Source organism: Streptomyces sp. CS113 (assembly GCF_002188365.1).
GTDB lineage: Bacteria > Actinomycetota > Actinomycetes > Streptomycetales > Streptomycetaceae > Streptomyces > Streptomyces tendae.
Genome location: NZ_KZ195574.1, coordinates 4401146 through 4458816, shown reverse-complemented (window position 1 = coordinate 4458816; position 57671 = coordinate 4401146). Strand labels below are relative to the sequence as shown.

The window sequence follows — 57671 nt, the reverse complement described above, 5'->3', positions numbered from 1 at the left end:
CGCTCGCCAAGGAGCTGATCTCCCTCGACGACATCTCGGGCGGGCGGATCACCCTCGGCATAGGAGCGGGCGGCACCGGCTTCGACGCCACGGCGCTGGGCCAGGAGCCCTGGACGCCGCGGGAGCGGGCCGACCGGTTCGGCGAGTTCCTCCCCCTGCTCGACCGGCTGCTGACCGAGGACGCCGTGTCGTACGAGGGCGACTTCTACTCGGCGCACGAGGCACGCAACATCCCGGGCTGTGTACAGCGGCCCCGGCTGCCCTTCGCGGTGGCCGCGACCGGCCCACGAGGTCTGGCGCTCGCCGCCCGCCACGGCCAGGCGTGGGTGACGACCGGTGACCCGAAGCTGTTCGAGAACGGCACCCCCGAGCAGTCGGCCCGGGCGCTGCGGCAGCAGGGCGACCGGCTGGCCGACGCCTGCGCCGCCATCGGCCGCGATGCCGGTGAGCTGGACAGGGTCCTGCTCACCGGCTTCACCCCGGAGCGCGGTCGCCCGCTGGAGTCCGTGGACGCGTTCGTGGACTTCGCCGGACGCCACCGGGACCTGGGCTTCACCGAACTCGTCGTCCACTGGCCGATCCCCGATTCGGACTTCGCCGCGGACGAGAAGATCTTCGAGCGGATCGCGATGGAGGCACTGGCGCAGCTCAAGGAGTGAGGTGCCTGGATCGAGCGAGGGTGAGTGAGGGCGTGGAAGCGAGCGGGGGCCGGGAGCGGGCATGAGCGCCGTAGCTCACATATGTGCGGACCCGTGCACGGCCGTGCACGCATATGCGTGACAATGACCGGGTGACCTCAGCGACCCGACAGCCCGAGCCCCCGGCCGCCGCCACTCGCCCGCGGCTCATCGCCACCGACCTCGACGGCACCCTGCTGCGCGACGACAAGTCCGTCTCTCCGCGCACGGTCGCCGCGCTGGCCGCGGCGGAGAAGGCGGGCATCGAGGTCTTCTTCGTCACCGGCCGCCCCGCCCGCTGGATGGACGTCGTCAGCGCCCATGTCCACGGGCACGGCCTCGCCATCTGCGGCAACGGCGCCGCCGTGGTCGACCTGCACGGCGGCCCCGGCAAGCACCGGTTCGTGAAGGTCCGCGAGTTGCCGCGGGAGAACGCGCTGGACGCCGTACGGCTGCTGCGGGAGGCGGCGCCCGGCACGGTCTACGCGGTCGAGCAGACGTACGGCTTCCACCAGGAACCGGCCTACCCGAAGCTGCACATGGAGGTCCCCGACGACCTCCTGCCCGCCGAGGAGATCCTGGCGCCGGGCGGTCGCGCCGCCGCCGAGCCCGTCCTCAAGATCCTCGCCTACCATCCGGAGCTGGACCCCGACGGCTTCCTCACGCTGGCCCGCCTCGCCATCGGCGACCGCGCCAACGTCACCCGGTCCAGTCCCAGCGCCCTGCTGGAGATCAGCGGTCCCGACGTCTCCAAGGCCAGCACGCTCGCCCTGTGCTGCGCCGAGCGGGGCATCTCGCACGAGGAGGTCGTGGCCTTCGGCGACATGCCGAACGACGTCGAGATGCTCACCTGGGCGGGACGGTCGTACGCGATGGGCAACGCGCACCCGGACGTGATCGCCGCCGCCTCCGGGCGGACGGTCGCCAACAACGACGACGGCGTGGCGGTCGTCATCGAGCGGATGCTGGCGGACCTGCCCTGACGTCCGCCGCCGCGGGGCGCCCGGTCCCGCGGCACATCCGGTGCCGTCACAGCGCCACCCCGCGCTGCGACAGCCACGGCACCGGATCCAGCGCCGAGCCCATCTCCGGGGTGACCCGCACCTCGAAGTGCAGGTGGGGGCCGGTGGAGTTGCCGGTGCTGCCGGACTGGCCGATCCACTGCCCGGGCTCGACCCGGTCCCCCTGGTCGACGGCGACGGCGGCGAGGTGGGCGTACTGGGTGTAGTAGCCGCCCGCGTGTTCGATGACGACCTGGATGCCGAAGGCCCCGCCGCAGGACACCTGCACGACGCGGCCCGTACCGACCGAGCGCACCGGTGTCCCGACCGGCACCGCGAAGTCCTGGCCGGTGTGCCGGTGCGCCCACCGCGATCCGCCGCTGCCGAAGGACGCCGACAGTTCGTAGGTCTCGACCGGGGCCATCCAGCTCGGGCCGGCGGGTACGTCCGGCTGGTCGAGGCGGACGGCGCCGGGGCACGATCCGGCCGCGACGGAGGAGTCCGCCTGTCCCTCCAACTGCGACCGGGCCGCCTCCAGCTTGTTCTCGATCTTCTTCTTCAGCTTCACCAGGCCGGCGTTGCGCTTCTCCAGCGCCCGCCAGGCCGCCTGCGCCTTGGCTTCCTCCGCGGCGAGCCGGGCCTCGGCCCGCAGGTTCGCGCCGATGGCCCTGTCCACGGCGCCGTTCGCGCGGGAGACCGCCCGCTGCCCCCGCATCAGCTCTTCGGGGTCGTCGGCGAGGAGCATCCGCGCGGTGAGCGGGAGCCCACCGCCGTCGCGGTACTGGGCACGGGCGATGCGCCCCAGGTCCTCGCGCATGGCGTCGATCTTCCGCCGCTGCCCGTCGAGCCGCCGCTCGTACTCCAGGGCCTTCGACCGCTGCGCCTCCGCCTCGCGCCGCCCGTCCTCGTACGTGCGGGTCGCCTTCGCCGCCTCCTCGTACAGGCGCACCACCTGCGGGGCGAGACCGCTGCCGGATCCGCCGTCCCCGTCCATGCCGTCGGTGGGGCGGGCCGCGAGCACGGCCAGCGCGCACAGCAACACCGGAACGAGCAGCGGACGGCGGCGGGATGAGCGCATGTCAGCGATCGTGGACCCGCGCGGCCCCCGCGGTCGCGTTCGCGTCGTACGAGTGGGGGACCCGTTGCTGCACACGGCTCAGTGCGGCTAGTGCACACGGGGCAACACGGCGTCGGCTGCGCTCAGTACGGCGCTTCCCACCGCACCGTCGTGCCACGGCCGTCCGCCCCGATGCCCGGCCCGAGCCGGCTGGCGCCGCCCACGCTCTCGGCGCGGCGCTCCAGGTTGTGCAGGCCGCTGCGCCGGCCGCCCTCGGGGACACCGACCCCGTCGTCCGCGACGGTCAGCCGGACGCCCGGCCGGCCGTCCGGCAGGGTCGCGGTCGCGTCCACGACCACCTCGATGCGGTCGGCGTGGGCGTGCCGGAAGGCGTTGGACAGCGTCTCGCGCAGCGCGGCGATGAGGTTCTTGCCGGTCAGTTCGCCGACGGCGGTGTCGACCGGGCCGACGAAGCGGTGCCCGGGCGTGAAGCCCAGGGGGACGGCGGCCATGGTGATCTCGCGCAGGACCCGGGTGCGCAGCCCCGTGGGCGCCTCGGCCGGCTGTCGCAAGGCGAAGATCGCCGAGCGGATCTCCTGGATGGTGACGTCGAGTTCGTCGACGGCCCCGCCCACTCCGTCGCGCACCTCGGGCACCGCCGACCTGCGCTGCGCGCTCTCCAGCATCATCCCGGTCGCGAACAGCCGCTGGATGACGAGGTCGTGCAGGTCCCGGGCGATCCGGTCCCGGTCCTCGTACACGGCGAGCCGTTCCCGGTCGCGCTGGGCCTCGGCCATGGTGAGCGCCAGTGCCGCCTGCGCGGCGAACCGGTCGCCGAGCGCGCGCTCGGTCCGGGTGAACGGGCCCGCGCCCCGGGCACGGGGCATGACGAGGCACCCGAGGACCTTCCCGTCCCTGCACAGCGGCAACAGCATGACCGGCCCGTAGCAGCGCACCGGCCCGTCGGACAGGCGGGGGTCGGTGCCGGCGTCGTCCACGAACACGGTTCGTCCGGCGAGCAGTTCCGCCACGACGGCGTTGTCCGGCGGAACGACCGCGCCCAGGGCGTTCGTGGGGCCCGGCGCGTCCACGGCCACGATCTCCAGGCCGCCGCCGGCGGCCGGCAGCAGCACGATTCCGGCGGCCGCCCCGGAGACGCGGCGGGCCTGCTCGGCGACGATCTGCAAAGCGTCGTCGGTGTCGCCGCCGGCCAGCAGGGCGGTGGTGACGGCGACCGATCCGTCGATCCACCGCTCCCGCTGCTGGGCCGCCTCGTACAGTCGCGCGTTGCCGATGGCGATACCGGCCTCCGTGGCCAGGACCCGGACCATGGCGAGGTCGTAGTCGTTGAAGGGCTCACCCGCGTGCTTGTCGGTCACGTAGAGGTTGCCGAAGATCTCGCCCTGCACACGGATGGGAACTCCCAGGAAGCTGCGCATCGGCGGGTGGTGCTCGGGAAAGCCGCACGAGCGGGGGTCCGCGGTCAGGTCGGTCAGCCGGACCGGCTCGGGATCGCGGATGAGCGCGCCGAGCAGGCCCTTGTGACCGTCGGGCAGGTGGCCGACGCGCCGGACGGTCGCTTCGTCGAGGCCGTGGTGGACGAAGTCGGCGAGACCCTCGCCGTCCTCGTCGACGACGCCGATGGCCGCGTACCGGGCGTGTGCCAGGCCGGCGGCCGTCTCGCAGATCCGGTTCAGCGTGGAGTGCAGGCCCAGTCCACCGCCGACGGAGCGCATCGCGTCCAGCAGTTTCGGCACCCGTGCCAGGAGTTCGGCCGAGGCCCCCTCACGGGGCGGCGGGGAGCCGGGAGGCGGGGCTGGGGACATGACCCGAGCCTAATGAGACCTTTTTGTTCAGGAAAGTCGGATTACCGGAAACTTTTCGTGAGCTCATGACCGAGCGGCCGCCGGGCGGCCGGTCACGGCGCTCCCACGAGCAGTTCCGCCGCCGCCTCCCGTCCGGCCATCTCCCGCAGCGGCCCCGGTACGGCCACCAGCTCCGCGTACGTACCGCGCTGCACGACCCGGCCCCGGTCCAGCACGATCACCTCGTCCACGGCCCCCAGTCCCGCCAGCCGGTGAGTGATCAGCAGGCTCGTGCGGCCCTCGGTGGCGGCCAGCAGATCGGCGGTGAGCGCGTCTGCGGTCGGCAGGTCGAGGTGCTCGGCGGGCTCGTCGAGCACCAGGACGGGGAAGTCGGCGAGCAGCGCCCGGGCCAGGGCGAGCCGCTGGCGCTGGCCACCGGACAACCGGGCCCCGTGTTCCCCGACCAACGTGTCCAAGCCGTCGGGCAGGCCGTCGGCCCACTCCAGCAGCCGGGCCCGCGCCAGCGCGTCGCGCAGTTCGCCCTCGGTGGCGTCCTTCCTGGCCAGGAGCAGGTTCTCCCGGACCGAGCTGTCGAAGAGGTGCGCGTCCTGGGCGCACAGTCCGACGAGCCGCCGTACGTCGTCGCCGGCCAGGGCGTAGGCGTCGACACCGGCCAGCGTGTAGGAGCCCGCGTCCGGGTCGAGGAAGCGCAGCAGCACCTGGGCCAGGGTCGTCTTGCCGGACCCGGACGGTCCGACCACGGCGATGCGGCGCCCCTGCGCCAGCGTCAGGTCCACCCCGGCCAGCGCGTCCCTGTCCTGCCCGGCGTGGCGCGCGGCCAGCCCCTTGAGGACCATCGGGAACGGAGACGCGGGCGCCTGCCGGGGCACCTCCGGCTCCCGCACCGGCTCCGGGGCGTCGAGCACCTCGTACACGCGCTCGGCGCTCCTGCGCACGCGCTGCCGGTACTGCACGGCGAGCGGCAGTCCGAGTACGGCCTCGAAGGCGGCCAGCGGGGTCAGGACGACGACGGCCACGGCCACCCCGGCGAGCCGGCCGTCGGCGACCGCCTGGGCCCCGACGAGGGCGGCGCCCGCGACGGTCAGGCCGGAGACGAGCGCGGTGAGCCCGTCGCCCAGCGCGGTGGCGGTCGCGGCCCGCGAGGCGATCCGGGTGAGGGTGCCGTCGGCCCGCCGCGCCTCGGCGGCACGACCGGGCAGGGCACCGGCGACGGTCAGCTCGGCGGTGCCGGTGAGCAGGTCCGACACCCGGGTGGCGAGCACGCCCCGGGCGGGGGCGAGCCGCCGCTCGGCCCGCCGGGCCACGGCCGCGGTGACCAGTGGAACGCCGACACCGGCCGCGAGCAGGCCGACCGCGAGCACGGCGCCCGCCTCCGGCAGCAGCCAGGCGGTGAAGCCGACCGACGCGGCGGAGACGAACAACGCGCTGCCGGCGGGCAGCAGCCAGCGCAGCCAGTAGTCCTGCAAGGCGCCGACGTCGGCGACGAGCCGGGACAGCAGGTCGCCCCGGCGGCTGCGGTGCAGCCCCGCGGGGGCCAGCCGCTCCAGCCGCCGGTACACGGCGACCCGCGTGTCGGCCAGCATCCGCAGCACGGCGTCGTGCGAGGTGAGCCGCTCCGCGTAGCGGAACACGGCCCGCCCGATGCCGAAGGCGCGCGTCGCCGTCACGGCCACCATCAGGTACAGCACCGGCGGCTGCTCGGAGGCCCGCGAGATGAGGTAACCGGAGGTCGCCATCAGACCGACGGCGCTGCCGAGCGCCAGAGAGCTGAGCAGCAGCGCGAGAGTGAGCCGCCCGCGCCGCGCGGCGGACATGGCACGGACCCGGGACAGCACGCCCCCGCGCGCCTGCGCAGCGGACTCGACGGGCTGAGCGGCCCCGGCGGCCGGCTCGTCGAAGGAACCCGGAGCGGGAGAGCGGGGGCTCGCCTCCGCGGTGGCCGGCAGCACGCTGCTGTCGCCGGGTGCGGCGACGGTTGCCGGGGTGTCCAGCCGCACCACGCGGTCGGCCACCTCCAGCAGCGCCGGGCGGTGCACCACCAGCAGGACCGTCCGCCCCTTGGCCAGCCTGCGCACGGCGTCCACGACCTCGGCCTCGGTGGCCCCGTCCAGGGCCGCCGTCGGCTCGTCGAGCAGCAGCACCGGCCGGTCCGCGAGAAACGCGCGGGCCAGCGCCAGCCGCTGCCGCTGTCCGGCGGACAGGCCGGTTCCGTCCTCCCCGAGGACGGTCGCCGTGCCCGCGGGCAGCGCATCCACGAACTCCAGGGCGCCCGCGTCCCGCAGGGCCCGGCGGACGGCGGTGTCATCGGCGTCGGGCCGGGCCAGCCGTACGTTCTCCGCGATGGTGCCGGCGTACAGGTGCGGGTGCTGCGGCACCCACGCGACGCGGGCGTGCCACTGCGCCCGGTCGAGGGAGGCGAGGTCGGCTCCTCCGACCAGGACCCGTCCGCCGGCCGGGGAGACGAAGCCGAGAAGGGCATGCAGGAGGGTCGACTTGCCCGCCCCGCTGGGGCCGACGAGCGCGACCGTCTCCCCGGGCTCGACGGTGAGGTTCACGTCCGTGACGGCCGCCGCGACGCGAGCCGGGTAGCGGACCGTCACGTCCTCGAAGGCCAGCGCGCCCTCCGCCGGAACCGGCCCGGTCCCCGACGCCGGTACGGGATGCTCCAGCACCGAGAAGATGTCCTCGGCCGCGGCGAGGCCCTCGGCCGCCGCGTGGTACTGCGCCCCCACCTGGCGCAACGGCAGATAGGCCTCGGGCGCGAGGATCAGCACGACCAGGCCGTCGTACAGGGCCATGTCGCCGTGGACCAGACGCATGCCGATGGTGACGGCGACGAGTGCGACGGACAGCGTGGCCAGCAGTTCCAGCGCGAAGGACGACAGGAAGGCGATCCGCAGGGTCCGCAGGGTCGCCCGCCGGTACTCGCCGGTGATGCGTTTGATCGACTCGGCCTGTGCCTTGGCCCGGCCGAAGACCTTCAGTGTGGGCAGCCCGGCGACCACGTCCAGGAAGTGTCCGGACAGCCGCGACAGCAGCCGCCACTGGCGGTCCATCCGGGACTGCGTGGCCCAGCCGATCAGCATCATGAAGATCGGGATGAGCGGCAGGGTGCCGACGATGATGGCCGCCGAGACCCAGTCCTCGGTGACGATGCGGGCCAGCACCGCCACCGGCACGACCACCGCGAGGCCCAGTTGCGGCAGATAGCGCGAGAAGTAGTCGTCCAGGGCGTCGACGCCCCGGGTGGCGAGGGCGATCAGCGAGCCGGTCCGTTGCCCGCCCAGCCAGCCGGGGCCGAGGGCGGTGGCCCGTTCCAGGAGCCGGCCCCGCAACTCCGACTTCACCGCCGCGCTCGCCCGGTGCGCGGCCAGTTCGGTGAGCCAGCCGACCAGCGCCCGGCCGCAGGCGACGGCCACCAGCAGCAGGAGGGGAGTACGGAGCCCGGCGACCGGAGTGCCCTGCTGGAAGGCGCCGACCACCACCTCGGCGATGAGCATCGCCTGCGCGACGAGCAAACCGGCCCCGACGGCACCCAGGGCGACGACCGCTGCCAGGAAGAACCGGGTGGCGCGGGCGTACCGCAGAAGACGTGGATCGATGGGTTTCACGTGAAACAGGCCCTCCTGCCCCGGGGATGCGGTTTCACTGTGTTTCACGTGAAACGCGGTGAAACCGCATCCCGTTGGACTCAGTGCGCGGCGTCGGCGAGGTGCTGGGTGCCGATGCGCTTGCGGAACACCCAGTACGTCCAGCCCTGGTAGAGCAGGACGACGGGCGTGGCGATCACGGCCAGCCAGGTCATGATCTTCAACGTGTAGGCACTGGACGAGGCGTTGGTGACGGTGAGGCTCCAGTCCGCGTTCAACGTGGACGGCATGACGTTCGGGAAGAGCGTCAGGAAGAGCATCGCCACGGCGGCCACGATGGTGACGCCGGACAGGGCGAACGCCCAGCCCTCACGTCCGGCCTGGTTCGCCGCCAGCGCCGCGATCAGGGCGGCGACGGCCACCACGAGGGCGACCAGGCTCTTGGCGTCCCCGCTGTGGACTTGCGTCCAGAGCAGGAAGGCCAGGGCCAGCACGGCCGTGACCAGGCCGACCCGCAGCGCCAGGGTCCGCGCCCGCTCCCGGATCTCACCGACGGTCTTGAGCGCGGTGAACACCGTCCCGTGGAAGGTGAACAGCGTCAGCGTCACCAGACCGCCGAGGAGGGCGTACGGGTTGAGCAGGTCCCAGACCGAGCCGACGTACTCCAGGTCCCGGTCGATCTTCACACCGTGGACGATGTTGCCGAAGGCCACGCCCCACAGGAACGCGGGGATCAGCGAGGTCCAGAAGATCGCCGTCTCCCAGTTGCGCTGCCACTTCTCCTCGGGCCGCTTCACGCGGTACTCGAAGGCGACCCCGCGGACGATCAGGCAGACCAGGATGACCAGCAGGGGGAGGTAGAACCCGGAGAAGAGCGTGGCGTACCACTCGGGGAAAGCGGCGAAGGTGGCACCGCCGGCCGTGAGCAGCCAGACCTCGTTGCCGTCCCACACGGGGCCGATGGTGTTGATCAGCACCCGCTTCTCGGCCCGGTCCCGGGCGAGCAGCTTGGTCAGGACACCGACCCCGAAGTCGAAGCCCTCCAGGAAGAAGTAGCCGGTCCACAGGACGGCGATCAGAACGAACCAGACGTCGTGCAGTTCCATGACTGTGCAGCTCCCTCGGCCTAGTACGAGAAGGCCATCGGCTTGTCGGCGTCACGGAGATCGCCGCCGATCTTCGTGGGCGGATTGAGGTCGGCCTCGGTCAGCTCGGGCGGCCCCGCCTTCACGTACTTCGCCAGGAGCTTGACCTCGATGACGGCCAGGACGGCGTACAGCAGGGTGAAGACGGACATCGAGATGAGGACCTCGGCGGTGGAGACACCGGGGGAGACCGCGTCGCGCGTCTGCATGACGCCGTAGACGACCCAGGGCTGGCGGCCCATCTCGGTGAAGATCCAGCCCCAGGAGTTGGCGATCAGCGGGAACGCCATCGTCCACAGCGCCAGCAGCCAGTACATCCGGGTGAGCCTCGCCCCGAGCGGCTTCTTCAGCAGCACCAGGTGCGGGACCTCGTCCTCCCCGGTGCGCAGGGCCGGTGGCAGCAGGAACCGCTTCCGGGTCAGCCACAGGCCGAGCAGGCCGAGGGAGAAGGACGCCATGCCGAAGCCGATCATCCAGCGGAAGCCCCAGTAGGCGACGGGGACGATGGGCTTGTAGTCACCGGGCCCGAACTGCTCCTGGAGGGCCTTGTTGGTGTCGTTGATGCCGGGCACGTAGGACTCGAAGTCGCTGTGGGCGAGGAAGGAGAGCAGGCCGGGGATCTCCAGGGCGACCTTGTTGTGCCCCTTGTCGACGTCCCCGTAGGCGAACACCGAGAAGGGCGCCGGCTTCTCGCCGTCCCACAGGGCCTCGGCGGCGGCCATCTTCATCGGCTGCTGCTCGTACATGACCTTGCCCAGGGTGTCGCCGCTGACCGCGGTGAGCAGGCCGCCGACCGCCAGGGTCACCAAACCGAGCCGGAGCGAGGTCCGCATCACCGGGATGTGCTTCTTGCGCATCAGGTGGAAGGCGGCGATGCCGACCATGAAGGCGCCGCCGGTGAGGAAGGCCGCCGAGAAGCTGTGGAACACCTGGTTGAGGGTGGTGTTCTGGGTGAGGACCTGCCAGAAGTCGGTGAGTTCGGCGCGGCCCTTCTCCTCGTTGATCCGGTAGCCGACGGGGTGCTGCATCCAGGAGTTGGCGGCCAGGATGAAGTAGGCCGAGAGCAGGGTGCCGATCGAGACCATCCAGATGCAGGCCAGGTGGATCTTCTTGGGCAGCTTGTCCCAGCCGAAGATCCACAGGCCGATGAAGGTGGACTCGAAGAAGAAGGCGATCAGTGCCTCGAAGGCGAGCGGAGCGCCGAAGACATCACCCACGAAGCGGGAGTAGTCCGACCAGTTCATGCCGAACTGGAACTCCTGCACGATGCCGGTGACGACCCCCATCGCGATGTTGATCAGGAAGAGCTTGCCCCAGAACTTGGTCGCCCTGAGGTACTTCTCCTTCTCCGTGCGGACCCAGGCGGTCTGTAGTCCGGCCGTCAGCGCGGCCAGCGAGATCGTCAGCGGGACGAACAGGAAGTGGTAGACGGTCGTGATGCCGAACTGCCATCGCGCCAGTGTCTCCGGCGCCAGAGCCATGTCCACGTCGTCACTCTCCTCACCTCGCCACACCGCCGTGGTCAGCGGCGGTTTGAGCGCGTTTGTCACACCCAACGCGGGCGCAATCGGGACACGCTTGTGAACGCGTTCACATTCACAAGCAATTATGACCTACTGCTTTTCGACAGCGGAAGGGGGGTCCCCTGTGACGTCAACCCCTCTGCCAGTTCTTCAACGAACCGTTGAATCCACGGGCGGGAGAAGCTCCCGCGGCATGCGAAAGCGCGGGACGGCACCTGCCGTCCCGCGCTTGGTCGTCCCGCGCTCCGTCGCCCCGTCGTCCCACGCTTCGCCTCCCGGGGCGCGGTCTGACCCGCCCCGCCGGGGGCTACAGCTCCTTGCGGAAGTCCTCCGACACCTTCAGGAAGATGTCGTTCGCCTCGCTCTCCCCGACCGTCACGCGCACACCCTCACCCGCGAAGGGGCGGATGACCACGCCGGCCTGCTCACAGGCCTCCGCGAAGGCGAGCGTGCGCTCCCCCAGCCGCAGCCAGACGAAGTTGGCCTGGGTCTCCGGCACCGTCCAGCCCTGCGCGCGCAGCGCGTCGACGACCCGGGTCCGCTCGCACACCAGCGAGCCGACCCGGCCGATCAGCTCGTCCTCCGCGCGCAGCGAGGCGATCGCCGCCTCCTGGGCGATCTGGCTGACCCCGAAGGGCACCGCCGTCTTGCGCAGCGCCGCCGCCACCGGCTCGTGGGCGATCGCGAAGCCGACCCGCAGTCCCGCCAGGCCGTAGGCCTTGGAGAAGGTGCGCAGGACGCACACGTTGGGCCGCTCGCGGTAGAACTCGACGCCGTCGGGGACCTCGGCGTCGCGGATGAACTCGCGGTAGGCCTCGTCGAGGACCACCAGCACGTCGCTCGGCACCCGGTCCAGGAAGCGCTCCAGCTCGGCCCGCCGCACCACCGTGCCCGTGGGGTTGTTGGGGTTGCAGACGAAGATCAGCCGGGTCCGGTCGGTGATCGCGTCCGCCATCGCGTCCAGGTCGTGCACCTCGCCCGGCGTCAGCGGTACCTGCACGGACGTTGCGCCGCTGATCTGCGTGATGATCGGGTAGGCCTCGAAGGAGCGCCAGGCGTAGATCACCTCGTCGCCGGGGCCCGAGGTCGCCTGGATCAGCTGCTGGGCCACGCCGACCGACCCGGTGCCGGTCGCCAGGTGGGCCAGGGGCACCCCGAAGCGGTCCGACAGCTCGGCCATCAGCGACGTGCAGGCCATGTCCGGGTACCGGTTGAAGGAGCCCGCGGCGGCCGTCACCGTCTCCATCACCCCCGGCAGCGGCGGATAGGGGTTCTCGTTGGAGGACAGCTTGTAGGCCACCGGGCCGTCGGCCGCGGCGGGCTTGCCCGGCTTGTAGGTGGGAATCCCCTCCAGCTCGGCGCGCAGCTTGGGGCTCTTCTCGCTCACCGCAGTCCTCCTCGTCACCACCACCGGCATCGAATACTTCTCACCTTATGAGGATTCGCCGCCGCTGCGTATAGGGGGGAGCAGACCTCGTCCGTCACATTGGCATCAAGGGCATCAGGGCACGAAGGCGCACGATTCGGGGGGCGCGCCGCACATATATCTACGCGCCGGTGGCTCGCGCCGTGGCGCGCATCCCTCGTGCAGGTGAGTTGAGACCTCTTCGCAACATCCGCCACCCCGCAGGCCCTCACTGGTCAACACGTCAGGTAATGGGATGAGTGGACCCAACTGGCTTGGTTTCCAAGGCTGTTCGCCGTTTATGATCATGCAGAAACGTGACTGTCAACGCGTGCATATGCGTCCGCACTACCCCACCCCATGAGCCCTACTATCGGCTCGCCATGACAGCAGCAGGGAAGCACCAGGTGAGCCGCGCGGAAACCTCACGTCGAGGCAGCCGGCCGGGCCGGGCGGGCATCAGGGACGTGGCCGCCGCCGCCGGAGTATCCATCACTACCGTCTCCGACGCCCTCAACGGCAAGGGCCGACTCCCGGATGCCACCCGGCGCCATGTGCGCGAGGTCGCCGACCGACTGGGCTACCGGCCCTCGGCCGCCGCCCGCACGCTCCGCACCGGCAAGTCCGGACTCATCGGCCTGACCGTGACGACGTACGGGGATGAACCTTTCACCTTCACCGAGTTCGCGTACTTCGCCGAGATGGCGCGCGCCGCCACCTCCGCCGCGCTCGCCCGCGGCTACGCCCTCGTCATCCTCCCGGCGACCTCCCGGCACGACGTGTGGTCCAACGTCGCGCTCGACGGCACGGTCGTCATCGACCCCTCCGACCACGACCCGGTCGTCAGCGAACTGGTCCGGCAGGGTCTACCCGTCGTCTCCGACGGCCGCCCGGCCGGCTCGCTGCCGGTCACCGCCTGGGTCGACAACGACCACGAGGCGGCCGTACTCGGCATCCTCGACCACCTCGCCGACGCCGGCGCCCGCAGGATCGGCCTGCTCACCGGCACCACGACCGACACGTACACCCATCTGTCGACCACCGCCTACCTGCGCTGGTGCGAACGCGTCGGCCAGGACCCGGTCTACGAGGCCTACCCGGCGCACGACCCGTGTGCCGGCGCGGTCGCCGCCGACCGGCTGCTCGCCCGTCCGGACCGGCCCGACGCCGTCTACGGCCTCTTCGACCCGAACGGCACCGACCTCCTCGCCGCCGCCCGCCGCTACGGACTGCGCGTCCCCGAGGACCTGCTGCTGGTCTGTTGCAGCGAGTCCACCGTGTACGCCAGCACCGAGCCCCCCATCACCACCCTGTCGCTGAAACCCCGCCGCATCGGCACCGCGGTGATCCAGGTCCTCATCGACGCCATCGAGGGGCTGCACTCCGACCAGCCGGTCGAGCAGGTGATACCGACCGAGCTGATCGTGCGCACGTCGTCGCAGCGGCGCCCGCCGCGCACGACCGTCAGCCCGCCGCGGTCGCCGGAGCGCGAGTAGGGCGGACGGGGTGCGCCACCGGGTCGCGACCGCACGCACGACCCGGTGGCGCACCCCGTGGCGGCGACGGACGACGGCGGAGCCGGAGGCGGCCGCGGACGGGCGACGGCGGAGCCGGGGGACGACGGCGGAGGCAGCCGCAGACGGACGACGGCAGAAGACGGCGGACGACGGCGGAAGCGGCCGAGGACGGGTGGCGAAACGGGGCGGCGAAACGGGGCGGCGCAGCCACACGCGGCACATCCGGAACACTGCCGAGCCCCGGTTGCGGACGGGCGAAGCCAGGCCCAATCGGGGCGAAAGCCGCAGTGAACCAGTGTCCTGTCCTGATTCACCACCCCTGGGTCATCACACAGCGCGATCCGCATTCCTATGATGGGCCCACACACCGCGGGCCGCTGCGACCAGGCAGTCCGAAGCGGTGCAGATGCGGCGCGATGGTGGAGGGGTCGATGACTCAGGGGGCCGGTCAGGGACCCGAGGTGGAGCGGACGGCGACGGTGCGCGACTTCCGGGTACCCGCGTACGTCCACGAGACCGCTCCGTACGCTGCCCCCGGCGCGCACGCGAGCGAGCCGGCGCCGCCCGCCGAGGAGGGGCCCGAGGAGGCCCTGCCCGAGGGCTACACGCCCACTCAGCGCGATCTGCCGATCATCCGTCGGGGTGACACGGTCCAGGTCGCGGTCGACCCCGCACCGGCCGCGGTGCAGCAGCCGGCCACCGGCCAGGGTCCCCTGTTCGTCGTCGGCGACGTGCACGGCTACCTCGACGAGCTGTTGGCCGCCCTGCGCGAGAAGGGCCTCGTCGACGACGCCGGCCAGTGGTGCGCGGGCACCTCCCGGCTGTGGTTCCTCGGCGACTTCACCGACCGCGGCCCGGACGGCATCGGCGTCATCGACCTGGTGATGCGGCTGTCCGCCGAGGCGGCCGCGGCCGGGGGCTACTGCAAGGCGCTGATGGGCAACCACGAACTGCTGCTGCTCGGCGCCAAGCGGTTCGGCGACACGCCCGTCAACTCCGGCGCGGGCACCGCCACCTTCCAGGCCGCCTGGCTGCTGAACGGCGGCCAGAAGACCGACATGGACCGCCTCCAGGACCACCACCTCCAGTGGATGGCCCGCCTCGACGCCATGGAGGAGGTCGACGACCACCTCCTGGTCCACTCGGACGCCACCACCTACCTCGACTACGGCCGCTCCATCGAAGAGGTCAACGACACCGTCCGCGAGACGATCACGCGCAACGACGCGGAGGAGGTGTGGGACCTGTTCCGCAAGTTCACCAAGCGCTTCTCCTTCCGCGACGAGGGCGGCGCCGACGCCGTGCGCTCACTCCTGGATACGTACGGCGGCACCCGGATCGTTCACGGCCACAGCCCCATCCCCTACCTGCTGGGTGAAGTCGGCTCCGAGGACGGCGAGGACGACACCCGTACCGTGGTCGAGGGCCCGCACGTCTACGCGGACGGACTGGCCATCGCGATGGACGGCGGCGTGACCATGGCCGGAAAGCTGCTGGTCCAGCAACTTCCACTGGATGTCTGACGGTTCGCCGGACGGCTTTCGCGGCGGTGCCGTCCGTACGGACCGGCACTCAATTTCTGGAAACCCCCTGTCACCCTCCACCGTCACCGCTCTACCATCGGCTTATCCGTAGCAGGCTCCCCTCCGTTTCTGCCCGACGGCTCGTTGGCATGCGAGCCCCAAGCCCTACGGAGCATCGGGGGATGCACATGAACAGCGTTCCGCAGCACCTGCCGAACGAGGACCGCCAAGAGTACGAGCGGATCCTCGACGAGGCGCTGCGCTCCGCACCACACCGCCCGGAGCTGGCCGCTGTCGGACAGCGGCTCAACTCCGAACAACTGCGCACCATGGCACTCAACGCCACCGCCCTCATCACGGCGGCGGCCACGACCGAGTACCAGCACTACGTGAAGGTCCGCGAGGAGCTGCGCCACCCGGCGCCCTCGGGCCCGTCCTCCGCCACCCGCGAATCCGGCTCCCAGGAGCAGGGCTCGGGTGCGGGGGGACTCGCCGCCACCATGGGCGAGATGGCCGAGGCGACCGGTGCGGGGGCCGTCGCCGTCGTCGCCGTCCTGGCACCGGTCCTGGCCGGCACCGCCGCGGCGATATTCCTGCTGGTCGGCTACCTGCTGAAGATGCTCGACCCGGGGCAGACCTTCGCGCAGACCATGCTCACCACCGGATGGGTGTTCGGCGCCGTGACCGCGGTGGCGATCCTCGTCGCCGCGGTGGGGCTGCTGCTCACCGCACTGCGCAACCGCCCCTCGGCCGAGTCCGGCTTCTACAGCGCCCGCGACGAGGAGGTGGCCCGGGCCAGGGATGCCTGGCACGAGGCCCTGCTGGAACGGGGCATCCTGCCCTTCCTGCGGGAGGCGCTCGGCGAATCGGGTACGGCGGCACTGCACCGCACGGAACCGACGGCCCCGAGCAGCAGCCGCATGCCGCACCTGGGGTACGGCCGCCCCGGGTTCACCAGCCCCGACGGCGGCCCCGACGCGGGCCCGCGTCCGAGCTACTCGAGTCCGGACTACAGCAGCCCGGACTTCGGTGGCCCGGAACACCGGCCCGAGTAGCCACCGGCACGGGCGGGCAGCGACTCAGAGGATGCCCGCCCGGCCGGCGGCAGTGATCCAGGACGGGAACTCGGACAGCAGACGGTCGTACAGCTCCGGGTCCGGTACGGTGCCGATGTCGTCGACGGCGAAGAACCCGACGTTGTCGACGCGACGGCCCGGCAGGGTGTCGAACCGCTCCAGCACCCCGTAGTTGGCGCGCCCGAGCCCCACGAACTGCCAGAAGACCGGTTCCTCCACGGCCTCCCGCAGCTCCCGCTCGATCTCGGCGTTGCGGTAGACACCGCCGTCGGAGAAGAACAGCACCAGGGTCGGGACCGGTGCCGGGTTCTCCCGGACGAAGGCCCGGACCTCGGCGATCACCTTCTGCTCCTCGTTCTGGATGCCGACCGCCCGCATGTCGACCTGCTCGGGGTGCAGGCCCTTCTTCCGGCCCCGCCGGAACAGACTGATCTCCCCCACGCGCACGTGCAGCCGCAGCCACTCGGGCAGCTCGCCCAGACGCAGGTCCGGCAGGCGCGCCGGGTTGGAGGCGAAGGTCCAGGCCTGCATCTCCCCGTCGTCGTCCAACTGCGCGGCGACGGCGGCCATCCGCTCCACGACGTCCGCGACGACGCCCTTGGAGTAGAGCAGGGACATGGACCCGGAGGCGTCCAGTACGAGGACGACGCGCGCCGTGACCCCGGCCGCCCCGTGCTTGCTCAGGCTGACGGCGACCTGCTCCTTACGCAGGGACAGCCGCTTGCGCATGTCCACGGGCAGGCGGTCCTCGCCCTTGGTGAGACGGGGGCCGGTGGCGGCCGGCACCGGGGCAGGTGACGGCGTCGGCGTCGGCGGCACTGGGGGTGCGGGCGGTACGGGCGGTACGGCGGCCGTCGGCGGCGGGGGCGGCACCGGGCGAGCCGTCGGCGGGGTGGTGGCCGGGGCCGCGGTCACCGCCGGGGTCGCGGTCGCCGCCGGGGGAGCGTCGTCGTCCACGGTGATGCCGAAGTCGGTGGCCAGCCCCGCGAGTCCGGCCGCGTATCCCTGTCCGACCGCACGGAACTTCCAGCTCCCCTGGCGCCGGTACAGCTCACCGCCGACCAGCGCGGTCTCCGGCCCGGCCGTGATGTCGAACCGGGCCAGCCCGGTGCCGGTGGCCGCGTCCAGCACCCGCAGCGACAGCCCCGGGACCCGGCCGAACGTCCCGCCGTCCGCCGAGGCACACAGGACGATGCGCTCGACCGCCGTCTCCACCGACCGCAGATCCACCTCGACGGCATCGCTCGTGACCCCCGCGTCCGCACCGGGGCCGACCTGCTTGCCCAGGTGCCGCACCGCGCCGGACGTGTGGCGGGGCTGGTTGTAGAAGACGAAGTCGCCGTCGTCGCGCACCCGTCCGGCCGAGGTGAGCAGCAGCGCGGAGGCGTCGACCTCCGGAACGCCCGGCCCGGCGGACCACACGAGTTCGACGCGCACCGCGGGGGAGTCGACGGGGACGTTGGCACCCTTGCTCAGGGAGGTGGCTGTCATGCGACCAGTCTGCCGAGCGACGCCCCGCCGGGGGGAGAGGGCGGACCCTGCGGCCTGTCCCCCTCCCCGCGCCGGTGCGCTCAGTCCGCGATCGGCAGGTACACGCGGTTGCCCGCCGCCGCGAACTCCTTCGACTTCTGCGCCATGCCCTCCTCGATCTCGCCCTTGCTGCCCCCGTGCTCCCGGCGGATGTCCTGGGAGATCTTCATCGAGCAGAACTTGGGCCCGCACATGGAACAGAAGTGGGCCGTCTTGGCGGGCTCGGCCGGCAGGGTCTCGTCGTGGAACTCCCGCGCCGTGTCCGGGTCGAGGGCCAGGTTGAACTGGTCCTCCCACCGGAATTCGAACCGGGCGTCCGACAGCGCGTCGTCCCACTCCTGTGCACCCGGGTGACCCTTGGCGAGGTCGGCGGCATGGGCGGCGATCTTGTAGGTGATGACGCCGGTCTTGACGTCGTCACGGTTGGGCAGGCCCAGATGTTCCTTGGGCGTGACGTAGCAGAGCATGGCCGTGCCCCACCAGGCGATCATCGCGGCACCGATGCCGGAGGTGATGTGGTCGTACGCCGGCGCGACGTCCGTCGTCAGCGGGCCGAGCGTATAGAACGGAGCTTCATCGCAGATCTCCTGCTGAAGGTCGATGTTCTCCTTGATCTTGTGCATCGGGACATGTCCCGGGCCCTCGATCATGGTCTGTACGTTGCAACGCTTGGCGATCCGGTTGAGTTCCCCGAGGGTGCGCAACTCGGCGAACTGCGCCTCGTCGTTGGCATCCGCGATCGACCCCGGACGCAGACCGTCGCCGAGGGAGTAGGTGACGTCGTAGGCGGCGAGGATCTCGCAGAGTTCCTCGAAGTTCTCGTAGAGGAACGACTCCTTGTGGTGCGCCAGGCACCACGCCGCCATGATCGAGCCGCCGCGCGAGACGATGCCGGTCTTGCGGTTCGCGGTCAGGGGTACGTACGCCAGGCGCACACCGGCGTGGACCGTCATGTAGTCCACCCCCTGCTCAGCCTGTTCGATCACGGTGTCCTTGTAGATCTCCCAGGTCAGCTCCTCGGCCCGGCCGTCGACCTTCTCCAGGGCCTGGTAGAGCGGCACGGTCCCGATGGGGACGGGGGAGTTGCGCAGGACCCACTCGCGGGTGGTGTGGATGTTGCGGCCGGTGGAGAGGTCCATGACCGTGTCGGCGCCCCACCGGGTCGCCCAGGTCATCTTGTCGACCTCCTCCTCGATGGAGGACGTCACCGCCGAGTTGCCGATGTTGGCGTTGACCTTCACCAGGAACCGCTTGCCGATGATCATCGGCTCGATCTCCGGGTGGTTGACGTTGGCGGGCAGCACGGCACGCCCCGCCGCGATCTCCTCGCGGACCACCTCCGGGTCGACGTTCTCCCGGACGGCCACGTACTCCATCTCCGGCGTGATCTCGCCCCGGCGTGCGTACGCGAGCTGTGTCACGGCCTTGCCGTCCCGGCCCCGGCGGGGCTGCCGCGGGCGCCCGGGGAAGACGGCGTCGAGGTTGCGCAGGCCGCCGCGCGGCGAGGTGTGCTTGATCCCGTCGTCCTCGGGGCGGACGGGACGGCCCGCGTACTCCTCGGTGTCGCCGCGGGCGATGATCCAGTTCTCCCGCAGTGGCGCGAGGCCCCTGCGAACATCGGTGTCGACCAGTGGATCGGTGTACGGACCCGAGGTGTCGTACAGCGTGACGGACTGGCCGTTGGTGAGGTGCACCTGACGGACCGGCACCCGCAGATCGGGGCGCGAGCCCTCGATGTACGCCTTGTGCCAGCCGATGGACTTCCCGGCCTCCGCAGTCTCCGCGGTGCCCTCCTGGGCGGAGTCCTGCGTGGGGTTCTGTGCGGAGTTCTGCGCGGAGGCAGGCGTGCGTGCGTCCTTGATGGTCATGAGACCTACTCCCTACGCCGGCATTACCCGGTAACAGGTTCGGCGGTCGACGCAGCGGATTCCGTCCGGCGGCGCTTCGTGGGATACGTCACTCGGCTTCGGTGACGTTTCCCGTGAAACATCGCTGGGACGGAGGTCAGCGCCCTCTCAGCCCGGTGCTCCGAGCTCCCGCGTGTACAAAGGTGCCTCCACGCTAGCGCCCATTCGGGCGCGGTGAACAGAGGGCCCCCCTCGTTCTTGCGATGATCGGGCGGTGACCACACCGCAGCATCCCTCCTTCCCCCCGCGCCGGCCCGGCCGCGGACCGAACGCCGAAGAGGGCGACGGCCGGGCAGCCGGCCACGTCCCCGACGACGCTCACGGCACGAGCGACGGCAGACATGAGGCGGATCACGGACACGGCACGGGACACGGGCCCGGGGCGGGTGGCGGACACGGTGGGGGCGGCGGACACGGGGCGGGCGGCGGTCACGGGCACTCGCACGGTCACGGACCGGCGGCCCCCGTCTCCCGGCATCTGCGGAAGGTCATCGCCGCGGTCCTGATCCCCTTCGCGGCGGCCGTGGTGGTCGGACTCGCGGTGCTGTGGCCGGGCGGCGCACCGTCGCACGAGCGCACCGGAGTCGGCTTCGACCGGCAGACGCAGCAGGCCACCGTGACCAAGGTGGTCGAGCTGAGCTGCCAGTCCGTCAACGCCTCGGGCGGTACCCCGACCGGCGACACGTCCACCGCCGAGGGTTCCTCCGCGGTGCAGCAGGCGCAGGGCGAGTGCAAGCGGGCGACCATCCGGGTCGACACCGGCGACGACAAGGGCCGTACGTTCGAGGAGATCGTGCAGCCGGACCAGTCACGGCAGTTGCACGAGGGTCAGAAGGTGGTGGTCGCCTACGAGCCCTCCGCACCCAGGGACCTTCAGTACTCGGTGACCGACATCAACCGCCGGCTCCCCCTGGCCCTGCTCGCGGGCATCTTCGCCCTCGCCGTCGTGGTGGTCGGACGGCTGCGCGGCCTGATGGCACTGGTCTCGCTGGCCATCAGCTTCCTGCTGCTGAACTTCTTCATCCTCCCCGCCATCCTGCAAGGCTCTAACCCACTCGTCGTGGCGGTGATCGGGTCCAGCGCCATCATGCTGATCGCGTTGTACCTGTGCCACGGGCTGTCGGCCCGCACGTCCGTGGCGGTGCTCGGCACCCTGATCTCGCTGTTGCTGATCGGTGTGCTCGGGTCGCTCTTCATCGGCTGGGCCGCGCTCACCGGCAACACGGACGACAACACCGGCCTCATCCATGGCCTGTACCCGTCGATCGACATGAGCGGTCTGCTCCTCGCCGGGGTCATCATCGGTTCGCTCGGTGTCCTCGACGACGTGACGGTCACGCAGACGTCGGCGGTCTGGGAACTGCACGAGGCCAACCCGACGATGGGCTGGCGCGGTCTGTACCGCGCGGGCATCCGTATCGGCCGCGACCACATCGCCTCGGTCGTGAACACGCTCGTCCTCGCCTACGCGGGCGCGGCGCTGCCCCTGCTGCTGCTGTTCTCGATCGCGCAGAGCGGTGTGGGGACGGTCGCCAACAGCGAACTGGTCGCGGAGGAGATCGTGCGGACGCTGGTCGGATCGATCGGTCTGGTGGCGTCCGTGCCGGTCACCACGGCCCTCGCCGCCCTGGTCGTGTCGGCGGACCGACCGGCCCAGGCCCAGGGGGCGGCAGCGGGTGCGGGAGCGCCGGCACGCGGCGGGCGGGGCCGTCGCCGTAAGCGCTGAGGGCCCTGCCCGACGAAGCGTTACGCCGTCGCCGCGGTACTGGCGTAACGGTTCAGCCCGCGCTCTGTTCCTCCGCGAGGATGCGGTCCAGGGCTTCGTCGAGGTGGCTGTCGAAGTCGGCGAGCGCACCCTCCTGGCCCAGAGGCACCAGCTTGTCGGTGCGGTCGAGGAAGGCCACCAGGGGGGCGGCCGAGGAGCGGAACAGCGCATGGTCGCCGCCGACCTGAAGGCGGATCAGCACTTCGGCCAGCGGCTCGGGGTCGACCGGTGCGATGCGCACGTCGCCGTCGCCGCACGGCCGGCCCACCCCGTCGACCAGCAACTCCCGGCCGAAGGCCCAGGTCACCGGCGCGTCTCCGGGCAGATGGAAGGTCAGGCGTACGGCATAGGGATCCCGGGTCTCGTAGCGCAGTTCCACCGGGATGCGGAAAGAGAGCTCCTCGGACACGAGAAAGCTCATCATGACCTCTGCCTGTACGGACTCGCCCATTCGCCTACCCCGTCATTCGCCGTCGACTGTCCGGGAATCAAACCTCTAACACTGGTGGCATCTTGCTCAACGTACACACCAGATCACAAGGAGTGAGTTTTCAGATACTGATAGAGAGGGCGAGCGAGCCCAGACGGCGCCCCACCTCGTGCTGGAGACGCCGTGCCGCGGGCAGCAGCCGGTCCGCCTGGTGGAGGGGCAGTGAGATGGCCATCGTGGCGGCCGTGGTGCCGACGGTGATCGGGATCGCCGCGCAGACCGTCCCCAGCGCGTACCCCTGGCGCTCGGTCACCGGCGTCATCCGGGGCATGCGTTCCAGCCGCTTCAGCAGGCTGTGGCCGTCACGCACCGTATAGGGCGTGAGGGGCCGCACCGGATAGCGGTCCAGATGGTCGCGGCGGGCGTCCTCGTCGAGCTGGGACAGCAGGCACTGCCCGATGGCGTGGGCGTGTCCCGTCTCGCGGAAGTCGGCCCACTCCTCGACCGCCGGAGTGCCCGGGGTGTCGGAGACGCACATGACCTCGATCTCGCCGTCCCGGTACATGGCGTAGTACACGGGGACGCCGATCGCGTCGCGCCAGCGCGCCATGGTGTCGACCACCGTGCTGCGACGTTTCTGCTCGGCCCCGCTGCTGCTCAGCCGCTCGGCGGCGCCGCCGAGGAAGAACAGCCCCTTCTCCCGGCGCAGATAGCCCTCGTGCACCAGGGTGCGCAGCAGGTGGTACGCCGTGGGCAGGGCCAGCCCCGTCTCGCGGGCCAGTTGTTTGGCGGGGGCTCCGTACTCGTGCTCGGCGACACGTTCGAGCAGGCGCATGGCGCGCTGCACCGAGCCGATCAGAGTCGCGGACGGCGGGTCGGCGGAGACCGACGCGGAGGGTGTCCGAGGCGTCGGGCAGGGCTGCACGGGAAGGGCGTGCAGCTGAGCGATTGCGGTGTCAGCCGTGGCCAAGGGTCACTCCCGGAATGCGAGGTGGCAGCCGTGCGGAGAACACGGGTGGGGGTGTACGCCGTTCGCGAGGTCGCCCCCGCGTGGAGTTCCGGACTCTAACCGTCGGTCACCGCTCACCGACGGTCCGTCCGGGAAACTTCCCTCGCCCGAGGGAACCGGTGGTTCCTGTTACCGCCACCGGTGTCCCACGGCTCTCACCAGTCGCTGCGTGACGACGAGCTCGACATGAACTTGCGTACGACGTAGATCAGTCCGCCGACGAGCGCGACGAAGACCAGCAGCTTGAACAGCAGTCCGATCACGAACCCGACCACGCTGGCGATCAGCCCGCCGAACACGACCAGGGCGATGACCGGCACCGCGATCCACTTCACCCACCACGGCAGTCCCGTGAAGATCTCTCGCATCGCCCTTGCCCTCACCTTTCGGGGAGCCCCGGGAAGTTCCGGGGAATCCTCTGATGTCCTGCACTCGATGCTAGAGCCGCGAGCGCCACGGCAGGGGCCTGGCATCCCTTGTCTCCCCCTGACCGATCCCCTAGGGAACCCGGAGGTCGGGTCTCAGCTCTCCGGCGGAGAGAACACCACCAGAACCCGCAGGTCCTCGCTGATGTGGTGGAACTTGTGGGCGACCCCGGCCGGCACGTAGACCACGCTGCCACGGGCCACCTGGGTGGTCTCCATGCCCACGGTGATCGCGGCCCGTCCGCTCACCACGAAGTACACCTCGTCCTGCGCGTGCGGCTGCTGCGGGTCGGTCGTCCCCGCGTCGAGGGCGTACAGACCGACCGACATGTTCCGCTCCCGCAGGAACTGCAGGTAGGCCCCGTCGTTGGCGGCGCGCTCCGCCTCCAGTTCGTCCAGCCGGAATGCCTTCATCGCCTCGTCCGCCCCTGCCTCGCCGTTCGTGTCCGATCGCGTCTGCCACGATCAGACACATGAAGAATTTCCTAGTCAAGACGATCGCCAACGCCGGGGCCCTCGCCGTCGCCGTGTGGCTGCTCGACAAAATCACCCTGACCGGCGGCAGCACCGGGGAGAAGGCTCTCACCCTGATTGTGGTCGCCCTGGTCTTCGGCCTGGTCAACCTGGTCGTGAAGCCGATCGTGCAGGTGCTGACCTTCCCGCTGTTCATCCTGACCCTCGGCCTGTTCACGCTGGTGGTCAACGCGCTGATGCTGTTGCTCACGTCGTGGGTGGCCGACAAGCTCGACGTGAGTTTCCACGTCGACGGGTTCTGGACCGCCGTCCTGGGCGGTCTGATCGTCTCGATCGTCTCCTGGGCGCTGAACGCGTTCCTGCCCGACGGGGACTGATCCCGATGACCTACCGCGTCTGTTTCGTGTGCACGGGCAACATCTGCCGCTCCCCGATCGCCGAGGCCGTCTTCCGCGCGCGCGTGGCGGACGCCGGACTCGACGGCCTCGTCGAGGCCGACAGCGCCGGGACCGGCGGCTGGCACGAGGGTGAGGGCGCGGACCCGCGCACGGTGGCCGTCCTGGCGGAGCACGGTTACGGTCTCGACCACACGGCCCGGCAGTTCCAGCAGTCCTGGTTCTCCCGTCTCGACCTGGTCGTCGCCCTCGACGCCGGGCACCTGAGGGCCCTGCGGCGTCTCGCCCCCACGGAGCGGGACGCGGCCAAGGTGCGCCTGCTGCGGTCGTACGACCCCGTCGCCGAGGGCGGTGACCTGGATGTCCCGGACCCGTACTACGGGGGCCGGGACGGCTTCGAGGAATGCCTTGAGATGGTGGAGGCGGCGAGCACCGGACTGCTCGCCGCGGTACGCGAGCAAGTGGAAGGACGGGCGGCATGAGCGATTCCGCTACGAACGGCGGGGCCGGAGCGGGCACGGAGAGGTCCGCTTCCGGACCCGGTGACGGCACCCGCGCGGTGCGGGCCGGGCTGCCCGAACCCGTCAAGCACGAGCCCACCCTGCCCGGCCCGGTGTTCGCCGCCCACTTCCACCTGCCGGGCGACCCGACCGGTCCGTACACCTACGGGCGCGACGAGAACCCGACCTGGACCCACCTGGAGCGCGCCATCGGCGAGCTGGAGGCGCCCGGGCGGTCCGACGTGGAGACCCTCGTCTTCGCCTCCGGCATGGCCGCGATCTCCTCCGTGCTCTTCTCGCAGCTGCGCGCCGGCGACACGGCCGTCCTGCCCGACGACGGCTACCAGGCGCTGCCGCTGGTCCGCGCCCAGCTGGAGGCGTACGGCATCGAGGTGCGCACCGCGCCGACCGGCCAGGACGCCCAGCTCGACGTGCTGGACGGGGCGAAGCTGCTGTGGATCGAGACGCCGTCGAACCCGGGGCTCGACGTGTGCGACGTACGGCGGCTCGTCGAGGCGGCGCACGCGCGCGGTGCCCTGGTGGCCGTCGACAACACGCTCGCCACACCGCTCGGGCAGCGCCCGCTGGAGCTCGGCGCCGACTTCTCGGTGGCGAGCGGCACCAAGCAGCTCACCGGCCACGGCGACGTCCTCCTCGGCTACGTGGCCGGCCACGACACCGGGGCGATGGCCGCCGTACGGCGCTGGCGCAAGATCGTCGGTGCGATTCCCGGCCCCATGGAGGCCTGGCTCGCGCACCGCTCGATCGCCACCCTCCAGCTGCGCGTGGACCGGCAGGACGCCACCGCGCTCAGGGTGGCCGAAGCGCTCCGGACGCGGCCCGGGATCACCGGCCTGCGGTACCCCGGGCTGCCCGACGACCCGTCCCACAAGATCGCCTCGCAGCAGATGCTGCGCTACGGCTGCGTCGTCTCCTTCACGCTGCCCTCGCGCGCGCGTGCCGATCGCTTTCTCGAAGCGCTCCGGCTCGTCGAGGGCGCGACCAGCTTCGGCGGGGTGCGGTCCACGGCGGAGCGGCGCGGACGCTGGGGCGGCGACGCGGTGCCGGAGGGCTTCATCCGGCTCTCGGTCGGTGCGGAGGACCCGGACGACCTGGTGGCGGACCTGCTGCGCGCACTGGACGAATCGGCGGACTGACGCCGGCGCACGGACGGTCCGAGCCTCCCCCCTCGTGGCTCGGACCGTCCTCCGGTTCCGCGCGCGAAGAACCGCGCGACCAAGGCTAGTTGACTCAGTGTCAGTGTCCAATCACAGTAACGACAGAGACCTATCGACATATTTATAGTTGGGGACGGTCGGGAGCCGGAGAAGAACAGAAGAGGGGACGGGTTTCCGTGGATCTGGCCTTGCTGCGCACCTTCGTCACCGTGCACCGGGCCGGTTCCTTCACCCGCGCGGCTGCTCTGCTCGGCCTCTCCCAGCCCGCCGTCACCTCGCAGATCCGCACGCTGGAGCGGCAGCTCGGCCGCCCGCTGTTCCTCCGGCAGGCCCGCGGCGTGACCCCGACGACCATCGGCGACGAACTCGCCCACAAGACCGCACCGCATCTCGACGCCCTGATGGAGATCGCCGAGAGCGGGCTGACGGACGACTCCTCCCTGCGGACCCTGCATCTGGCCGGACCGCCCGAGTTCACCGCCGAGCGGGCGCTGCCCACGCTGGCCGGACTCACCGGCGAGGACGGCCGCGCCCTTGCCCTGCGCGCCTCCTTCGGGAACGCCGAGGAGACCCTGGAAGGCCTGGCCGCCGGGCATCATGATCTGGCCATCGGCACGGCTCGTCCCCGCGGCCCCCTGCTCACGGCGACTGCGCTCTGCGACGAGGTGCACGTCCTGGTCGCCGCGCCGCACTGGGCGGAGCGTGCGGGTGTCGAGAAACTCCGCGACACCGACGCGCCCGCACTCAAGAACGTCCCCGTGGTCGAAGTGCACGAGTCACTGCCCTTCGTCGCCCGCTACTGGGCCTCCGTCTTCGACGACCGACCGTCCGCCCCGGCCACGGTCGTCGCCCCCGACCTGCGTGCGGTTCTCGCCTGCGTGGTCGCGGGCGCGGGGCTCGCCGTCCTGCCCCGCTATCTGTGCGCCGAGGCGCTGGAGCGCGGGGACGTCGTCGCCCTGCACGATCCGCCCGTGCCGCCGCTGCGGACGTACTTCCTGGCGGTGCGGACCGGCACGCTGGTGCTGCCGCACATCGCCCGGGCCCACGAGTGGTTGCTGCGCGCCGCCGCCGGCTGGAACTGAGCCGGCGGCCTCTCCACCACGACCGCGTCACGATGTTTCACGTGGAACCAGCCGGGCCACATTCCTCCCATGACCGTCCGACCCGTGGTCAAGCGCACCGCTCGCGCCGTCCTGCTGGACGGCGACCATCTGATCCTGATCAAGCGGACCAAGCCCGGCGTCGATCCGTACTGGGTCACTCCCGGCGGCGGGGTCGAGCCGGACGACACCACCGTCGTGGACGCCCTGCACCGCGAGGTGTACGAGGAACTCGGCGCCAAGATCAGCGATGTGGTGCCCTGCTTCGTGGACACCGTCGAGCACATCGGCGAGGACGGCGGCGCGACCGGCGTGAAGGTGCAGCACTTCTTCGTATGCCACCTGGAATCCATGGATCCGTCTCTGCGGCACGGTCCCGAGATCGACGAGCCCGCCGGCGAGTACGAGATCGTCAGAGTGCCGTTCACCCGGGTCGGGATCGCCTCCGTCCACCTCGTACCGCTGTCGCTGCGGCACTACCTGGACGGCAACATCGAGGGGGTGCGCGCCCTGCACGCCCCTGACCTCGGCTGAACCGCCGTGGCCGAAAGCCCGCAGGTTGCACCGGAAAGAGGTGGACGCGGACGGCCACCGTCGGACAGCCTGACCTGCGTGCCGACACCTTTCCTCGCCTCTGCTCCGATCCGCCGTCTGACGCTCCGCGACCTCACCGCCTGCGCCGACCTGTCCGAGGACCGGGGGTGGCCGCGCGAGGAGCACAAGTGGGGGTTCCTGCTCACGGCCGGAAAGGGGTACGGCATCGACGACCCCGGCGGCGGTCTCGTCGCCGCCTGCACCGTCACCGAGTACGGCCCGCAGGAGCGCCCCGCGCTTGCCGCCATCGGCATGGTGCTGGTCGCCGAGCGGTACTCCCGCCAGGGTGTGGGACGGCGCCTGATGCGCCACGTCGTCTCCGGCCTGGGCCCCGTTCCGCTGACCCTGCACGCGACGCCCTACGGCCGGCCGCTCTACGAGGAGCTCGGCTTCAAGGTGACGGGCGGGGCGGAGATGGTCCGCGGCCGTTTCGTGCCGGGCGGGCCGGAACCGAGGACGGCCACTCGTGCGGCCACCGCCGAGGACCTTCCCACGATCCTCCGGCTCGACGGGGAGGTGTTCGGCGAGGACCGCACCCACATCGTCACCCGGCTGCCCGCCTTCGCCGACCAGCTGCGCGTCGCCGAGGAGGACGGCCGGATCACCGGGTACGCGGCGGCCTGGCCGAACATGGACACCCACGTCGTGGGCCCGCTGATCGCCCGCGACACCGAGACGGCCAAGGCCCTGATCGGCTCGCTCGCCGCCCGCACCGACCGCCCGCTGCGCACCGACATCGACGTACGGCACGAGGACCTGCTGGCCTGGGTGGAGGAGCGCGGCCTCTCCCGGGTCGCCCCCAACGCGGTCATGACCTACGGGATCACCGAGTTGCCCGGGGACTGGACCCGGCGGTTCGCGCCGCTGACGGTGGCGGCGGGCTGACTCCGGGGCGGCCGGTGCCGTCGGCGTCGGGCCCGGGTCAGGCGAGCACCCGTACGGCGGCCGTGGCGAAACCGTGGTCCTGCTCGGGTGCGCCGCCGCCCACCCCGATGGCGCCGATCAGCCGGCCCTCCCGGTGCACGGGCACACCGCCCGCGATGAACAGCAGCGGCCGGTCGAGGGCCGTGGGCAGGGTATGGAAGAGGCCCCCGGGCTGCACGGCGTCGACGAGGTCGGCGGTGGGAGCGTTCAGCTGGAGCGCCGTGTAGGCCTTGCGCGTGCTGGTCTCTCCGGAGATCAGCACGGCGCGGTCGTCGCGCCGGAAGGCGAGCAGGTGGCCGCCGGCGTCGAGGACCGTGACGCTGACGGTCACTCCCGCCGCCTCGGCGGCGCGGTGGGCCGCGGTGACAAGCTCTTCGGCGTCCTGGATCGTCAGGGGGGCGACAGCGGTGGTGCTCATGAGTCTTTCTCCTGGGTTGCTGAGGTGGTGGTTGCTGAGGTTGCTGAGGTGGTGATGGTTGAGGTTGCTGAGGTGGTGGTGGTTGAGGCGGTGCGGTGCCTCGGCGGTCGCCGAGGCGCTGGTGGCCGCAGGGTGCGGGGACGGCCCTGGCCCCGCACTCCGCGGCCCTGGGTGTGTCGTTCAGTGGTGGACGGCGGCCCGCCGCTCGGCGGGTACGGAATCCGCGACGACCGCGCCGGGAGCACTGCCGCGCCGTTCCAGGGCGGCCGAGACGACGGCGAGGAGCAGAGCGGCGGCGGCGAGCACGGCGCCGACCCAGTTGGGAGCGGTGTATCCGAAGCCCGCCGCGATGACGACGCCGCCGAGCCAGGCGGAGAGCGCGTTGCCGAGGTTGAAGGCACCGATGTTCACCGCGGAGGCCAGCGTCGGGGCACCGTGGGCGTGGTCCAGAACGCGCTTCTGCAGCGGAGGGACGGTGGCGAAGCCCAGGGCCCCGATCAGGACGACGGTCACGGCGGACGCGATCTTGTCGTGCGCGGTGAGGGTGAAGAGGGCGAGCACGACGGACAGTGCGCCCAGGGAGATGTACAGCATGGGCATCAGGGCGCGGTCGGCGAACCGGCCGCCGACGAGGTTGCCGCCCACCATGCCGAGGCCGAAGAGGACCAGCAGCCAGGTGACCGAACCGTCGGCGAAGCCCGCGACATGGGTCATCATCGGCGCGATGTAGGTGATGGCCGCGAAGACCCCGCCGAAGCCGAGGACCGTCATGGCCATCGCGAGCAGGACCTGCACGTTCTTGAACGCGGCCATTTCGTGACGCAGCCGCACGCCCTCGGCCCTGGGCACGTCGGGGACCAGCTTGGCGACTCCGGCCAGCCCGACGACTCCGAGCGCGGCGACGACGGCGAAGGTGACGCGCCAGCCGGCGGACTGCCCGATCAGCGTGCCCAGCGGGACGCCGACGACATTGGCGACGGTCAGGCCGGTGAACATCATCGCGATGGCACCGGCCTTCTTGTGCGGAGCGACCAGACCGGCCGCGACGACCGATCCGATGCCGAAGAAGGCGCCGTGGGCGAGCGAGGCGACCACGCGGCCGATCAGCATGACGGAGAAGGCGGGGGCGAGGGCGGAGATCAGGTTGCCGACGATGAACAGGCCCATCAGCAGCATCAGCATCCGCTTGCGCGGGACCTTGGTGCCGAGCACGGTCATCAGCGGGGCGCCGAACATCACGCCGAGCGCGTATCCGGTCACCAGGTAGCCGGCGGTGGGGATGGAGACCCCGTAGTCGTTCGCGACCTCGGGCAGCAAGCCCATGATCACGAACTCCGTCGTTCCGATCCCGAAGGCCCCGATCGCGAGGGCCAGAAGCGCGAGAGGCATGGAGGGGTACACCTTCCAGGTGATTGCAGGAGCGCTTTACGTTCGCCCACAATAATTGCATGCGCGGGCTATCCGCAAACGCTGACAATCGCGCGGCTGGTCTATCCTGGTCTCAGCCGCTCCTGGACGGAGGAACCACATGACAGCGACGGACCCCGCGCTCATCGCCCTCTCCCAGGGCTGGTGCGCACTCTCCCTGCTGCACGGGAGGATCGAGGCACACATCGAGCGCGCTCTGCAGACCGGGCACGATCTGAGCGTCCGTGAGTACTCCCTGCTCGACGTCCTCAGCCGGCAGCACGACGGCGACGGTGGACATCTGCAGATGAAGCAGGTCGCCGACGCCGTCGTCCTGAGTCAGAGCGCGACCACCCGGCTGGTCACCCGGCTCGAGGACCGTGGTCTGCTCGAGCGCTACCTGTGTCCCACCGACCGGCGCGGCATCTACACCAACGTCACCGCGACGGGCCTGCACCTGCTGAACGAGGCACGGCCCACCAATGACGCCGCCCTGCGCGAGGCCCTCGACGAGGCAGCGACCAACCCCGACCTGGCCCCGCTGGTCCGGGCGGTGGAGACCCTGAAGACACCGGTACCGGCCTGACCGGTTCTAGAGTGCAGGCATGGGAGATCTCGACATACGCCCCGCCACCGCCGAGGACATCCCGGCGGTCGTCGCGATGCTGGCCGACGACCCGCTGGGCGCACAGCGCGAATCACCGGACGACCTGGGGCCGTACCTGGCAGCGTTCGAACGACTCACGACGGACCCGAATCAGCGTCTGATGGTGGCCGTCCGCGACGACCGTGTCGTCGGCACGCTCCAGCTGACGATCGTCCCGGGGCTGTCCCGCCGCGGCGCCACCCGTTCGATCATCGAAGGCGTACGCATCCACGGCGCCGAACGCGGCAGCGGGCTGGGCACCCAGCTGATCGAGTGGGCGATCGACGAGTCCCGGCGGCAGGACTGCAATCTGGTGCAGCTCACCTCCGACAAGACCCGTACCGACGCCCACCGCTTCTACGAGCGCCTCGGCTTCATGGCCTCGCACACAGGCTTCAAACTCCAGCTCTGAGGACGCGCCGCCGGCGCCCGGGTTCCCTCACCCGACCTCGACAGCACGGCCCTGTTTCACGTGAAACAGGGCCGCTTCCATGCCCGACAACTCCTAGCCGATCCCCCGCCATCCCTGCGGGTCCACTCCGCCCGGGACGGCGGCACCCTCGTCGTACGGCTGACGCGTGAAGACAAAGGACCCGAGGTCCAGATGGCTCACGGATCCGTCCGGGCGCCGCACCGCTCGCAGCGACTCGCCCGCGTAGTACCCCTCGAGTCCCGTCCAGCTGCCGTCACCGTTCGCCCGGAAACGCGAGCGGCGCCCTTGCCCCGACAGCGGCCCCAAGGAGACCCCTCCGTCGGGGGTCAGCCGCAGGGCGAAGGCGTGCGTGCCCCAGTACCACTGCCCCGCCAACTCCAGGACGGAGGCATCAACCTCGCGCAGTGGCCGCCACGGTTCGGGGATCCGGGGTTCGGCCTCGGCGACGATGCGCACGAGGTCGGCCCCGACCCCGGCGAGCAGGGGCCCGGAGGTGCAGTTGGTCAGGGCGACCGCGGCCACGTCGTCCTCCACGCCGATGGTGAGATTGGCCAGAAAGCCCGGCAGGGAACCGGAGTGCCCCACGAGCAGCCGACCGTCCCGGTGCTGGAGCTGCAACCCCAGCCCGTACGCCGCGCCGTCCACCACGTCCCCGGCCTCGACCGGTGCGGCCGGCGCCCGCATCTCCCGCACGGTCTCCGCCCCCAGCACCTTGTCGTCCCCCTGCGTCAGAAAGACGGCGAACCGCGCCAGGTCCCCGGTGGTGGACCAGAGCTGGCCGGCCGGGGCCATCCGCCCGAGATCCTCGGCGGGCTCCGCCAGCATCACATCGGCCCAGGGATGCACCGCCCAGCCACCGGCATGCGGGGCACTGGGCCGGGTGGCCGTACGCTCCAGGCCCAGCGGGTCCAGCACCTCCCGTTGCAGCACTTCCTCCCACGAAGCGCCACGCAGCTTCTCGACCAGCGCACCGAGCAGGGTGTAACCCGGGTTGGAGTAGTGGTGGCGGCGGCCCACCGGGTGCAGGAGCGGCTGTTCGCCCAGTACATCGGCGAGCTCGGGACGCAGCGAACCCGGCGTCCGCTCCCACCAGGGCGCCGGTGACTCGGCGGCCAGCCCGCCCGAGTGTGCGAGCAGCTCGGCGATCGTGGCCTCCCCCGCCCCGGTGCCGGGCAGATGCTTCTCCAGCGGATCCCCCAGGCCGAGGACGCCCTCGTCGCGCAGCCGAAGAACCAGGACTGCGGTGAAGGTCTTGGTGATCGAGCCGATCCGGTACTGCACGTTCTCGTCCGGCCCGTGCCCGTCGACCGAGGTCCGCGCACCGTGCCACACGGTCCGCCCGCCCCGGACCACCGCCGCGACGAGCGACGGCGTACGCCCTTCGGCCTGGGCCACGGCGATCCGGTGCGTCAGCGCCCGGCGGGTGGTGGGGAACAACTCTTCCTGAGGTGTCGTCATGGGCCCAGTCCACCGGTCCGCACACCGCACGTCGAGCCGGTTTCCCCCCGGCACCGTCTCCGGCCGGGGAGTGGACCCACCTGGCCGTGGGTCAGGTCTGTGCCATGTCCACGAAGCGTGAGTAGTGGCCCTGGAAGGCGACCGTGATGGTCGCCGTCGGGCCGTTGCGGTGCTTGGCCACGATCAGGTCCGCCTCACCCGCGCGCGGGGACTCCTTCTCGTAGGCGTCCTCACGGTGCAGCAGGATGACCATGTCCGCGTCCTGCTCGATGGAGCCGGACTCACGCAGGTCGGAGACCATGGGCTTCTTGTCGGTGCGCTGCTCGGGACCGCGGTTCAGCTGGGAGAGCGCGATCACCGGGATCTCCAGCTCCTTCGCCAGAAGCTTGAGGTTTCGGGACATGTCGGAGACCTCCTGCTGGCGGCTCTCGGCGCGCTTGGAACCGCCGGACTGCATCAGCTGGAGGTAGTCGATGACGACCAGCTTGAGGTCGTTGCGCTGTTTGAGGCGACGGCACTTGGCGCGGATCTCCATCATCGACAGGTTCGGGGAGTCGTCGATGTAGAGCGGCGCGGCCGACACGTCGGGCATCCGGCGCGCCAGCCGGGTCCAGTCGTCGTCGGTCATCGTGCCCGACCGCATGTGGTGCAGCGCGACGCGGGCCTCGGCGGACAGCAGCCGCATCGCGATCTCGTTGCGTCCCATTTCGAGGGAGAAGATGACGCTCGGCAGGTTGTTCTTGATGGAGGCGGCCCGCGCGAAGTCCAGTGCGAGGGTCGACTTGCCCATCGCGGGACGTGCGGCGATGACGACCATCTGCCCGGGGTGCAGACCGTTGGTCAGCGAATCGAAGTCGGTGAAGCCCGTCGGCACACCGGTCATCTCGCCGCTGCGCGAGCCGATCGCCTCGATCTCGTCGAGCGCGCCCTCCATGATGTCGCCGAGCGGCAGGTAGTCCTCACTGGTGCGCTGCTCGGTGACGGCGTAGATCTCGGCCTGGGCGCGGTTGACGATCTCGTCGACGTCGTCGTCGGCCGCGTATCCCATCTGGGTGATGCGGGTCCCGGCCTCCACCAGGCGGCGCAGGACCGCCCGCTCGTGCACGATCTCCGCGTAGTACGCGGCGTTCGCGGCCGTCGGCACGGTCTGGACGAGGGTGTGCAGATAGGAGGCGCCGCCGACCTTGTTGATCTCACCGCGCTTGGTGAGTTCGGCGGCGATCGTGATGGGGTCGGCCGGCTCGCCCTTGGCGTAGACGTCGAGGATGGCCTGGTAGACCGTCTCGTGGGCCGGCTTGTAGAAGTCGTGGCCCTTGAGGATCTCGACGACGTCGGCGATGGCGTCCTTGGACAGGAGCATCCCGCCCAGGACGGACTGCTCGGCGTCCAGGTCCTGCGGCGGCACCCGCTCGAACGCGGCGCCCCCGCCGTCCCACCCGTTGTCCGAGCCCCGCTCGTGCTGCTCGTCCCGGCTTCTGCCACCCTCACCGCGACGGCGGGAAGCAGGCAGACGATCACTGGGGCCGCTGTCGGCCCACGGGTCGTCCAAGGGCTCGGAAATGCTCACCGAGCCACCTCCTCCCGTCCGCCGAGCGGACCTCGCCGTGCCCCTCATTTCTACGGCACGGCACTGACAAATAAGACGCCCAACTCCGGTTCTGGCGCGTCGGTTTTGTGACGGTTCACCGGCCGACGGACGGAGCGGGCGCCGGATAACCGTAGGCCCGCGGGCACCGTCAGCCAATCTGGTTATCCACAGGCCATGTGGACGACTGGCCAGATGCTGTGGAGAACTCCGCCAAACCTGTGCACGACCCGGTGGACAGCCCTGTGAACAAGCCCGCATCCCTCCCCGGTAAGCGCCCCTGACCTGCATGTTTGCCGTCCACCGCCTGTGCAGAAGAAAAACTTCCCCACTCGGACCAAGATCCTTTCGAACCGTGCCCAGAAGTGCACGGGGCGAGAGCAGAGGTAAGGGTCACAAAAGCTTTGCATCTCTTACCTGTGGACGATTAGATTAGTGCTCATGACACAGGCCCCCGTGCGTACCCGGACCGACCGGCGCCGGCACGACCGAGAGATCGTCGCGCTGGCAGTCCCGGCCTTCGGCGCACTCGTCGCCGAGCCCCTTTTCGTCATGGCCGACAGTGCCATCGTCGGCCATCTCGGAACCGCTCAGCTCGCCGGACTCGGCATCGCCTCGGCCCTGCTCACCACCGCCGTCAGCGTCTTCGTCTTCCTTGCCTATGCGACCACCGCGGCCGTCTCCCGGCGCGTCGGCGCGGGCGACCTGCAAGCAGCGATCCGCCAGGGGATGGACGGCATCTGGCTCGCCCTGCTGCTCGGCGCCGCCGTCATAGCGGTCGTGCTGCCCACCGCCCCCTCGCTCGTGGAACTCTTCGGCGCCTCCGACACCGCGGCCCCCTATGCCACGACCTATCTGCGGATCTCCGCCCTCGGCATCCCCGCCATGCTCGTGGTGCTCGCCTCGACCGGTGTACTGAGGGGACTGCAGAACACCCGGACCCCCCTCTACGTGGCCGTCGCCGGCTTCATCGCCAATGCCGTCCTCAATGTCGTGCTCGTCTACGGCGCCGGACTCGGCATCGCGGGCTCCGCCTGGGGCACCGTCATCGCTCAGTGCGGCATGGCCGCGGTCTATCTGTGGGTGGTCATCCGCGGAGCCCGACGACACGGCGCCTCCCTGCGTCCGGACCTGGCCGGGATCAGGGCTTCCGCTCAGGCCGGGATGCCGCTGCTCGTGCGCACACTGTCCTTGCGGGCGATTCTCATGATCGCGACGGCCGTGGCAGCCCGCCTCGGGGACGCCGACATCGCCGCGCATCAGATCGTCCTGTCCCTGTGGAGCCTGCTCGCCTTCGCGCTCGATGCCATCGCCATCGCCGGGCAGGCCATCATCGGCCGCTATCTGGGCGCGGACGACGCCCAGGGAGCGCGCGAGGCCTGCCGCCGGATGGTGGAGTGGGGTGTCGCCGTCGGCGTCGTACTGGGTCTGCTCGTGGTGCTGTCCCGTCCGGCGTTCCTGCCCCTGTTCACCGGCGATTCCACCGTCAAGGACGCCGCGTTGCCCGCGCTGCTGATCGTGGCCGTCGCACAGCCGATCTGCGGCGTGGTCTACGTCCTGGACGGTGTCCTCATGGGTGCGGGCGACGGCCCCTACCTGGCCTGGGCCATGCTGCTGACCCTGGCGGTCTTCACTCCGGCGGCACTTCTCGTCCCGACGTTCGGTGGCGGTCTCACTGCCCTGTGGGCGGCCATGACGCTGATGATGGCGATGCGCCTGGTGACGCTGTGGCTGCGCACCCGATCGGGACGCTGGATCGTCACCGGCGCGACGCGCTGACCGTTTCACGTGAAACGGCGAAACGCGACGTTTCACGTGAAACATGGCTCGCCCGCACTCAGCCCCACGCCCACTACTGCTCCCACGCTCACGCCCACGAAGAAGGGCCGCAGCCCCCAGACGGGAGGTGCGGCCCTTCTCATCGCTTCAGCGAGAGCAATGCTCAGGCAGCGACAACCTCGATGCTGACCTTGGCGTCAACCTCGGGGTGCAGACGCACGGACGTCTCGTGGGCGCCCAGGGTCTTGATCGGCGAGCCCAGCTCGATGCGGCGCTTGTCGACCTCGGGGCCACCGGCGGCCTTGATCGCCGAAGCGACGTCGGCCGGCGTGACGGAACCGAAGAGACGACCGGCGTCGCCGGAGCGAACGGCCAGACGGACCTTCACACCCTCGAGCTGGGCCTTCACCTGGTTGGCCTGCTCGATGGTCTGGATCTCGTGGATCTTGCGAGCACGACGGATCTGCTCGACGTCCTTCTCGCCACCCTTGGTCCAGCGGATAGCGAACTTCCGCGGGATCAGGTAGTTGCGAGCGTAACCGTCCTTGACGTCGACGACGTCGCCCGCGGCACCGAGGCCGGAGACCTCGTGGGTGAGGATGATCTTCATGTTTCGGTCACCCTTCCCTTATCGCGCGGTGGAGGTGTAGGGCAGCAGCGCCATCTCACGGCTGTTCTTCACGGCCGTGGCGACGTCACGCTGGTGCTGGGTGCAGTTGCCGGTCACGCGGCGGGCACGGATCTTGCCGCGGTCGGAAATGAACTTCCGCAGCATGTTCGTGTCCTTGTAGTCCACGTACGTGACCTTGTCCTTGCAGAATGCGCAGACCTTCTTCTTCGGCTTGCGCACAGGCGGCTTAGCCATGATGTTTCTCCTGTGTGATCAAGAAGTGTGGGTAGAGCCCGTCCCTTAGAAGGGGGGCTCGTCCGAGTAGCCGCCACCGCCGCCGGAGCCACCGCCCCAGCCGCCGCCACCCTGGCCGCCACCACCCTGCTGGCCACCGGCGGGAGCACCGGTCGCCCAGGGGTCGTCGGCCGGAGCGCCGCCGCCCTGCTGGCCGCCACCGGGGCCGCCGCCCCAGCCGCCGCCACCCTGGCCGCCGCCGCCACCGCCGCCGTAGCCGCCCTGGCCTCCGCGGCCGCCCTGGCCCGAGGTCTTGGTGACCTTGGCCGTGGCGCTGCGCAGGCTGGCGCCGACCTCGTCGACGTCCAGCTCGTAGACCGTGCGCTTGACGCCCTCACGGTCCTCGTAGGACCGCTGCTTCAGCCGGCCCTGCACGATGACGCGCATGCCTCGCTGGAGCGACTCGGCGACGTTCTCCGCCGCCTGACGCCAGACCGAGCAGGTGAGGAAGAGGCTCTCGCCGTCCTTCCACTCGTTCGTCTGGCGGTCGAAGGTGCGGGGGGTCGACGCGACGCGGAACTTCGCGACGGCCGCACCGGACGGGGTGAAGCGCAGCTCGGGGTCGTCGACAAGATTGCCGACGACCGTGATGACGGTCTCGCCTGCCATGGGGAACCTCTCGGCGGGTTTGCTGCTCTGGCTGCTTGGTTGCTGCTACTCGAATCCCGGGATCAGCTGAGCGGGGAAGCTCAGTGCATCTCGGGACGGAGGACCTTGGTCCGGAGGACCGACTCGTTCAGGTTCATCTGGCGGTCGAGCTCCTTGACGACCGCAGGCTCGGCCTGCAGGTCGATGACCGAGTAGATGCCCTCGGGCTTCTTCTTGATCTCGTACGAGAGACGACGACGGCCCCAGGTGTCGACCTTCTCGACCTTTCCGCCGCCGTCACGGACGACAGAGAGGAAGTTCTCGATCAGCGGGGAGACAGAACGCTCCTCGAGATCGGGGTCGAGGATGACCATCACCTCGTAGTGACGCATGTGGAACCCACCTCCTTTGGACTCAGCGGCCACGGTCGTTCCGTGGCAGGAGGGTTGCGATGCGTTCGCACCGGCATCAACGAGTAAACCAGGACCCACTGACAATCGGGCCTCCTCCGAGGAGGCGGCCCGGGCCGGGGCCGGCAACAGACACCGGTGCGGAAGGTACAGCGTACCCGGCCGTCGCCTTGCGGTTGAAATCCGGCCCCGAGGGGACACAATCGGTAGTCAGGGATGTGAGGGCTAAAACACACTGCCCCGGCAGGAGGTTCTCCATGGCACAGATCATGCGACCCGCCAGGCCCCGGACCGGCCTGCTGGCCACCGACGGCAAACGACACCCCCTCCAGGACGCGCTCCTGGCCGTGACCGTGGTGCTGGGCGTGCTCGCCCTGGCCACCGCGAGCTTCCGCGGGCTGCACGTCCTGACCTCCTGGGCGGGGCTGCTCGGTGTCCTGACCGGCGGATACGGTCAATACCTCTCCGAGACGACCCGGGAGCGCTTCGGGCTGATTCTGGGACTCGGCGCCTCCGCACTCGGTCTGTTCTTCGGCATCTACCACGGAGGGCTCGTCGGCTGATCCCTCCGGCGGGACGCCCGTCGGCCAAGCCCTTCCGGCCGTACGCCGGACGGGGCGCTCACAGGGCGCAGTAGGCTTCGCGCGAGAGCCGGAGCCCCTGTACCCATGGGGACACACCAGCCCGAGGAGCGCCCCGAATGAGCCTGACCCTGAGGACCATCAGTCGCGAGCAGCATCTGGCCTACATCCAGAGCCTGCCGGCGGCGAGTCACATGCAGGTCCCGGCATGGGCGGACGTCAAGGCGGAATGGCGCTCGGAGAACCTCGGCTGGTTCGACGACCGGACCGGTGAGCTGGTCGGCGTGGGCCTCGTCCTCTACCGGCAGCTGCCCAAGATCAAGCGCTACCTCGCCTACCTCCCCGAGGGTCCGGTCATCAACTGGTTCGCGCCGAACCTCCAGGACTGGATGGAGCCGATGCTGGCGCACCTCAAGCAGCAGGGCGCCTTCTCGGTGAAGATGGGCCCGCCGGTGATCATCCGGCGCTGGGACGCGACGTCCATCAAGAAGGGCATCCAGGACCCCGACGTCAAGCGCCTGCGGGACATAGAGGCGGACCACATCGAGCCGCGCGCCTTCGAGGTGGCCGACAAGCTGCGCCGCATGGGCTGGCAGCAGGGCGAGGACGGCGGCGCCGGCTTCGGCGACGTGCAGCCCCGCTACGTCTTCCAGGTGCCGCTGGCCAACCGCTCCCTGGAAGAGGTCCACAAGAACTTCAACCAGCTGTGGCGCCGCAACATCAAGAAGGCCGAGAAGGCCGGTGTCGAGGTCGTCCAGGGCGGCTACCACGATCTCGAGGAGTGGCAGCGCCTGTACGAGATCACGGCCGTGCGCGACCACTTCCGGCCGCGCCCGCTCTCGTACTTCCAGCGCATGTGGGCGGCCCTCAACAACGAGGACCCCAACCGCATGCGGCTCTACTTCGCCCGGCACAACGGGGTGAACCTGTCGGCGGCGACCATGCTGGTCGTCGGCGGGCACGTCTGGTACTCCTACGGCGCCTCCGACAACATCGGCCGCGAGGTCCGGCCGTCCAACGCCATGCAGTGGGCCATGCTCCGCGACTCCTACGCGCTGGGCGCCACCGTCTACGACCTGCGCGGCATCTCCGACTCCCTGGACGAGAGCGACCACCTCTTCGGTCTGATCCAGTTCAAGGTGGGTACGGGCGGCCAGGCGGCCGAGTACCTCGGCGAGTGGGACTTCCCGCTGAACAAGCTGCTCCACAAGGCGCTCGACATCTACATGTCGCGCCGCTGACGCACCGCCCATCCCCGATCCGCATCTCTGACAGCCACGAGAAAGGTTCCAGGTCCGGCCATGGCGCTCACGCTCTACGTCGACACCGCGCGCTGGCGGGCGCACCACAAGCACGTGCAGGAGCAGTTCCCCGGGCTGGTCCCGGTCTGCAAGGGCAACGGCTACGGATTCGGTCACGAGCGCCTGGCGGAGGAGGCGACGCGGCTGGGCTCCGACGTGCTGGCCGTCGGCACCACTTACGAGGCCGCCCGCATCAAGGACTTCTTCGGTGGTGACCTGCTGGTCCTGACGCCGTACCGGCGCGGCGAGGAGCCCGTACCGCTGCCCGACCGGGTCGTGCGCTCGGTGTCCTCCATCGACGGCGTGTACGGCCTGGTGGGTGCGCGCGTGGTCATCGAGGTGATGTCCTCGATGAAGCGGCACGGCATCAGCGAGCAGGACCTGCCGCAGCTGCACGCCGCCATAGAGAACGTCCGGCTGGAGGGCTTCGCCATCCACCTGCCGCTGGACCGCACCGACGGCTCGGACGCCGTCGAGGAGGTCATCGGCTGGATGGACCGGCTGCGCGCTGCCCGGCTGCCGCTGCACACCATGTTCGTCAGCCATCTCAAGGCCGACGAGCTGGCCCGGCTCCAGCAGCAGTTCCCGCAGACCCGCTTCCGCGCCCGGATCGGCACCCGGCTGTGGCTGGGGGACCACGAGGCCACCGAGTACCGCGGCGCCGTGCTGGACGTCACGCGCGTCGCCAAGGGCGAGCGTTTCGGCTACCGGCAGCAGAAGGCGGCCTCGGACGGCTTCCTGGTGGTCGTGGCGGGCGGTACGTCGCACGGGGTGGGGCTGGAGGCCCCGAAGGCGCTGCACGGCGTCATGCCGCGCGCCAAGGGCGTCGCCCGGGCCGGCCTCGCCACGGTCAACCGGAACCTCTCGCCGTTCGTCTGGAGCGGGAAGCAGCGCTGGTTCGCGGAGCCGCCGCACATGCAGGTGTCGATCCTGTTCGTTCCCTCGGACGCCTCGGAACCCAAGGTCGGAGACGAGCTGGTGGCCCATCTGCGGCACACCACCACGCAGTTCGACCGCATCCTGGATCGCTAGCGAGCAGGCCGTACCGCGACAAGGCCGTCCACGAGGTGTTCGTGATCCTCGTGGACGGCCTGTCACGCGTTCACTCAGAGCGACCCGTCCGGCTGATGGCCCTTGCCCCACTGCACCTGAGGTACGTCGAAGTGGGCCGCGGGCTGTTCGGCCCGAGCCGCGGGGCCCAGGACGAAGACGTCCTCCGCGCCGTCCAGCACTCCGCCCGACGGGTCGTCGTCGCCCGTCCGCCGGACGGGGTCCCGGTCCGGCATCAGGATGTCGCGCACCACCATGGCGCAGAAGAACAGCGTGCCCAGCAGGTGCAGGCCGATGGCCCAGTGGTAGCCGTCCGTCGGCAGACCCTTGTGGGCGTCGCCGCTGGTCGTGTACGCGAGGTACATCCAGATGCCGAGGAAGTACGCCACCTCGCACGCCTGCCAGATCAGGAAGTCCCGCCACTTCGGCCGGGCCAGCGCGGCCAGCGGCACCAGCCAGAGCACGTACTGCGGTGAGTAGACCTTGTTGGTGAGGATGAACGCCGCGACGATGAGGAAGGCGAGCTGGGCGAACCGCGGCCGCCGGGGGGCGATCAGCGTGAGTGCCGCGACGGCGCCGCAGCACAGCAGCATGAGAAGCGTGGCGAGGGTGTTCACGGTCTCGGTGCTGAGCGGGTTGTCGGAGTTCTGCCCGAGGATCAGCCAGAACGACCCGAAGTCCACACCGCGTTCCTGGCTGAACGTGTAGAACTTCGACCAGCCGTCGAAGGCGAAGAGCATCACCGGCAGGTTCACCACGATCCAGGCGCCGGCCGCACCTCCCAGCGCTGTTCCGAACGCCCGCCATCTGCCCGCGCGCCAGCACAGGACGAGCAGGGGGCCGAGGATCAGGAAGGGGTAGAGCTTGGCGGCCGTGGCGAGGCCCAGCAGGACACCGAAGGCCAACGGGCGCTTCCGGGACCACATGAGGACGGCGGCGGCCGTCAGGGCGACCGCCAGGAGGTCCCAGTTGACGGTGGCGGTCAGCGCGAAGGCAGGAGCCAGGGCGACCAGCAGACCGTCCCAGGGGCGCCGGCGGTGCGTGCGGGTCACGCAGACGGCGATGACGGCCGCACAGACCATGAGCATCCCGGCGTTGACCATCCAGTACCACTGCTCCTGGTCCTGGATGGTGCCGCTGCCCGGCGTCAGCCAGGACGCGACCTCCATGAACAGGCCGGTCAGCACGGGGTACTCCAGGTACTCCATGTCGCCGGGGAGCTTGTCGAAGTACGGCACGAGCCCGTCGACGAATCCGCGTCCCTGGTAGAGGTGCGGGATGTCCGAGTAGCACGCGTGCGTGTACTGGGAGCTGGCTCCGAAGAACCAGGCGCCGTTGTAGCAGGGTGCCTTCTGGATCAGTCCTAGGGCGAACATGCCGATCGCGACGAGTGCGATCACCCGCACGGGGGTCCACCAGGACGTGCCGAGCAGGGCACGTCGGCCCAGCGGCCCGCCGATCAGCTCGCTGCCGGCTGCGGCGACCGTGTCCTCCCTGGTCGGCCGCACCGGGTCAGGCTCGTGCACGCTCGCTGGCGTCGATTCTGCACTGGGCATGGGGCACATCCTGCCGTACGCACCTGGGAACACGCGGGGGCCGCCGCACCCTCGTGGATGCGGCGGCCCCTGTTTCACGTGAAACTTGCGGGTGTTTCACGTGAAACACCCATTCTCGGCAGCTTCGGGACTAGCTAGCCATTCGGACCCAAGATGGAGTTTCCACGGCTGTTTCCGTTGCTGTCGCCGTCTCCCTCCGTTTCGCTGGCCGATGGTGAGGGTGATTCGCTGCCCTCGGAGCCGCCTGGTCCGGTGCCCCCGTTGCCGTTGCCACCATTGCTCTCGTTTTCGCAGTTCCATCCCCAGACGCCGCAGGTCTCGGTCTCGGAAGGCGACGGGCTGGGCCCTGTGTCACTGGGCGACGGCGACGGCGACGGGCTGGTCTCCTCGGTCTCGGAAGCAGAGGGAGAGGGGGAGGGCGTCGGGGTCGGCGACGGCGCGTCGTTGATGACCTCGCCGATGGGCTCCGGCTCCGGGAACTTCTCCACCTTCATGCCCTTGACCGCGTCCGACATGTAGTCCTGCCAGATCGTGGACGGGAAGGAGGCACCGTGGATCTTCTTCTCGCCACCCGTTCCGTACATCTCCAGGAACGTGCGGTCCTTGATGGTCTCGTCGTCCGGGTAGCGGTACATGCTGATGGCGGTCGACAGCTGCGGGGTGTAGCCGACGAACCAGGCGGACTTGTTGCCGTCGGTGGTACCGGTCTTGCCCGCCACCTCGCGGCCGGGGAGCTTGGCGTTGGTGCCCGTGCCCTTGTCGACGACCGTCTTCAGGACGTCCGTGACGTTGTCGGCGACCTTCGCGGTGAAGGCCTGCTTGTCCTCGACCTTGTGCGTGTAGATCGTTCCGTTCTTGTTCGTCACCTTCGTGACGGAGTACGGCTCACGCTGCTTGCCGCTTTCCGCGAAGGTGGCGTACGCGCCCGCCATGCGGATGGCGCTGGGGTCCGAGATGCCGAGGGAGAAGGACGGGAAGCTGGAGCCCGTCAGACTGTCCTCCAGGATCCCGGCGTCGACGGCGGCCTCCTTCACCTTGTCCAGGCCGACGTCCATGCCGAGCTGCACATAGGCGGAGTTCACCGACTCCCGCATCGCCTCACGGAGGTCGATCTTGTAGTCCGGCGGGTCACCGACGTCGTCCTGACCGTCGTTCTCCTGACGCCACTGCTCGCCGTCCTCGTTCTCCCAGATTGACCCGTCGTAGTTGTTGATCTTGAGTTTATTCTTGCCGCTGTAGAGACTCTTCGGAGAGACGACGGTGCGCTCGTCCTGGGCCTGGACCGGACCGAGGTCCGGGTCGCGCACGCCCCACTTCATCGCCGCCGAGAGCACGAACGGCTTGAAGGTCGAACCGACCTGGGCACCGGTCACGTCGGCGTTGTTGGTGAAGTGCTTGGTGGCGTCCTCACCGCCGTAGATGGCCTTGATCGCCCCGGTCCGGGTGTCGATGGACGCCCCGCCGAACTGGACGTGGGTGTCCGTCTCGGGCCGCTTCTTGGGGTCGATCTTCTCCTTGTAGACCTTCTGGACCGCCTTCTCCATCTCGTCGACCTTCTTCTTGTCGAAGGTCGTGTAGATGGAGTAGCCGCCCTTCTCCAGCTGCTGCTCCGTCACCTTGCCGCTCTTGAGCACCGAGGACTTGGCGAGCCTGACGAGATAGCCGATCTGGCCGCCCAGGTTCGCGTTCGACTGCGGGTTCTGCGTGGTGGGGAGTTCGGTGTACTTGGCCCGTTCCGTCTGACTCAGATGCTTGTACTCCACCATCTTGTCGAGGGTGTCCTGCATCTGGGAGAGGGCACGCTTCTGGTTGGCTTCCGGCGTGGCCCCCGTCGGGTCGATCGACACCGAGCCCGCCGGGTCGTAGTAGGTGGCGCCCTTGAGCACCGCCGACAGGAAGGCGCACTGTCCCGGGTTGAGGTCGACGGCGTCGACGTTGAAGTACGCCCGTGCGGCCGCCTGGATGCCGTAGGCGCCGCGACCGTAGTAGGCGGAGTTCAGATAGCCCTCGAGGATGTCGTCCTTGGAGACGTCGGTACCGACCTTGATCGAGACGAAGATCTCCTTGACCTTCCGGGAGATCGTCTGCGACTGGTCGTTCAGCATCGCGTTCTTCACGTACTGCTGGGTGATGGTGGAGCCACCCTGCGTGTCACCGCCCTTGGCCATGTTGAACACGGCGCGGGCGATGCCCTTGGGATCGATGCCGCTGTCGGAGTAGAACGTCTTGTTCTCCTGCGAGATGACGGCGTTGCGCATCGCCTTCGGGATCTGCGAGAGATCGACGCTCTGGCGGTTGCGGTCACCGCCCGTGGCCACCATCTGGGTGTTGTCGGCCCAGTAGTAGACGTTGTTCTGCGCGGTGGCGCTCTCGTCGATGACCGGGATGCTCACCATGGCGTACGCGAGGCCGGCGGCACCGACCAGGCAGCCGAAGAAGGCGATGCACAGACCGGAGACGAGCCGCCAGGACGGCACCCAGCGCTGCCAGCCGTCCCTGTCGTGACGCGGGTAGTCGATCATGCGCTTCTTGCCGGGCGCTGCGGCGCGTCCCCGTCCGGGTCCTGCCGGGCCGCCGGGTGCCCCTCGCCGGCCGCGGCCGGGCTCGGCCGCTCTGCGACGGCCACCCCCGCTCCGCTGTGCCGCGCGCCGGGCCTCGGCGCGGCTGCCGTACGCAGGCTCCTCGTTCTCCGGACCATAAGAGCCGGACGGCGACTCTGTGGCGCCTCGCGGTGCCGCTCGGCGGCCGGAGGACGAGCCGGACTGACCGCGTCGGGCCGCGGCACGTCCGCCTCCCTGCGGCTGCGGCGGTTTGCGACGGTGCTCGCTCATCGAACGACTACTCCTCGGGCAGGCGCACCTTTGCGCGCCTGGTAAAGGCGGCTGGTTTCCGGTCCCCCCGAAGTACGGATGCGGCCCCTCCCGCATTCACCCGTACTGCACCGGGGACAGGGACGCCCCCAGACGTCACTCGGTTCCCGGTGGTCTGCATGGCGCACACACTACGCACCGCCAAAACCCCCGCGGCCCGAAGTTCACCTCAAATCAGGCAACTTGCTCGCGATGAAACCGTGATGTGATCCCGTTCACCAGTTCCCCTCTTGTCGCACGCAGAAGGGCGTTCTATCGTGCTGATGTATCGAGTCGATACATCAGCGCGGCATAAGGCGAGAGGAGGCGACGATGAGCCGGAGATCCGGCATCCTCGAGTTCGCCGTACTCGGCCTGCTCCGCGAGTCCCCGATGCACGGCTATGAGCTGCGTAAACGGCTCAACACGTCACTGGGTGTGTTCCGGGCGTTCAGCTACGGGACGCTCTACCCCTGCCTCAAGACGCTGGTCGCCAACGGCTGGTTGATCGAGGAACCGGGGAACGTCGGCGAGGCCGCCGCTTCCCTCACGGGACGCCGCGCCAAGATCGTTTACCGGTTGACGGCCGACGGCAAGGAACACTTCGAGCAGCTCCTCTCCCAGACGGGCCCGGACGCGTACGAGGACGAGACCTTCGCCGCTCGCTTCGCGTTCTTCGGCCAGACGTCGCGAGACGTACGCATGCGCGTGCTCGAGGGCCGGCGCAGCCGGCTGGAGGAGCGCCTGGAGAAGATGCGGGCCTCCCTGGCCCGCACCCGGGAGCGACTCGACGACTACACGCTTGAGCTTCAGCGCCACGGAATGGAGTCCGTGGAGCGCGAAGTGCGCTGGCTGAACGAGCTCATCGAGAGCGAGCGGGCGGGGCGGGACCTGAGGGGTTCCGCCGCCGAGGGGACCGCTCAACAGGACACGACATCTGGAGCGACGGGCGGCCTGCCCCGGCCGGGGGACGACCCCCGGCCGGATACGCCCGGCGACACCGCCACGTGAGCGCCCAGTCAGGGCCTCACTCGTACACACAGGGAGCAACCGGAATGGGTTCGGTTCGCGTAGCCATCGTCGGTGTGGGCAACTGCGCCGCATCGCTGGTGCAGGGCGTCGAGTACTACAAGGACGCCGACCCGGCGGCCAAGGTCCCCGGCCTGATGCACGTCCAGTTCGGCGACTACCACGTCAGTGACATCGAGTTCGTCGCCGCCTTCGACGTGGACGCCAAGAAGGTCGGCCTGGACCTCGCGGACGCCATCGGCGCCTCCGAGAACAACACCATCAAGATCTGCGACGTGCCGAACAGCGGCGTCCAGGTCCAGCGCGGCCACACGCACGACGGTCTCGGCAAGTACTACCGCCAGACCATCGAGGAGTCCGCCGAGGCGCCGGTCGACGTCGTCCAGGTCCTCAAGGACAAGCAGGTCGACGTTCTGGTCTGCTACCTGCCCGTCGGTTCCGAGGTCGCGGCGAAGTTCTACGCCCAGTGCGCCATCGACGCCAAGGTCGCCTTCGTCAACGCCCTCCCGGTCTTCATCGCCGGCACCAAGGAGTGGGCGGACAAGTTCACCGAGGCGGGCGTCCCGATCGTCGGCGACGACATCAAGTCGCAGGTCGGCGCCACCATCACGCACCGCGTCATGGCGAAGCTGTTCGAGGACCGGGGCGTCGTCCTGGACCGCACGATGCAGCTGAACGTCGGCGGCAACATGGACTTCAAGAACATGCTCGAGCGCGAGCGCCTGGAGTCCAAGAAGATCTCCAAGACGCAGGCCGTCACCTCCCAGATCCCCGACCGCGACCTGGGTGCGGACAACGTCCACATCGGCCCGTCCGACTACGTCGCCTGGCTGGACGACCGCAAGTGGGCCTACGTCCGCCTCGAGGGCCGCGCCTTCGGCGACGTCCCGCTGAACCTGGAGTACAAGCTCGAGGTCTGGGACTCCCCGAACTCGGCCGGTGTCATCATCGACGCGCTGCGCGCCGCGAAGATCGCCAAGGACCGCGGCATCGGCGGCCCGATCCTGTCGGCGTCGAGCTACTTCATGAAGTCCCCGCCGGTCCAGTACTTCGACGACGAGGCCCGCGCCAACGTCGAGAAGTTCATTGCGGGCGAGGTCGAGCGCTGAGAAGCCGCTGACCCCGGTCTGCCGAGGTCCCCGGGTCGCGTGACCCGGGGACCTTTCCCGTATGTGAGGCTGTGCCCCATGGCCGTCGTCCGTGACCTGCGCATCCTGCTGCGTCTGAAGGGGTTTCGGCACCTGCTCGCCGTTCGCCTGCTCTCCCAGGGCGCCGACGGTGTCTACCAGGTCGCGCTCGCCACCTACGTCGTCTTCTCCCCGGAGAAGCAGACCTCGCCCGCCGCGATCGCCTCCGCGATGGCGGTGCTGCTGCTGCCGTACTCCCTGGTGGGCCCCTTCGCGGGTGTGCTGCTGGACCGCTGGCGCCGCCGCCAGGTCTTCCTGTACGGCAACCTGCTGCGTGCCGTCCTGGCCTCGGTGACCGCGGTACTGATGATCGCTTCCGTCCCCGACTGGCTCTTCTACGTCTCGGCCCTCTGTGTCACGGCCGTCAACCGCTTCGTCCTCGCGGGCCTGTCCGCCGCGCTGCCCCGGGTCGTCGACGCCGAACGCCTGGTGATCGCCAACTCGCTCTCCCCGACGGCCGGCACCCTGGTCGCCACCGCGGGCGGCGGCCTCGCGTTCGTCGTGCGCCTCGTGGTCTCGGACTCCGACGCCGCCGTGGTGCTGCTCGGCGCCGGCCTCTACCTGTGCGGGGCGCTGGCGTCGCTCCGGATCGCCGTGGTGCTGCTCGGCCCGGACCCGGCACGGGTGCCGCCCACCGTCGCCTCGGCGCTCACCGGCACCGCGCGCGACCTGGTGGCGGGCGTACGTCATCTCGCCGCGCCCGCCCGCCGGGAAGCGGCCTGGGCGCTGGCCGGCATGACGCTGATGCGGTTCTGCTACGGCGCCCTGCTGGTCATGCTGCTGATGCTGTGCCGGTACTCCCTGACCTCGGAGACGGAGGAGGGGCTGGCCCTGCTGGGGCTGGCGCTGGGCGTCTCCGGAGCCGGCTTCTTCGCGGCGGCGGTGCTCACTCCCTGGGCGGCGGGACGGCTGGGGCCCGGTCGCTGGATGGCCGTCTGTGCGGCGGTCGCCACCGTGCTGGTGCCGGCGCTGGGCCTGCCGTTCACCACGGCGCCCCTGCTCGCCGCCGCGTTCGTGCTGGGCCTGACGACACAGGGGGCGAAGATCGCGACCGACACGGTCGTGCAGTCCTCCGTCGACGACACCTTCCGGGGCCGGATCTTCTCCGTCTACGACGTGCTGTTCAACGTGGCCTTCGTCGGAGCGGCCGGAGTGGCCGCGCTCATGCTGCCGCCTGACGGCCGATCGGTACCGCTGGTCGTGACCGTCTCCGCGATCTACGGAGTGGTTGCGGTGGCTATGGCCCGGTTTGAGAGCCGGTAAGTGTCACATCAGTGACACAGAGCCTCACTCGACTACAGAGTTGTCCGTGGGACCCGGTAGCTTACGTGCGTCTTATCTCGCGGCATGTCCGCGACACGCACCTATTTCAGGGGGACCCCCAGTGACCACCCAGCCGCCGCCTCAGGGCAACCCGTTCGCGCAGAACCAGCCGCAGGCCCCGCAGCAGCCCCAGGGACAGAACCCCTACGCCCAGGGGCAGCCGGGCTTCCCGCAGCAGGCCGGCCAGCCCGGGCAGCCCGGTTTCCCGCAGCAGGGTGCGCCGTACGCCCCGGTGCCGCCGCAGCCCGCCCGCCGCAAGCCGAGCTTCAAGGTGATCAAGAACATCGTCATCGCGGTGGTCGTCGTGGGTGTCGCGGTCGGCGGTTACATCGCCAGCCGGGACGACGCCGACCAGGCCGGCGTGGGTGACTGCCTGAAGTCCGCGTCGTCGTCCTCGGACCGCATGGAGGTCGTGGACTGCTCTTCCTCGGAGGCCGAGGGCAAGGTCCTCTCGAAGGTGAAGGGCCACTTCACGTCGGTGACCGCCGAGACGGAGTGCCGGAAGGTCGACGGAGCCACCGGCTTCTACGCCGAGACCGGCGACGGTGAAGAGTTCCTGCTCTGCCTCGGCGAGGCGTGAGAAGGGGAGTTCCCTCCCCTGCTGGTTCACGGTCATGTTTCACGTGAAACATGACCCGGCGGGCGGCACGTTTCACGTGAAACGTGCCGCCCGTTCTCATGCGTTCTCCGGGTGCTGGGCCCACCACTCCTTGAGCGCCGCCACCGCCGCGTCGTACTCCATCGGCCCGTTCTCCAGGCGAAGCTCCAAAAGGTGCTTGTACGCCTGCCCCACGGCCGGCCCGGGACGGATACCGAGGATCTCCATGATCTGGTTGCCGTCCAGGTCCGGGCGGATCGCGTCCAGCTCCTCCTGCTCCTGAAGCTGCCCGATCCGCTCCTCCAGGCCGTCGTAGGCGCGGGAGAGAGCCGTCGCCTTGCGCTTGTTGCGCGTCGTGCAGTCCGACCGCGTCAGCTTGTGGAGACGGTCGAGCAGCGGGCCCGCGTCCCGGACATAACGACGAACCGCGGAGTCCGTCCACTCGCCCGTGCCGTAGCCATGGAAGCGCAGGTGCAGCTCGACCAGGCGCGAGACGTCCTTCACCAGTTCGTTGGAGTACTTGAGCGCGAGCATGCGCTTCTTCGTCATCTTCGCCCCGACCACCTCGTGGTGGTGGAACGAGACCCTGCCGTCCTTCTCGAAGCGGCGGGTGCGCGGCTTGCCGATGTCGTGGAGCAGGGCTGCCAGGCGAAGGGTCAGGTCGGGCCCCTCGCTCTCCAGCGCCATCGCCTGCTCCAGGACGATGAGCGTGTGGTCGTAGACGTCTTTGTGCCGGTGGTGCTCGTCCCGCTCCAGCCGCAGGGCCGGCAGCTCGGGCAGCACCCGCTCGGCGAGGCCGGTCTCCACCAGCAGGCTCAGACCCTTGCGCGGGTGCGAGGAGAGGATGAGCTTGTTCAGCTCGTCCCGGACCCGCTCGGCCGAGACGATGTCGATGCGCCCGGCCATGTCGTGCATGGCCTTGACGACCTCGGGTGCCACCTCGAAGTCGAGCTGCGCGGCGAAGCGCGCGGCCCGCATCATCCGGAGCGGGTCGTCCGAGAACGAGTCCTCGGGAGTCCCGGGGGTGCGCAGCACACCGGCCGCGAGGTCGTCGAGTCCACCGTGCGGGTCGATGAACGCCTTCTCCGGAAGCGCCACGGCCATCGCGTTCACCGTGAAATCACGTCGGACGAGGTCCTCGTCGATGGAGTCGCCGTAGGACACTTCCGGCTTGCGCGAGGTGCGGTCGTACGCCTCCGACCGGTAGGTGGTCACCTCGATCTGCCAGCCGTCCTTCTGCCCACCGACCGTGCCGAAGGCGATCCCGACCTCCCAGACCGCGTCGGCCCAGGGTCGCATGATCTTCAATACGTCCTGGGGGCGGGCGTCGGTCGTGAAGTCCAGGTCGTTGCCGAGCCGCCCGAGCAAGGCGTCCCGGACCGAGCCGCCGACCAGGGCGAGAGAGAACCCGGCCTCCTGAAAACGGCGGGCGAGATCGTCGGCGACAGGGGCGATCCGCAGCGGCTCGCTCACCGTGCGGTGCTGCTCCTGGCTCAGGGCGTTGGGGCTGACTTCGTTGGCGTTCGGCACAACAGAACAGGGTACGTGGCCGGGGCGGAGACAGCCGCCCCGATTGATCCCGCACCGAATCCCCCACTTCCGTACCGCTCCCTCTATAGGCATACATAGCGGGAAGCCCGGCCCGGCCGCGGATCTTGTGGCGTACTCCGCGGCACTTCCCCTCGCCGCACATCGTTACCATGCGTGGACGCACATTCCGACGACCACTGATCACGACGAGGGACGGGCGAGCGCGTGGCCGAGGCGGCAGACTTCCAGGGGACCAGTGCCTCACCTGCCCGCCGGTGGCTGCGGCGCACCACGGCACTGCTCGCCGGGGCGCCGCTGCTGGCCGGCCTGGTCCAGCTGCCCGCCGCCGGCTCGGCGCACGCCGAAGAGGCGACCGCCGCCCTCGCCGACTCCGACTCGGGCTCGGTGGCCGTGGCTGTGGACTCGCTCACGCCCTCCGCGCCCACGGACGGGGACACGGTGACCGTGTCGGGCACCGTCACCAACAAGGGCAAGCGGACCGTGACCGACGCGCACGTGGGCCTGCGTGTGGGCCCACCGGTCGACACCCGCTCGTCGGTCGACGCGATCGCCAAGGACAGCGACGACCTCCAGGGCTCCATCGCCCCGGAGATCGACAACAAGTACACCGAGAAGTTCTCCAAGCTCACCCCCGGTGTCGCCGAGCACTTCAACATCTCCGTGCCGGTCGACGATCTGAACCTCGGCAACGACGGCGTCTACGAATTCGCCGTCTCGCTGTCCGGTGAGACGTCCGCGCAGCCCTGGGAGCAGATCCTCGGCATCCAGCGGACCTTCCTGCCGTGGCAGCCCGACGAGGCAGGCACCAGGACCAAGACCACGGCGCTGTGGCCCCTCGTCTCGACGACGCACATGGCCGCCGAAACGGGGCCGAACGAGGAGCAGACCCCGGTCTTCCTCAACAACGACCTGGCGAAGGAGATCTCCCCCGGCGGCCGCCTGAACCAGATGGTGACGCTGGGCAAGGACCTCGACGTCACCTGGGTGGTCGATCCGGACCTGCTGGCCTCCGTCGACGCGATGACGGGCAGCTACCGCGTGCGGGACGGGAAGAAGACCACCGCCGGCACCCACCAGGCGGTCGCCAAGCAGTGGCTGGCCGAGCTGCAGGACGCGGTGGCCGACAAGGAGGTCGTCGCCCTCCCCTTCGCCGACCCCGACCTGGCGTCCCTGGCCCACAACGGCACCGACGTCACCGGCTCGCTGCGTCAGCTCAAGGACGCGACGGACGTCGTTGACAACACCGTCGAGCCGATCCTCCACATGAAGCCGAATACCGACTTCGCCTGGCCCGTGGACGGCGCCGTCGACCGGTCGATCGTCAAGGTCGCCACCTCCGCCGGCGCCGACAAGGTGATCGCCCGCAGCGACAGCCTCCAGGAGACCAACGGTCTGCCGTACACACCGTCCGCGGCCCGCCCCATCGGCGGGGGCACCACGGCCGTCGTGGCGGACGCCCGGCTGTCCACGGCGTTCGAGGGCGACCTGACGAACGCGTCGGCGTCCACGCTCGCCGTGCAGCGCTTCCTCGCCCAGAGCCTGGGCCTGAGTCTCCAGACCGACAAACAGCGCAGCGTCGTCATCGCTCCCCAGCGCACGCCGTCCGGAAGCCAGGCACGCGCGATGGCCGAGGCGCTGCGGGCGCTCCAGAGCGGCACCTGGTCCCAGTCCCAGAAGCTGGCGGCGGCCTCGTCGGCCAAGCCCGACCCGGACGCCACCACCAAGGTTCCGGGGACTTCCTCCTATCCTTCGGCGCTGCGCAAGAAGGAGCTGCCGCGGTCGGCCTTCGTGGAGAGCGCGCAGACGCAGGACGCGCTGGACGGCTTCAAGGTCGTGCTCTCGGACCCGTCCCGGGTGGTGACGCCCTTCGGACGCGCCCTGAACCGGGAGATGTCCGTGTCGTGGCGGGGCAGGGCCGCCGAGGCGGAGTCGTTCCGCGCCGGAGTGAAGTCGTACCTCGACGGGCTGGCCGGCCGGGTCAGACTGATCGACAAGTCGGAGACGAAGCTCTCCGGCCGCAGCGCCACCATCCCGGTCACGGTGCAGAACAACCTGGTGCAGGACGTCGGTCCCCTGGTCCTGCGGCTCACCTCGACGAACCCGACCCGCCTCGAGATCGACGGCGCCCGCTACGAGGAGCAGCCGATCTCGGTCTCCGGCGGCCACAGCCAGTCGGTGAAGTTCACCACGTCGGCCAACGCCAACGGCCGGGCCACGGTGATCGCCCAGCTGTACACGCAGGACGGGCGCCCGTACGGCGAGCCCGTGACCTTCGACGTGAAGGTCACCGAGATCACCGCCACCGTGATGCTCGTCATCGGCGGCGGCGTCCTGCTGCTCGTCCTCGCCGGTTTCCGGATGTACACCCAGCGCAAGCGGGCCGCTGCCCGCGCCGCCGCGCAGGGCGGGGAGAGCGACTCCGAGGAGCCTGAGGCGTCGGAGGCGTCGGAGGCGTCGGAGGCGTCGGAGAACTCCGAGAACGACCCGGAGAACCCGGAGCGCCCCGAGGGACGTCTCACGGAGGAGTCCGAGGCACCGGCCCGGGCAGGCGACCCGGAGCAGCCGAGTGACCCGACACCGGACACCGCAGCGGAAAGCACCGACCCGTCCGGCACGGGTGAGAGAGTGGACCGTTGAGGATGTCGTGGCCGGTCGGCCCGGGACGATGAGGTGGGGTAACCATGAACGCGCCGTACGACGGTGACCGCGGTCAGGCCGTGGACGGCTCGGGTCACCCCCAGGGCCCGCCGCCGGACCCAGGACAGACGCCGCCGCCGCAGCAGCCCGCGGACATGTACCTCCAGGACGCCTACGACCAGGATCCCTACCGGGCACAGGACCTCTCCGCCCAGGACCCGGTCTCCGAGGCGCTCTACGACCGCGCCGCGCACCCTCCGCCGCCCCCGGGCACCTACCCGCCGCAGCAGCCGCTGTACTCCCAGCCCTCGCAGTCGCCCTACGCCCCCGACCCCCGCGTCTGGGCTCCGACCCCGGCCCCCGAACCGGAGGGCCCGACGCAGTACCTGCCGTACGGCGACGACCCCCGGACCACCCAGTTCGTGGGCGTCGACGACCTGGTCGGCCAGTCCGGCGACCAGCGTCACGAGCCGGACGCCTTCGCGCACCTCTTCCGCGACCAGCAGCAGGGCGGCGGCCACCCTTCCTACGACGACCAGGCGGCCGTGCCCGCACCGGCCCCGCCGCCGGGGCCGTACGGCGGGGCGGCGAACCCGGGGCAGTACGGCACGACACCCGCTCCGGGACAGTACGGCGGGCACCAGGGGCCCGACCCGTACGGGAACGCTCCGGCCCACGGCCAGTACGGCGACCCGGCTCCGGCGCACGGCCAGTACGGCGGCGCGGCTCCCTCGCACGGTCAGTACGGCGGCCACGCCCCGGCGCAGGGCCAGTACGGGAACGCTCCGGCACCCGGGCAGCACGCGGCGCCCGCACCGGGCCAGTACGCGGTGGCCCCCACGCCCGAGGCAGCCGAGGCTCCCCTCCAGGAGCCCGAGCCCGCCCCCGCGGCCGCCGCGCCCAAGAAGGGCGGGCGCGCCGGGGGCCTGCTGAAGTCGAGCGCCGTGATGGCGGCGGGCACGATGGTGTCGCGGCTGACCGGGTTCATCCGGTCGGCGCTGATCGTCTCGGCTCTGGGCGTCGGTCTGCTCGGCGACACCTTCCAGGTCGCCTACCAGCTGCCCACGATGATCTACATCCTCACCGTCGGCGGCGGCCTCAACTCGGTCTTCGTTCCACAGCTCGTCCGCGCCATGAAAGACGACGAGGACGGGGGCGAGGCCTTCGCCAACCGCCTCCTGACCCTCGTCATGGTCGCGCTGGGCGCGCTGACGGTGATCACGGTCTTCGCCGCGCCCCTGCTGATCCGGCTCCTGTCCAACCCCGTCGCCAGTGACCCGGCCGCCAACGAGGTCGGTATCACCTTCGTCCGCTACTTCCTGCCGTCCATCTTCTTCATGGGCCTGCACGTGGTGATGGGGCAGGTCCTCAACGCCCGGGGCAGGTTCGGCGCGATGATGTGGACCCCGGTCCTGAACAACATCGTCATCATCGTGACCCTCGGCCTGTTCATCTGGGTCTACGGCACCGCGGAAACCTCGGGCATGAAGGTGACGAGCATCCCGCCGGAGGGCGAGCGTCTGCTCGGCATCGGAGTGCTGCTGGGACTCATCGTGCAGTCCCTGGCCATGATCCCGTACCTTCGGGAGACGGGTTTCCGGCTCCGGCTGCGCTTCGACTGGAGGGGACACGGCCTGGGCAAGGCCATCACCCTCGCCAAGTGGACGGTCCTGTTCGTCCTGGCCAACCAGGCGGGCGCCATGATCGTCATCCAGCTCTCCACCGCTGCGGGCAAAGCCTCGCCCGTCGACGGCACCGGCTTCGCGGCCTACGCCAACGCACAACTGATTTGGGGCCTGCCGCAGGCCATCATCACCGTCTCGCTGATGGCTGCCCTGCTGCCCCGGATCTCCCGCTCGGCGTCCGAGGAGGACGGGGGAGCGGTCCGGGACGACATCTCCCAGGGCCTGCGCACGACAGCCGTGGCCATCGTTCCCGTCTCCTTCGGCCTCGTCGCACTCGGCATCCCGATGTGCACGCTCATGTTCGGCTCCTCGGGCACCAGCGAAGCCACCAACATGGGCTACATGCTGATGGCCTTCGGCCTCGGCCTCATCCCGTACTCCGTGCAGTACGTCGTCCTGCGCGCCTTCTACGCCTACGAGGACACCCGGACGCCCTTCTACAACACCGTCATCGTGGCCGTCGTCAACGCCGCCGCCTCGGGCCTGTGTTACCTGCTGCTGCCCTCCCGCTGGGCGGTGGTCGGCATGGCGGCCTCCTACGGCCTGGCCTATGTGATCGGCGTGGGCATCGCCTGGCGCAGGCTGCGCAAGCGGCTGGGCGGGGACCTGGACGGCGCCCGGGTGCTGCGGACCTACGCCAGACTGTGCATCGCGTCCGTACCGGCGGCCCTGCTCAGCGGCGCCGCCTGCTACGCGATCAGCCGCGCGCTCGGCCAGGGCGTCGTGGGATCGTTCGCGGCGCTGCTGGCCGGTGGAGTGCTCCTGTTCGGTGTCTTCTTCGTCGCCGCCCGCCGCATGCGCATCGAGGAAGTCAACTCTCTGGTCGGCATGGTGCGCGGACGCCTGGGACGCTGAGACCCGGGGTAGGCGCACAACCATCGTCCGCCGCCGTGTGTCGTGCATAGCGGCGGACTGTGGGCACAATTGGGTTCGGCGTCGGACGCGCGGATCGGAAGTCGGCCGACGCGCATGGAATGGGGAGGCAGGAACGACGGTGGCGGAACGGAGCACAGCTGCCGTCGACGTGGCAGACAACAGCGGCGATGAGCCGCTGACCGCACAGGCGGACCAGTCCACGGCCGACGGGGTGGCCAACAACCGGGAGCGGGACACGGACAGCGACGAGGCACAGGGGACCACGAGCGAGGAATCCGGCAAGGCCTCGCCTCCCGAACTGCACAGCGGGCACAAGCTCGCCAGACGCTACCGCCTCGAGGAATGCGTCACCCGTCTGGACGGCTTCAGCAGTTGGCGGGCCGTCGACGAGAAGCTGCGCCGCGCCGTCGGCGTCCACCTCCTCCCCGCGGACCACGCGCGAGCCCGGTCCGTGCTGGCCGCGGCACGCTCCTCCGCCCTGCTCGGCGACCCCCGCTTCGTCCAGGTCCTGGACGCCGTCGAGGACAACGACCTCGTCTACGTCGTGCACGAGTGGCTCCCCGACGCCACCGAACTGACCGCCCTCCTCGCCTCCGGACCGCTGGAGGTGTACGACGCCTACCAGATGGTCAGTCAGGTCGCCTCGGCCATGGCGGCCGCCCACCGCGAGGGCCTCGCCCATCTGCGCCTGAGCCCCAACGCGGTGCTGCGCACCTCGACGGGCCAGTGGCGGATCCGCGGGCTCGCCGTCAACGCCGCGCTGCGCGGCATCAGTTCCGACACGCCGCAGCGCACCGACACCGAGGCCATCGGCGCCCTCCTGTACGCCGCGCTCACCCAGCGCTGGCCGTACGAGAGCGACGCGCACGGCCTGGCGGGCCTGCCCAAGGACATCGGGCTGATCCCCCCGGACCAGGTACGCGCCGGCGTCCACCGCGGCCTGTCCGAACTGGCGATGCGGGCGCTCGCCAACGACGGCGCCACCGCTTCCCGCCACGAGGCGCCGTGCACCACGCCGGAGGAACTGGTGAAGGCGATCGGCGAGATGCCGCGCATCCGCCCGCCGGAGCCGGCGTACACCGCACCGCCGCAGTACCAGCGCACGGCCTACCAGCAGGGCGGGTACGGCCGCCCGGCCCCGCACCCCGGTGTCACCCAGCCCGTGCCGACGCCGCCGCCCCCGCTACAGAGCCGTACCGGCAAGGCCCTGAAGTGGGGCGTCTCGGCCCTGCTGATCGCCGCACTCGGC

General features: G+C 70.3%; 48 protein-coding genes and 1 riboswitch (2 of these 49 running past the window's edge). Of the genes, 25 read left to right on the top strand and 23 right to left on the bottom strand.

Features of this window, described 5'->3' with window-relative positions:
- Both B9W62_RS19725 and B9W62_RS19720 read left to right on the top strand, forming a co-directional pair.
- Positions 1-659, top strand: the 3' portion of a protein-coding gene (locus B9W62_RS19725) for an LLM class flavin-dependent oxidoreductase (protein ID WP_087808427.1). 247 nt of this gene lie to the left of the window's left edge; the window shows 659 of its 906 coding nt (coding positions 248-906); its start codon lies beyond the left edge, outside the window; the stop codon is at positions 657-659.
- A gap of 113 nt (positions 660-772) precedes the next feature.
- On the top strand, positions 773-1660 hold the full coding sequence (locus B9W62_RS19720) for an HAD family hydrolase (RefSeq protein WP_179235564.1): 888 nt from the start codon (positions 773-775) through the stop codon (positions 1658-1660).
- Positions 1661-1706: 46 nt separating this feature from the next.
- On the opposite strand, the gene B9W62_RS19715 is transcribed toward B9W62_RS19720, so the two are convergent.
- The 6 genes from B9W62_RS19715 to hisC all read right to left on the bottom strand — a co-directional run bounded on the left by B9W62_RS19715 (position 1707) and on the right by hisC (position 12206).
- Entirely contained in the window at positions 1707-2756 is a 1050-nt protein-coding gene (locus B9W62_RS19715) for a M23 family metallopeptidase (protein WP_087808425.1), read from the bottom strand.
- 122 nt (positions 2757-2878) lie between these two features.
- The gene (locus tag B9W62_RS19710) at positions 2879-4561 is read right to left on the bottom strand and encodes a sensor histidine kinase (RefSeq protein ID WP_087808424.1); all 1683 of its coding nucleotides are present in this window, start codon (positions 4559-4561) and stop codon (positions 2879-2881) included.
- A gap of 92 nt (positions 4562-4653) precedes the next feature.
- A complete protein-coding gene (gene cydD, locus B9W62_RS19705) occupies positions 4654-8172 on the bottom strand; it encodes a thiol reductant ABC exporter subunit CydD (RefSeq protein WP_087808423.1) in 3519 nt (1172 codons plus the stop codon).
- A gap of 80 nt (positions 8173-8252) precedes the next feature.
- A complete protein-coding gene (cydB, locus tag B9W62_RS19700; RefSeq protein ID WP_087808422.1) occupies positions 8253-9257 on the bottom strand; it encodes a cytochrome d ubiquinol oxidase subunit II in 1005 nt (334 codons plus the stop codon).
- 20 nt (positions 9258-9277) lie between these two features.
- Positions 9278-10783 carry a cytochrome ubiquinol oxidase subunit I gene (locus tag B9W62_RS19695; RefSeq protein ID WP_087808421.1) on the bottom strand — a complete coding sequence of 502 codons (1506 nt, stop codon included), beginning with the start codon at positions 10781-10783 and terminating at the stop codon, positions 9278-9280.
- Between the two features lie 343 nt (positions 10784-11126).
- Positions 11127-12206 (bottom strand): histidinol-phosphate transaminase, encoded by a 1080-nt coding sequence (hisC, locus tag B9W62_RS19690; protein WP_087808420.1) that lies wholly within the window; start codon positions 12204-12206, stop codon positions 11127-11129.
- 401 nt (positions 12207-12607) lie between these two features.
- Here hisC and B9W62_RS19685 point away from each other — a divergent pair, with 401 nt between their 5' ends.
- The 3 genes from B9W62_RS19685 to B9W62_RS19675 all read left to right on the top strand — a co-directional run bounded on the left by B9W62_RS19685 (position 12608) and on the right by B9W62_RS19675 (position 16319).
- Entirely contained in the window at positions 12608-13720 is a 1113-nt protein-coding gene (locus B9W62_RS19685) for a LacI family DNA-binding transcriptional regulator (protein WP_087808419.1), read from the top strand.
- Between the two features lie 437 nt (positions 13721-14157).
- Positions 14158-15264 (top strand): Ser/Thr/Tyr protein phosphatase SppA, encoded by a 1107-nt coding sequence (gene sppA / locus B9W62_RS19680; protein ID WP_087808418.1) that lies wholly within the window; start codon positions 14158-14160, stop codon positions 15262-15264.
- 182 nt (positions 15265-15446) lie between these two features.
- Positions 15447-16319 (top strand): hypothetical protein, encoded by an 873-nt coding sequence (locus B9W62_RS19675; protein ID WP_087808417.1) that lies wholly within the window; start codon positions 15447-15449, stop codon positions 16317-16319.
- Positions 16320-16343: 24 nt separating this feature from the next.
- Here the strand turns inward: B9W62_RS19675 and B9W62_RS19670 are convergent, their stop codons facing one another.
- Both B9W62_RS19670 and thiC read right to left on the bottom strand, forming a co-directional pair.
- A complete protein-coding gene (locus B9W62_RS19670) occupies positions 16344-17831 on the bottom strand; it encodes a VWA domain-containing protein (protein ID WP_087808416.1) in 1488 nt (495 codons plus the stop codon).
- A gap of 80 nt (positions 17832-17911) precedes the next feature.
- Positions 17912-19738 (bottom strand): phosphomethylpyrimidine synthase ThiC, encoded by a 1827-nt coding sequence (thiC, locus tag B9W62_RS19665; protein WP_087808415.1) that lies wholly within the window; start codon positions 19736-19738, stop codon positions 17912-17914.
- A riboswitch (TPP riboswitch) is annotated at positions 19731-19920 on the bottom strand. Its footprint overlaps the gene before it by 8 nt.
- A gap of 71 nt (positions 19921-19991) precedes the next feature.
- Between thiC and B9W62_RS19660 the strand changes: the two genes are divergently transcribed.
- Positions 19992-21503 carry a YibE/F family protein gene (locus B9W62_RS19660; protein ID WP_087808414.1) on the top strand — a complete coding sequence of 504 codons (1512 nt, stop codon included), beginning with the start codon at positions 19992-19994 and terminating at the stop codon, positions 21501-21503.
- A gap of 52 nt (positions 21504-21555) precedes the next feature.
- Here the strand turns inward: B9W62_RS19660 and B9W62_RS19655 are convergent, their stop codons facing one another.
- The 4 genes from B9W62_RS19655 to B9W62_RS19640 all read right to left on the bottom strand — a co-directional run bounded on the left by B9W62_RS19655 (position 21556) and on the right by B9W62_RS19640 (position 23820).
- Complete coding sequence (locus B9W62_RS19655) at positions 21556-21993, bottom strand: SsgA family sporulation/cell division regulator (protein WP_087808413.1); 438 nt, start codon at positions 21991-21993, stop codon at positions 21556-21558.
- Between the two features lie 100 nt (positions 21994-22093).
- A complete protein-coding gene (locus tag B9W62_RS19650; RefSeq protein ID WP_087811986.1) occupies positions 22094-22819 on the bottom strand; it encodes an IclR family transcriptional regulator in 726 nt (241 codons plus the stop codon).
- 317 nt (positions 22820-23136) lie between these two features.
- Positions 23137-23349 (bottom strand): DUF5326 family protein, encoded by a 213-nt coding sequence (locus B9W62_RS19645; protein WP_007388908.1) that lies wholly within the window; start codon positions 23347-23349, stop codon positions 23137-23139.
- Positions 23350-23502: 153 nt separating this feature from the next.
- Complete coding sequence (locus B9W62_RS19640) at positions 23503-23820, bottom strand: cupin domain-containing protein (RefSeq protein WP_087808412.1); 318 nt, start codon at positions 23818-23820, stop codon at positions 23503-23505.
- 59 nt (positions 23821-23879) lie between these two features.
- Here B9W62_RS19640 and B9W62_RS19635 point away from each other — a divergent pair, with 59 nt between their 5' ends.
- The 6 genes from B9W62_RS19635 to B9W62_RS19610 all read left to right on the top strand — a co-directional run bounded on the left by B9W62_RS19635 (position 23880) and on the right by B9W62_RS19610 (position 28532).
- Positions 23880-24257 carry a phage holin family protein gene (locus B9W62_RS19635; RefSeq protein ID WP_087808411.1) on the top strand — a complete coding sequence of 126 codons (378 nt, stop codon included), beginning with the start codon at positions 23880-23882 and terminating at the stop codon, positions 24255-24257.
- Positions 24258-24262: 5 nt separating this feature from the next.
- Positions 24263-24757, top strand: a complete 495-nt coding sequence (locus tag B9W62_RS19630) for a low molecular weight protein-tyrosine-phosphatase (protein ID WP_087808410.1) — start codon at positions 24263-24265, stop codon at positions 24755-24757.
- Entirely contained in the window at positions 24754-25932 is a 1179-nt protein-coding gene (locus B9W62_RS19625; protein WP_087808409.1) for a cystathionine gamma-lyase, read from the top strand. The genes B9W62_RS19630 and B9W62_RS19625 overlap by 4 nt, the downstream gene beginning before the upstream one ends.
- A gap of 197 nt (positions 25933-26129) precedes the next feature.
- Entirely contained in the window at positions 26130-27035 is a 906-nt protein-coding gene (locus B9W62_RS19620) for a LysR family transcriptional regulator (protein ID WP_087808408.1), read from the top strand.
- A 69-nt stretch (positions 27036-27104) separates the two neighbouring features.
- Positions 27105-27587 (top strand): NUDIX domain-containing protein, encoded by a 483-nt coding sequence (locus tag B9W62_RS19615; protein WP_003975014.1) that lies wholly within the window; start codon positions 27105-27107, stop codon positions 27585-27587.
- 78 nt (positions 27588-27665) lie between these two features.
- On the top strand, positions 27666-28532 hold the full coding sequence (locus B9W62_RS19610) for a GNAT family N-acetyltransferase (RefSeq protein ID WP_087808407.1): 867 nt from the start codon (positions 27666-27668) through the stop codon (positions 28530-28532).
- A gap of 37 nt (positions 28533-28569) precedes the next feature.
- On the opposite strand, the gene B9W62_RS19605 is transcribed toward B9W62_RS19610, so the two are convergent.
- Both B9W62_RS19605 and B9W62_RS19600 read right to left on the bottom strand, forming a co-directional pair.
- The gene (locus B9W62_RS19605) at positions 28570-28989 is read right to left on the bottom strand and encodes a GlcG/HbpS family heme-binding protein (RefSeq protein ID WP_087808406.1); all 420 of its coding nucleotides are present in this window, start codon (positions 28987-28989) and stop codon (positions 28570-28572) included.
- Positions 28990-29169: 180 nt separating this feature from the next.
- Positions 29170-30378, bottom strand: a complete 1209-nt coding sequence (locus B9W62_RS19600; protein WP_087808405.1) for an MFS transporter — start codon at positions 30376-30378, stop codon at positions 29170-29172.
- Between the two features lie 139 nt (positions 30379-30517).
- On the opposite strand from B9W62_RS19600, the gene B9W62_RS19595 reads away from it, so the two are divergent.
- Together B9W62_RS19595 and B9W62_RS19590 are read left to right on the top strand one after the other, a co-directional pair.
- On the top strand, positions 30518-30982 hold the full coding sequence (locus B9W62_RS19595; protein WP_087808404.1) for a MarR family winged helix-turn-helix transcriptional regulator: 465 nt from the start codon (positions 30518-30520) through the stop codon (positions 30980-30982).
- 19 nt (positions 30983-31001) lie between these two features.
- The gene (locus tag B9W62_RS19590) at positions 31002-31454 is read left to right on the top strand and encodes a GNAT family N-acetyltransferase (RefSeq protein ID WP_087808403.1); all 453 of its coding nucleotides are present in this window, start codon (positions 31002-31004) and stop codon (positions 31452-31454) included.
- A 93-nt stretch (positions 31455-31547) separates the two neighbouring features.
- On the opposite strand, the gene B9W62_RS19585 is transcribed toward B9W62_RS19590, so the two are convergent.
- Both B9W62_RS19585 and dnaB read right to left on the bottom strand, forming a co-directional pair.
- Positions 31548-32933: a serine hydrolase domain-containing protein gene (locus B9W62_RS19585; RefSeq protein ID WP_087808402.1), complete on the bottom strand. Its 1386-nt coding sequence runs from the start codon at positions 32931-32933 to the stop codon at positions 31548-31550.
- A gap of 91 nt (positions 32934-33024) precedes the next feature.
- Positions 33025-34500, bottom strand: a complete 1476-nt coding sequence (gene dnaB, locus B9W62_RS19580; protein ID WP_087808401.1) for a replicative DNA helicase — start codon at positions 34498-34500, stop codon at positions 33025-33027.
- Positions 34501-34959: 459 nt separating this feature from the next.
- Between dnaB and B9W62_RS19575 the strand changes: the two genes are divergently transcribed.
- Positions 34960-36297 (top strand): MATE family efflux transporter, encoded by a 1338-nt coding sequence (locus B9W62_RS19575; RefSeq protein WP_087811985.1) that lies wholly within the window; start codon positions 34960-34962, stop codon positions 36295-36297.
- 163 nt (positions 36298-36460) lie between these two features.
- Here B9W62_RS19575 and rplI read toward each other — a convergent pair whose 3' ends face one another.
- From rplI to rpsF, 4 genes are all read right to left on the bottom strand, one after another.
- On the bottom strand, positions 36461-36907 hold the full coding sequence (rplI, locus tag B9W62_RS19570) for a 50S ribosomal protein L9 (protein WP_003975023.1): 447 nt from the start codon (positions 36905-36907) through the stop codon (positions 36461-36463).
- A gap of 18 nt (positions 36908-36925) precedes the next feature.
- Positions 36926-37162 (bottom strand): 30S ribosomal protein S18, encoded by a 237-nt coding sequence (rpsR, locus tag B9W62_RS19565; RefSeq protein ID WP_003949403.1) that lies wholly within the window; start codon positions 37160-37162, stop codon positions 36926-36928.
- A gap of 45 nt (positions 37163-37207) precedes the next feature.
- Positions 37208-37810 carry a single-stranded DNA-binding protein gene (locus B9W62_RS19560; RefSeq protein ID WP_087808400.1) on the bottom strand — a complete coding sequence of 201 codons (603 nt, stop codon included), beginning with the start codon at positions 37808-37810 and terminating at the stop codon, positions 37208-37210.
- An 80-nt stretch (positions 37811-37890) separates the two neighbouring features.
- Positions 37891-38181, bottom strand: a complete 291-nt coding sequence (gene rpsF, locus B9W62_RS19555; protein ID WP_003975025.1) for a 30S ribosomal protein S6 — start codon at positions 38179-38181, stop codon at positions 37891-37893.
- A gap of 275 nt (positions 38182-38456) precedes the next feature.
- Between rpsF and B9W62_RS19550 the strand changes: the two genes are divergently transcribed.
- The 3 genes from B9W62_RS19550 (at position 38457) to B9W62_RS19540 (ending at position 41113) form a co-directional block, all read left to right on the top strand.
- The gene (locus B9W62_RS19550; protein ID WP_087808399.1) at positions 38457-38762 is read left to right on the top strand and encodes a hypothetical protein; all 306 of its coding nucleotides are present in this window, start codon (positions 38457-38459) and stop codon (positions 38760-38762) included.
- Positions 38763-38899: 137 nt separating this feature from the next.
- Positions 38900-40021: a peptidoglycan bridge formation glycyltransferase FemX gene (femX, locus tag B9W62_RS19545; protein ID WP_003975027.1), complete on the top strand. Its 1122-nt coding sequence runs from the start codon at positions 38900-38902 to the stop codon at positions 40019-40021.
- 60 nt (positions 40022-40081) lie between these two features.
- Positions 40082-41113 carry an alanine racemase gene (locus B9W62_RS19540; RefSeq protein ID WP_052836802.1) on the top strand — a complete coding sequence of 344 codons (1032 nt, stop codon included), beginning with the start codon at positions 40082-40084 and terminating at the stop codon, positions 41111-41113.
- 74 nt (positions 41114-41187) lie between these two features.
- On the opposite strand, the gene B9W62_RS19535 is transcribed toward B9W62_RS19540, so the two are convergent.
- Entirely contained in the window at positions 41188-42696 is a 1509-nt protein-coding gene (locus B9W62_RS19535) for a glycosyltransferase family 87 protein (RefSeq protein WP_087808398.1), read from the bottom strand.
- A 125-nt stretch (positions 42697-42821) separates the two neighbouring features.
- Positions 42822-45209, bottom strand: coding sequence for a transglycosylase domain-containing protein (locus B9W62_RS19530; protein ID WP_087808397.1), 2388 nt, complete (start codon positions 45207-45209; stop codon positions 42822-42824).
- A gap of 660 nt (positions 45210-45869) precedes the next feature.
- Here B9W62_RS19530 and B9W62_RS19525 point away from each other — a divergent pair.
- The 4 genes from B9W62_RS19525 to B9W62_RS19510 all read left to right on the top strand — a co-directional run bounded on the left by B9W62_RS19525 (position 45870) and on the right by B9W62_RS19510 (position 49655).
- Positions 45870-46547: a PadR family transcriptional regulator gene (locus B9W62_RS19525; protein WP_019324689.1), complete on the top strand. Its 678-nt coding sequence runs from the start codon at positions 45870-45872 to the stop codon at positions 46545-46547.
- 44 nt (positions 46548-46591) lie between these two features.
- Positions 46592-47674, top strand: coding sequence for an inositol-3-phosphate synthase (locus tag B9W62_RS19520; protein ID WP_087808396.1), 1083 nt, complete (start codon positions 46592-46594; stop codon positions 47672-47674).
- A gap of 78 nt (positions 47675-47752) precedes the next feature.
- Positions 47753-49015: an MFS transporter gene (locus B9W62_RS19515; protein WP_087808395.1), complete on the top strand. Its 1263-nt coding sequence runs from the start codon at positions 47753-47755 to the stop codon at positions 49013-49015.
- Between the two features lie 46 nt (positions 49016-49061).
- A complete protein-coding gene (locus tag B9W62_RS19510; protein WP_087808394.1) occupies positions 49062-49655 on the top strand; it encodes an LppU/SCO3897 family protein in 594 nt (197 codons plus the stop codon).
- A gap of 96 nt (positions 49656-49751) precedes the next feature.
- On the opposite strand, the gene B9W62_RS19505 is transcribed toward B9W62_RS19510, so the two are convergent.
- Positions 49752-51203, bottom strand: coding sequence for a CCA tRNA nucleotidyltransferase (locus B9W62_RS19505; protein WP_087808393.1), 1452 nt, complete (start codon positions 51201-51203; stop codon positions 49752-49754).
- A 225-nt stretch (positions 51204-51428) separates the two neighbouring features.
- On the opposite strand from B9W62_RS19505, the gene B9W62_RS19500 reads away from it, so the two are divergent.
- From B9W62_RS19500 to B9W62_RS19490, 3 genes are all read left to right on the top strand, one after another.
- Positions 51429-53861 (top strand): DUF6049 family protein, encoded by a 2433-nt coding sequence (locus B9W62_RS19500; RefSeq protein ID WP_087808392.1) that lies wholly within the window; start codon positions 51429-51431, stop codon positions 53859-53861.
- Positions 53862-53905: 44 nt separating this feature from the next.
- Positions 53906-56401, top strand: a complete 2496-nt coding sequence (gene murJ, locus B9W62_RS19495) for a murein biosynthesis integral membrane protein MurJ (RefSeq protein ID WP_087808391.1) — start codon at positions 53906-53908, stop codon at positions 56399-56401.
- A 139-nt stretch (positions 56402-56540) separates the two neighbouring features.
- On the top strand, positions 56541-57671 hold the 5' portion of the coding sequence (locus B9W62_RS19490; RefSeq protein WP_087808390.1) for a protein kinase family protein. 585 nt of this gene lie beyond the right edge of the window; the window shows 1131 of its 1716 coding nt (coding positions 1-1131); the start codon lies at positions 56541-56543; its stop codon lies off the right edge, out of view.

Coding starts and splice junctions, on each gene's coding strand:
- B9W62_RS19685 (WP_087808419.1), top strand. CDS start 12,608: ATGACAGCAGCAGGGAAGCACCAGGTGAGCCGCGCGGAAACCTCACGT.
- B9W62_RS19720 (WP_179235564.1), top strand. CDS start 773: ATGCGTGACAATGACCGGGTGACCTCAGCGACCCGACAGCCCGAGCCC.
- rplI (WP_003975023.1), bottom strand. CDS start 36,907: ATGAAGATCATCCTCACCCACGAGGTCTCCGGCCTCGGTGCCGCGGGC.
- B9W62_RS19640 (WP_087808412.1), bottom strand. CDS start 23,820: ATGAAGGCATTCCGGCTGGACGAACTGGAGGCGGAGCGCGCCGCCAAC.
- B9W62_RS19575 (WP_087811985.1), top strand. CDS start 34,960: ATGACACAGGCCCCCGTGCGTACCCGGACCGACCGGCGCCGGCACGAC.
- murJ (WP_087808391.1), top strand. CDS start 53,906: ATGAACGCGCCGTACGACGGTGACCGCGGTCAGGCCGTGGACGGCTCG.
- B9W62_RS19535 (WP_087808398.1), bottom strand. CDS start 42,696: ATGTGCCCCATGCCCAGTGCAGAATCGACGCCAGCGAGCGTGCACGAG.
- B9W62_RS19530 (WP_087808397.1), bottom strand. CDS start 45,209: ATGATCGACTACCCGCGTCACGACAGGGACGGCTGGCAGCGCTGGGTG.
- B9W62_RS19590 (WP_087808403.1), top strand. CDS start 31,002: ATGGGAGATCTCGACATACGCCCCGCCACCGCCGAGGACATCCCGGCG.
- femX (WP_003975027.1), top strand. CDS start 38,900: ATGAGCCTGACCCTGAGGACCATCAGTCGCGAGCAGCATCTGGCCTAC.
- B9W62_RS19635 (WP_087808411.1), top strand. CDS start 23,880: ATGAAGAATTTCCTAGTCAAGACGATCGCCAACGCCGGGGCCCTCGCC.
- B9W62_RS19600 (WP_087808405.1), bottom strand. CDS start 30,378: ATGCCTCTCGCGCTTCTGGCCCTCGCGATCGGGGCCTTCGGGATCGGA.
- B9W62_RS19675 (WP_087808417.1), top strand. CDS start 15,447: ATGCACATGAACAGCGTTCCGCAGCACCTGCCGAACGAGGACCGCCAA.
- B9W62_RS19605 (WP_087808406.1), bottom strand. CDS start 28,989: ATGAGCACCACCGCTGTCGCCCCCCTGACGATCCAGGACGCCGAAGAG.
- B9W62_RS19560 (WP_087808400.1), bottom strand. CDS start 37,810: ATGGCAGGCGAGACCGTCATCACGGTCGTCGGCAATCTTGTCGACGAC.
- B9W62_RS19710 (WP_087808424.1), bottom strand. CDS start 4,561: ATGTCCCCAGCCCCGCCTCCCGGCTCCCCGCCGCCCCGTGAGGGGGCC.
- sppA (WP_087808418.1), top strand. CDS start 14,158: ATGGTGGAGGGGTCGATGACTCAGGGGGCCGGTCAGGGACCCGAGGTG.
- B9W62_RS19520 (WP_087808396.1), top strand. CDS start 46,592: ATGGGTTCGGTTCGCGTAGCCATCGTCGGTGTGGGCAACTGCGCCGCA.
- thiC (WP_087808415.1), bottom strand. CDS start 19,738: ATGACCATCAAGGACGCACGCACGCCTGCCTCCGCGCAGAACTCCGCA.
- B9W62_RS19525 (WP_019324689.1), top strand. CDS start 45,870: ATGAGCCGGAGATCCGGCATCCTCGAGTTCGCCGTACTCGGCCTGCTC.
- rpsF (WP_003975025.1), bottom strand. CDS start 38,181: ATGCGTCACTACGAGGTGATGGTCATCCTCGACCCCGATCTCGAGGAG.
- B9W62_RS19655 (WP_087808413.1), bottom strand. CDS start 21,993: ATGGGCGAGTCCGTACAGGCAGAGGTCATGATGAGCTTTCTCGTGTCC.
- B9W62_RS19595 (WP_087808404.1), top strand. CDS start 30,518: ATGACAGCGACGGACCCCGCGCTCATCGCCCTCTCCCAGGGCTGGTGC.
- cydB (WP_087808422.1), bottom strand. CDS start 9,257: ATGGAACTGCACGACGTCTGGTTCGTTCTGATCGCCGTCCTGTGGACC.
- B9W62_RS19550 (WP_087808399.1), top strand. CDS start 38,457: ATGGCACAGATCATGCGACCCGCCAGGCCCCGGACCGGCCTGCTGGCC.
- B9W62_RS19645 (WP_007388908.1), bottom strand. CDS start 23,349: ATGCGAGAGATCTTCACGGGACTGCCGTGGTGGGTGAAGTGGATCGCG.
- B9W62_RS19515 (WP_087808395.1), top strand. CDS start 47,753: ATGGCCGTCGTCCGTGACCTGCGCATCCTGCTGCGTCTGAAGGGGTTT.
- B9W62_RS19540 (WP_052836802.1), top strand. CDS start 40,082: ATGGCGCTCACGCTCTACGTCGACACCGCGCGCTGGCGGGCGCACCAC.
- B9W62_RS19715 (WP_087808425.1), bottom strand. CDS start 2,756: ATGCGCTCATCCCGCCGCCGTCCGCTGCTCGTTCCGGTGTTGCTGTGC.
- rpsR (WP_003949403.1), bottom strand. CDS start 37,162: ATGGCTAAGCCGCCTGTGCGCAAGCCGAAGAAGAAGGTCTGCGCATTC.
- B9W62_RS19670 (WP_087808416.1), bottom strand. CDS start 17,831: ATGACAGCCACCTCCCTGAGCAAGGGTGCCAACGTCCCCGTCGACTCC.
- B9W62_RS19625 (WP_087808409.1), top strand. CDS start 24,754: ATGAGCGATTCCGCTACGAACGGCGGGGCCGGAGCGGGCACGGAGAGG.
- B9W62_RS19585 (WP_087808402.1), bottom strand. CDS start 32,933: ATGACGACACCTCAGGAAGAGTTGTTCCCCACCACCCGCCGGGCGCTG.
- B9W62_RS19615 (WP_003975014.1), top strand. CDS start 27,105: ATGACCGTCCGACCCGTGGTCAAGCGCACCGCTCGCGCCGTCCTGCTG.
- B9W62_RS19630 (WP_087808410.1), top strand. CDS start 24,263: ATGACCTACCGCGTCTGTTTCGTGTGCACGGGCAACATCTGCCGCTCC.